Annotated in this window: 67 protein-coding genes (1 of these 67 cut by a window edge); 29 read left to right on the top strand and 38 right to left on the bottom strand. The window is 73.5% G+C overall.

The window, feature by feature from the left end; genetic code table 11:
• On the bottom strand, positions 1-1,028 hold the 5' portion of the coding sequence (locus BGP03_RS30320; RefSeq protein WP_298796798.1) for an alpha/beta hydrolase. The gene continues 16 nt to the left of window position 1, outside the view; 1,028 of the gene's 1,044 nt are visible here — the first part of the coding sequence; the start codon lies at positions 1,026-1,028; its stop codon lies off the left edge, out of view.
• A 225-nt stretch (positions 1,029-1,253) separates the two neighbouring features.
• Here BGP03_RS30320 and BGP03_RS30315 point away from each other — a divergent pair, with 225 nt between their 5' ends.
• Genes BGP03_RS30315 through BGP03_RS30300 form a run of 4 tightly spaced genes read left to right on the top strand, consistent with a single transcriptional unit; the run spans position 1,254 to position 3,400 of the window.
• Positions 1,254-1,961, top strand: a complete 708-nt coding sequence (locus tag BGP03_RS30315; RefSeq protein ID WP_298796796.1) for a maleylpyruvate isomerase N-terminal domain-containing protein — start codon at positions 1,254-1,256, stop codon at positions 1,959-1,961.
• 17 nt (positions 1,962-1,978) lie between these two features.
• A complete protein-coding gene (locus BGP03_RS30310) occupies positions 1,979-2,347 on the top strand; it encodes an anti-sigma factor antagonist (protein WP_296367491.1) in 369 nt (122 codons plus the stop codon).
• 43 nt (positions 2,348-2,390) lie between these two features.
• Positions 2,391-2,858 (top strand): ATP-binding protein, encoded by a 468-nt coding sequence (locus BGP03_RS30305; protein ID WP_296367489.1) that lies wholly within the window; start codon positions 2,391-2,393, stop codon positions 2,856-2,858.
• Between the two features lie 2 nt (positions 2,859-2,860).
• Entirely contained in the window at positions 2,861-3,400 is a 540-nt protein-coding gene (locus BGP03_RS30300; RefSeq protein WP_298796793.1) for a uridine kinase, read from the top strand.
• Positions 3,401-3,555: 155 nt separating this feature from the next.
• Here BGP03_RS30300 and BGP03_RS30295 read toward each other — a convergent pair whose 3' ends face one another.
• A complete protein-coding gene (locus BGP03_RS30295) occupies positions 3,556-4,209 on the bottom strand; it encodes a TetR/AcrR family transcriptional regulator C-terminal domain-containing protein (protein ID WP_296367484.1) in 654 nt (217 codons plus the stop codon).
• Between the two features lie 70 nt (positions 4,210-4,279).
• Between BGP03_RS30295 and BGP03_RS30290 the strand changes: the two genes are divergently transcribed.
• Entirely contained in the window at positions 4,280-5,227 is a 948-nt protein-coding gene (locus tag BGP03_RS30290) for an acyl-CoA desaturase (RefSeq protein WP_298796790.1), read from the top strand.
• Positions 5,224-5,613, top strand: a complete 390-nt coding sequence (locus BGP03_RS30285; RefSeq protein WP_296367481.1) for a DUF5994 family protein — start codon at positions 5,224-5,226, stop codon at positions 5,611-5,613. Before BGP03_RS30290 ends, BGP03_RS30285 begins: the two co-directional genes overlap by 4 nt.
• A gap of 48 nt (positions 5,614-5,661) precedes the next feature.
• Here the strand turns inward: BGP03_RS30285 and BGP03_RS30280 are convergent, their stop codons facing one another.
• Complete coding sequence (locus BGP03_RS30280; RefSeq protein ID WP_298796788.1) at positions 5,662-5,799, bottom strand: helix-turn-helix domain-containing protein; 138 nt, start codon at positions 5,797-5,799, stop codon at positions 5,662-5,664.
• Positions 5,800-5,808: 9 nt separating this feature from the next.
• Positions 5,809-6,126, bottom strand: a complete 318-nt coding sequence (locus BGP03_RS30275) for a cupin domain-containing protein (RefSeq protein ID WP_298796786.1) — start codon at positions 6,124-6,126, stop codon at positions 5,809-5,811.
• Positions 6,127-6,253: 127 nt separating this feature from the next.
• Here BGP03_RS30275 and BGP03_RS30270 point away from each other — a divergent pair, with 127 nt between their 5' ends.
• Positions 6,254-6,511: a hypothetical protein gene (locus BGP03_RS30270; RefSeq protein WP_296367478.1), complete on the top strand. Its 258-nt coding sequence runs from the start codon at positions 6,254-6,256 to the stop codon at positions 6,509-6,511.
• A gap of 88 nt (positions 6,512-6,599) precedes the next feature.
• On the opposite strand, the gene BGP03_RS30265 is transcribed toward BGP03_RS30270, so the two are convergent.
• The 7 genes from BGP03_RS30265 to BGP03_RS30235 form a co-directional block, all read right to left on the bottom strand.
• Positions 6,600-7,424, bottom strand: coding sequence for a carbon-nitrogen hydrolase family protein (locus tag BGP03_RS30265; RefSeq protein WP_296367477.1), 825 nt, complete (start codon positions 7,422-7,424; stop codon positions 6,600-6,602).
• 160 nt (positions 7,425-7,584) lie between these two features.
• On the bottom strand, positions 7,585-8,508 hold the full coding sequence (locus tag BGP03_RS30260) for a cation diffusion facilitator family transporter (protein ID WP_296367476.1): 924 nt from the start codon (positions 8,506-8,508) through the stop codon (positions 7,585-7,587).
• A gap of 26 nt (positions 8,509-8,534) precedes the next feature.
• A complete protein-coding gene (gene manA / locus BGP03_RS30255) occupies positions 8,535-9,749 on the bottom strand; it encodes a mannose-6-phosphate isomerase, class I (protein WP_296367475.1) in 1,215 nt (404 codons plus the stop codon).
• Positions 9,750-9,763: 14 nt separating this feature from the next.
• Positions 9,764-10,855, bottom strand: a complete 1,092-nt coding sequence (locus BGP03_RS30250) for an SIS domain-containing protein (protein WP_298796783.1) — start codon at positions 10,853-10,855, stop codon at positions 9,764-9,766.
• Positions 10,852-11,067, bottom strand: coding sequence for a Trm112 family protein (locus tag BGP03_RS30245; RefSeq protein WP_296367473.1), 216 nt, complete (start codon positions 11,065-11,067; stop codon positions 10,852-10,854). Before BGP03_RS30245 ends, BGP03_RS30250 begins: the two co-directional genes overlap by 4 nt.
• A gap of 93 nt (positions 11,068-11,160) precedes the next feature.
• Positions 11,161-12,519, bottom strand: coding sequence for a phosphomannomutase/phosphoglucomutase (locus BGP03_RS30240; RefSeq protein ID WP_296367472.1), 1,359 nt, complete (start codon positions 12,517-12,519; stop codon positions 11,161-11,163).
• Positions 12,520-12,544: 25 nt separating this feature from the next.
• The gene (locus BGP03_RS30235; protein ID WP_296367959.1) at positions 12,545-12,892 is read right to left on the bottom strand and encodes a DUF3499 domain-containing protein; all 348 of its coding nucleotides are present in this window, start codon (positions 12,890-12,892) and stop codon (positions 12,545-12,547) included.
• 79 nt (positions 12,893-12,971) lie between these two features.
• Here BGP03_RS30235 and BGP03_RS30230 point away from each other — a divergent pair, with 79 nt between their 5' ends.
• A complete protein-coding gene (locus BGP03_RS30230; protein ID WP_296367470.1) occupies positions 12,972-13,451 on the top strand; it encodes a metallopeptidase family protein in 480 nt (159 codons plus the stop codon).
• A 67-nt stretch (positions 13,452-13,518) separates the two neighbouring features.
• On the opposite strand, the gene BGP03_RS30225 is transcribed toward BGP03_RS30230, so the two are convergent.
• The gene (locus BGP03_RS30225; RefSeq protein WP_296367957.1) at positions 13,519-13,800 is read right to left on the bottom strand and encodes a WhiB family transcriptional regulator; all 282 of its coding nucleotides are present in this window, start codon (positions 13,798-13,800) and stop codon (positions 13,519-13,521) included.
• A 238-nt stretch (positions 13,801-14,038) separates the two neighbouring features.
• Here BGP03_RS30225 and BGP03_RS30220 point away from each other — a divergent pair, with 238 nt between their 5' ends.
• Positions 14,039-14,815: a site-2 protease family protein gene (locus tag BGP03_RS30220; RefSeq protein ID WP_296367468.1), complete on the top strand. Its 777-nt coding sequence runs from the start codon at positions 14,039-14,041 to the stop codon at positions 14,813-14,815.
• Between the two features lie 84 nt (positions 14,816-14,899).
• Here the strand turns inward: BGP03_RS30220 and BGP03_RS30215 are convergent, their stop codons facing one another.
• The 9 genes from BGP03_RS30215 to BGP03_RS30175 are packed head-to-tail and all read right to left on the bottom strand — an operon-like array spanning position 14,900 to position 22,391.
• Complete coding sequence (locus BGP03_RS30215) at positions 14,900-15,445, bottom strand: NUDIX hydrolase (protein WP_296367466.1); 546 nt, start codon at positions 15,443-15,445, stop codon at positions 14,900-14,902.
• Positions 15,439-16,773, bottom strand: a complete 1,335-nt coding sequence (locus BGP03_RS30210) for a coenzyme F420-0:L-glutamate ligase (RefSeq protein WP_298796918.1) — start codon at positions 16,771-16,773, stop codon at positions 15,439-15,441. Before BGP03_RS30210 ends, BGP03_RS30215 begins: the two co-directional genes overlap by 7 nt.
• Entirely contained in the window at positions 16,766-17,746 is a 981-nt protein-coding gene (gene cofD / locus BGP03_RS30205; protein WP_296367464.1) for a 2-phospho-L-lactate transferase, read from the bottom strand. Before cofD ends, BGP03_RS30210 begins: the two co-directional genes overlap by 8 nt.
• Positions 17,747-17,756: 10 nt before the next feature.
• The gene (locus BGP03_RS30200) at positions 17,757-17,933 is read right to left on the bottom strand and encodes a hypothetical protein (RefSeq protein WP_296367462.1); all 177 of its coding nucleotides are present in this window, start codon (positions 17,931-17,933) and stop codon (positions 17,757-17,759) included.
• 46 nt (positions 17,934-17,979) lie between these two features.
• A complete protein-coding gene (locus BGP03_RS30195; RefSeq protein ID WP_298796755.1) occupies positions 17,980-18,966 on the bottom strand; it encodes a DNA-3-methyladenine glycosylase 2 family protein in 987 nt (328 codons plus the stop codon).
• Positions 18,959-20,029 (bottom strand): NDP-sugar synthase, encoded by a 1,071-nt coding sequence (locus tag BGP03_RS30190; protein ID WP_298796916.1) that lies wholly within the window; start codon positions 20,027-20,029, stop codon positions 18,959-18,961. Before BGP03_RS30190 ends, BGP03_RS30195 begins: the two co-directional genes overlap by 8 nt.
• A 29-nt stretch (positions 20,030-20,058) precedes the next feature.
• A complete protein-coding gene (locus BGP03_RS30185) occupies positions 20,059-20,679 on the bottom strand; it encodes a hypothetical protein (protein WP_296367458.1) in 621 nt (206 codons plus the stop codon).
• 18 nt (positions 20,680-20,697) lie between these two features.
• The gene (locus tag BGP03_RS30180) at positions 20,698-21,531 is read right to left on the bottom strand and encodes a tetratricopeptide repeat protein (RefSeq protein WP_298796754.1); all 834 of its coding nucleotides are present in this window, start codon (positions 21,529-21,531) and stop codon (positions 20,698-20,700) included.
• Positions 21,532-21,563: 32 nt separating this feature from the next.
• A complete protein-coding gene (locus tag BGP03_RS30175; protein WP_296367454.1) occupies positions 21,564-22,391 on the bottom strand; it encodes a glycosyltransferase in 828 nt (275 codons plus the stop codon).
• A gap of 141 nt (positions 22,392-22,532) precedes the next feature.
• On the opposite strand from BGP03_RS30175, the gene BGP03_RS30170 reads away from it, so the two are divergent.
• From BGP03_RS30170 to BGP03_RS30160, 3 genes are read left to right on the top strand one after another with little or no spacing between them, the layout of a single operon-like run.
• On the top strand, positions 22,533-24,044 hold the full coding sequence (locus tag BGP03_RS30170) for an LCP family protein (RefSeq protein ID WP_298796751.1): 1,512 nt from the start codon (positions 22,533-22,535) through the stop codon (positions 24,042-24,044).
• A 19-nt stretch (positions 24,045-24,063) separates the two neighbouring features.
• The gene (locus BGP03_RS30165; protein ID WP_298796750.1) at positions 24,064-24,783 is read left to right on the top strand and encodes a TIGR03089 family protein; all 720 of its coding nucleotides are present in this window, start codon (positions 24,064-24,066) and stop codon (positions 24,781-24,783) included.
• On the top strand, positions 24,783-25,304 hold the full coding sequence (locus tag BGP03_RS30160) for a putative immunity protein (protein WP_298796749.1): 522 nt from the start codon (positions 24,783-24,785) through the stop codon (positions 25,302-25,304). Before BGP03_RS30165 ends, BGP03_RS30160 begins: the two co-directional genes overlap by 1 nt.
• A gap of 3 nt (positions 25,305-25,307) precedes the next feature.
• Here the strand turns inward: BGP03_RS30160 and BGP03_RS30155 are convergent, their stop codons facing one another.
• Entirely contained in the window at positions 25,308-26,462 is a 1,155-nt protein-coding gene (locus tag BGP03_RS30155) for an acyl-CoA dehydrogenase family protein (protein WP_296367446.1), read from the bottom strand.
• Positions 26,463-26,521: 59 nt separating this feature from the next.
• Between BGP03_RS30155 and BGP03_RS30150 the strand changes: the two genes are divergently transcribed.
• Positions 26,522-27,190, top strand: coding sequence for a TetR family transcriptional regulator (locus BGP03_RS30150; protein WP_296367444.1), 669 nt, complete (start codon positions 26,522-26,524; stop codon positions 27,188-27,190).
• Here the strand turns inward: BGP03_RS30150 and BGP03_RS30145 are convergent.
• From BGP03_RS30145 to BGP03_RS30130, 4 genes are all read right to left on the bottom strand, one after another.
• Complete coding sequence (locus tag BGP03_RS30145; protein WP_298796748.1) at positions 27,187-30,852, bottom strand: helix-turn-helix domain-containing protein; 3,666 nt, start codon at positions 30,850-30,852, stop codon at positions 27,187-27,189. The genes BGP03_RS30150 and BGP03_RS30145 overlap by 4 nt on opposite strands.
• A gap of 321 nt (positions 30,853-31,173) precedes the next feature.
• Entirely contained in the window at positions 31,174-32,073 is a 900-nt protein-coding gene (locus BGP03_RS30140) for a helix-turn-helix domain-containing protein (protein ID WP_296367440.1), read from the bottom strand.
• A 62-nt stretch (positions 32,074-32,135) separates the two neighbouring features.
• Positions 32,136-32,612 carry a 5-(carboxyamino)imidazole ribonucleotide mutase gene (gene purE / locus BGP03_RS30135; protein ID WP_296367949.1) on the bottom strand — a complete coding sequence of 159 codons (477 nt, stop codon included), beginning with the start codon at positions 32,610-32,612 and terminating at the stop codon, positions 32,136-32,138.
• 74 nt (positions 32,613-32,686) lie between these two features.
• Positions 32,687-33,928: a 5-(carboxyamino)imidazole ribonucleotide synthase gene (locus tag BGP03_RS30130; RefSeq protein ID WP_296367437.1), complete on the bottom strand. Its 1,242-nt coding sequence runs from the start codon at positions 33,926-33,928 to the stop codon at positions 32,687-32,689.
• Positions 33,929-34,012: 84 nt separating this feature from the next.
• Here BGP03_RS30130 and BGP03_RS30125 point away from each other — a divergent pair, with 84 nt between their 5' ends.
• Positions 34,013-34,528, top strand: coding sequence for a GtrA family protein (locus tag BGP03_RS30125; RefSeq protein ID WP_296367434.1), 516 nt, complete (start codon positions 34,013-34,015; stop codon positions 34,526-34,528).
• Positions 34,529-34,543: 15 nt separating this feature from the next.
• On the opposite strand, the gene BGP03_RS30120 is transcribed toward BGP03_RS30125, so the two are convergent.
• Together BGP03_RS30120 and BGP03_RS30115 are read right to left on the bottom strand one after the other, a co-directional pair.
• On the bottom strand, positions 34,544-35,815 hold the full coding sequence (locus tag BGP03_RS30120) for a HAMP domain-containing sensor histidine kinase (RefSeq protein ID WP_296367433.1): 1,272 nt from the start codon (positions 35,813-35,815) through the stop codon (positions 34,544-34,546).
• A 6-nt stretch (positions 35,816-35,821) separates the two neighbouring features.
• Positions 35,822-36,481 (bottom strand): response regulator transcription factor, encoded by a 660-nt coding sequence (locus BGP03_RS30115; protein WP_296367432.1) that lies wholly within the window; start codon positions 36,479-36,481, stop codon positions 35,822-35,824.
• A 64-nt stretch (positions 36,482-36,545) separates the two neighbouring features.
• Here BGP03_RS30115 and hisN point away from each other — a divergent pair, with 64 nt between their 5' ends.
• The 3 genes from hisN to BGP03_RS30100 are packed head-to-tail and all read left to right on the top strand — an operon-like array spanning position 36,546 to position 38,231.
• Positions 36,546-37,325 carry a histidinol-phosphatase gene (gene hisN / locus BGP03_RS30110; protein ID WP_298796747.1) on the top strand — a complete coding sequence of 260 codons (780 nt, stop codon included), beginning with the start codon at positions 36,546-36,548 and terminating at the stop codon, positions 37,323-37,325.
• 14 nt (positions 37,326-37,339) lie between these two features.
• A complete protein-coding gene (locus tag BGP03_RS30105; protein ID WP_296367428.1) occupies positions 37,340-37,762 on the top strand; it encodes a heme-binding protein in 423 nt (140 codons plus the stop codon).
• A gap of 25 nt (positions 37,763-37,787) precedes the next feature.
• On the top strand, positions 37,788-38,231 hold the full coding sequence (locus BGP03_RS30100; protein ID WP_296367426.1) for a MaoC family dehydratase: 444 nt from the start codon (positions 37,788-37,790) through the stop codon (positions 38,229-38,231).
• An 86-nt stretch (positions 38,232-38,317) separates the two neighbouring features.
• Here BGP03_RS30100 and BGP03_RS30095 read toward each other — a convergent pair whose 3' ends face one another.
• The 4 genes from BGP03_RS30095 to BGP03_RS30080 form a co-directional block, all read right to left on the bottom strand.
• Positions 38,318-39,223, bottom strand: a complete 906-nt coding sequence (locus BGP03_RS30095; protein ID WP_296367424.1) for an XdhC family protein — start codon at positions 39,221-39,223, stop codon at positions 38,318-38,320.
• 3 nt (positions 39,224-39,226) lie between these two features.
• The gene (locus BGP03_RS30090; protein WP_296367422.1) at positions 39,227-41,593 is read right to left on the bottom strand and encodes an aerobic carbon-monoxide dehydrogenase large subunit; all 2,367 of its coding nucleotides are present in this window, start codon (positions 41,591-41,593) and stop codon (positions 39,227-39,229) included.
• Positions 41,594-41,679: 86 nt separating this feature from the next.
• A complete protein-coding gene (locus tag BGP03_RS30085) occupies positions 41,680-42,147 on the bottom strand; it encodes a (2Fe-2S)-binding protein (protein WP_296367419.1) in 468 nt (155 codons plus the stop codon).
• 1 nt (position 42,148) lies between these two features.
• Positions 42,149-43,006, bottom strand: coding sequence for a xanthine dehydrogenase family protein subunit M (locus BGP03_RS30080; protein ID WP_296367417.1), 858 nt, complete (start codon positions 43,004-43,006; stop codon positions 42,149-42,151).
• A 150-nt stretch (positions 43,007-43,156) separates the two neighbouring features.
• Here BGP03_RS30080 and BGP03_RS30075 point away from each other — a divergent pair, with 150 nt between their 5' ends.
• From BGP03_RS30075 to BGP03_RS30030, 10 genes are read left to right on the top strand one after another with little or no spacing between them, the layout of a single operon-like run.
• The gene (locus tag BGP03_RS30075) at positions 43,157-43,417 is read left to right on the top strand and encodes a hypothetical protein (protein WP_298796745.1); all 261 of its coding nucleotides are present in this window, start codon (positions 43,157-43,159) and stop codon (positions 43,415-43,417) included.
• 13 nt (positions 43,418-43,430) lie between these two features.
• Positions 43,431-44,300 (top strand): xanthine dehydrogenase family protein subunit M, encoded by an 870-nt coding sequence (locus tag BGP03_RS30070; RefSeq protein WP_296367414.1) that lies wholly within the window; start codon positions 43,431-43,433, stop codon positions 44,298-44,300.
• Complete coding sequence (locus BGP03_RS30065; RefSeq protein ID WP_296367412.1) at positions 44,297-44,818, top strand: (2Fe-2S)-binding protein; 522 nt, start codon at positions 44,297-44,299, stop codon at positions 44,816-44,818. Before BGP03_RS30070 ends, BGP03_RS30065 begins: the two co-directional genes overlap by 4 nt.
• A 29-nt stretch (positions 44,819-44,847) precedes the next feature.
• Complete coding sequence (locus BGP03_RS30060) at positions 44,848-47,199, top strand: aerobic carbon-monoxide dehydrogenase large subunit (RefSeq protein WP_298796914.1); 2,352 nt, start codon at positions 44,848-44,850, stop codon at positions 47,197-47,199.
• Positions 47,196-47,777: an SRPBCC family protein gene (locus BGP03_RS30055; protein ID WP_298796744.1), complete on the top strand. Its 582-nt coding sequence runs from the start codon at positions 47,196-47,198 to the stop codon at positions 47,775-47,777. Before BGP03_RS30060 ends, BGP03_RS30055 begins: the two co-directional genes overlap by 4 nt.
• A gap of 6 nt (positions 47,778-47,783) precedes the next feature.
• Entirely contained in the window at positions 47,784-48,086 is a 303-nt protein-coding gene (locus tag BGP03_RS30050) for a hypothetical protein (RefSeq protein WP_298796743.1), read from the top strand.
• 1 nt (position 48,087) lies between these two features.
• Positions 48,088-48,315, top strand: a complete 228-nt coding sequence (locus tag BGP03_RS30045; RefSeq protein ID WP_296367405.1) for a hypothetical protein — start codon at positions 48,088-48,090, stop codon at positions 48,313-48,315.
• Positions 48,315-48,560, top strand: a complete 246-nt coding sequence (locus BGP03_RS30040) for a hypothetical protein (RefSeq protein WP_296367946.1) — start codon at positions 48,315-48,317, stop codon at positions 48,558-48,560. The genes BGP03_RS30045 and BGP03_RS30040 overlap by 1 nt, the downstream gene beginning before the upstream one ends.
• Position 48,561: 1 nt before the next feature.
• Positions 48,562-48,858, top strand: coding sequence for a hypothetical protein (locus tag BGP03_RS30035; RefSeq protein ID WP_296367403.1), 297 nt, complete (start codon positions 48,562-48,564; stop codon positions 48,856-48,858).
• A 1-nt stretch (position 48,859) separates the two neighbouring features.
• Positions 48,860-49,198 (top strand): hypothetical protein, encoded by a 339-nt coding sequence (locus BGP03_RS30030; RefSeq protein ID WP_296367401.1) that lies wholly within the window; start codon positions 48,860-48,862, stop codon positions 49,196-49,198.
• A gap of 45 nt (positions 49,199-49,243) precedes the next feature.
• Here BGP03_RS30030 and BGP03_RS30025 read toward each other — a convergent pair whose 3' ends face one another.
• Positions 49,244-49,408 (bottom strand): hypothetical protein, encoded by a 165-nt coding sequence (locus tag BGP03_RS30025; protein ID WP_298796742.1) that lies wholly within the window; start codon positions 49,406-49,408, stop codon positions 49,244-49,246.
• Positions 49,409-49,859: 451 nt separating this feature from the next.
• On the opposite strand from BGP03_RS30025, the gene BGP03_RS30020 reads away from it, so the two are divergent.
• Positions 49,860-50,057: a hypothetical protein gene (locus tag BGP03_RS30020; protein WP_298796741.1), complete on the top strand. Its 198-nt coding sequence runs from the start codon at positions 49,860-49,862 to the stop codon at positions 50,055-50,057.
• Between the two features lie 12 nt (positions 50,058-50,069).
• Here BGP03_RS30020 and BGP03_RS30015 read toward each other — a convergent pair whose 3' ends face one another.
• The 5 genes from BGP03_RS30015 to BGP03_RS29995 all read right to left on the bottom strand — a co-directional run bounded on the left by BGP03_RS30015 (position 50,070) and on the right by BGP03_RS29995 (position 53,074).
• The gene (locus tag BGP03_RS30015) at positions 50,070-50,504 is read right to left on the bottom strand and encodes a hypothetical protein (RefSeq protein WP_296367396.1); all 435 of its coding nucleotides are present in this window, start codon (positions 50,502-50,504) and stop codon (positions 50,070-50,072) included.
• On the bottom strand, positions 50,501-50,785 hold the full coding sequence (locus BGP03_RS30010; protein WP_296367395.1) for a hypothetical protein: 285 nt from the start codon (positions 50,783-50,785) through the stop codon (positions 50,501-50,503). Before BGP03_RS30010 ends, BGP03_RS30015 begins: the two co-directional genes overlap by 4 nt.
• Positions 50,786-50,796: 11 nt before the next feature.
• On the bottom strand, positions 50,797-51,912 hold the full coding sequence (locus BGP03_RS30005; protein WP_296367394.1) for a VWA domain-containing protein: 1,116 nt from the start codon (positions 51,910-51,912) through the stop codon (positions 50,797-50,799).
• Positions 51,909-52,688 (bottom strand): MoxR family ATPase, encoded by a 780-nt coding sequence (locus BGP03_RS30000; RefSeq protein ID WP_298796740.1) that lies wholly within the window; start codon positions 52,686-52,688, stop codon positions 51,909-51,911. The genes BGP03_RS30005 and BGP03_RS30000 overlap by 4 nt, the downstream gene beginning before the upstream one ends.
• 86 nt (positions 52,689-52,774) lie before the next feature.
• Positions 52,775-53,074 carry a hypothetical protein gene (locus BGP03_RS29995; protein WP_296367390.1) on the bottom strand — a complete coding sequence of 100 codons (300 nt, stop codon included), beginning with the start codon at positions 53,072-53,074 and terminating at the stop codon, positions 52,775-52,777.
• Positions 53,075-53,158: 84 nt separating this feature from the next.
• On the opposite strand from BGP03_RS29995, the gene BGP03_RS29990 reads away from it, so the two are divergent.
• Positions 53,159-54,106 (top strand): LysR family transcriptional regulator, encoded by a 948-nt coding sequence (locus BGP03_RS29990; protein ID WP_296367388.1) that lies wholly within the window; start codon positions 53,159-53,161, stop codon positions 54,104-54,106.
• The last annotated feature ends 99 nt before the right edge of the window (positions 54,107-54,205 follow it).

Genomic DNA, 54,205 nt, shown 5'->3' with positions numbered 1-54,205 from the left:
AGGAGGACCGCGAGCCAGCGGTCCTCGGCGTCGACGTGCGGGCCATGGCCGGAGCCCTCGAACATCTCGACGCGGACGGCGCCGCCCGCGGCCGCGTAGCGGTCCAGGACGTCGCGGATCTGGGTGACCTGCGGCTGCGCCGGGTGGACGTCCGCGCCGGGCCAGCCGGGCACGACACCCGCGGCGCCGAGCACCCCGAAGTCCAGCGGGGAGGCGTCGGAGACGATCAGGTCCGCCGTGCCGTGCGTCCAGAGGACCGGCGGTTTGGGGTCGAGGTCGACGATGTCGTCCCACCGGCAGTACTTGGGCGAGAGCGCGTTGAGGATGCCGCGGGTGCCGGGGGCGATGCCGGGCCAGTTCGTGGACGACGCGGCGTCGCCCGGGTAGCCGTCGTCGCCGATCAGGGTCTTGTGGATCTCGGCGACGAGGACGTCCTCGCGGTCGGCGGGGAGCTGGTGGTCCGGCGACCAGTACAGCGCGCGCATCACGTTCCGCGCGGTGAACGGGTTGTCCGGGGCGTCGTCGCCGCTGGTCAGCGCGGCGATCAGCGCCGGGTTCGCCCCGCCGCCCCCGGAACCGGCGTGGTCGTCGTGAACCGGTGAGCCGTCGCGGTGGACGGCGCCGAAGCCGAACGGCGAGACCGGGTCCAGGAACGTCAGCGAGGCCACCGGGTACCGCGTCGCGAACGACGCGATGGCGGCCCCGGCCGTCGACCAGCCGACGAGGTGCGGCGGCGCCTCGATCCCGAGGGCGACGAGCAGCGCGGCGGTGTCGTCCGCCCAGTCGGCGAGGCCCCGGGTGGCGTCGAGGCTCTTGCGCTCGGAGTCGCCGAAGCCCCGCATGTCCGGCGCGAGCACCCGGAACCGGTCGGGGATCCGCGGCAGGAGGTGCTCGTAGAAGCGGCCCGTCGAGAGGTTGCCGTGCACCAGCACGAGTGGCGTGCCGTCGGGGCGTCCGGACTCGAGGTAGTGCATCCGCAGCCGGTCGGTGTCGGCGGTGGCGGACCGGACTCCGGGCAGCAGCGTCATGGGGCGATCGTGTCCAGGCCCCGCCGCCGGGTCAATCAGCCGCTCGGTCGAGTGGCTCCTCGACCTTCGGGCAGCTGCTCATATCCTCGTGGATACGCGCCGGTACCGATCGCGCTGGCAACGCGGGGAAACGTCCGTGTGAACCTCTCACGGGTAACCCCCCGCGTCGGCACGCGATGGCCACATGAGAAGTTCGACGGCCACGCACGAGGACGACGGCAGGACATGACGACCGCACGACTGATCCCGAACCGACCCGCGCCGGCGCGCCCGGGAACCAGCTCGTCGGCCGCACTGCGGATCGCCTACTCCGACCTCGCGACGATCGCGGCCACCCTCGACGAACCGGACGCCTGGCGTCCCACGCGGCGCGCGGGCTGGGTGGTGTGCGACCTGCTGCTGCACCTGCTCGGCGACGCCCAGCGCGGCCTGGTGGCGCTCGCGACGCCCGCCGCCGGCCCCGCCGACCGCGACGCCACCACCTACTGGCGCAACGCCCGGGGCGACCGCGATCCCGAGTTCCGCGAGCTGCGGGCCCAGCGCACGATCGCGAGTGCGTGGGGGCTCGACGCCCTGACCCGCACGTTCGTCGACACCAGCCGCGCCGTCGTGACGCTCGCCGGCCGGACCGCCCCGGACGCCCTGGTGGCCACGCAGGACCACGTGCTGCGCGCCGACGACCTGATCACCACGCTCGCGGTGGAGGCGGCCGTGCGCCACCTCGACCTCGTGGTCGACCTCGGCAGGCCCGGCCCCCGGGCCGAGCCGCTGGCCCTGGTGCGCCGCACCCTCGACGCGTTGCTGGGCAGGCCCGCGCCCACCGAGTGGTCCGACGAGTGGTGGGCGCTGCTGGGCACCGGTCGCGAGCCGTTGAGCGGGCGGGAACGCCGCGAGCTCGGGGCGGACGCGGCCCTGCTGCCGCTGCTGCGCTGACGGTTATCCTCCCGCTCGTGGAACGGCCGGAGCGCGAGCAGATCATGAAGGTGCGGACCGACGACCGGCCCGACGCCGTGGTGCTCGGCGTCGACGGCGAGATCGACGGGCTGACCGCTCCACGGTTGCGCGCCGCCATCGACGCCGCCTACGAGCAGCTCGACGGACGCCCGCTGGTCGTCGACCTCACCGACGTCACCTTCCTGGGGTCGCCCGGCCTGCAGGTGCTGCTCGACAGCGCCCGCGAGGCCGTCCACCACCGGGGGTTCGAGACGCTGCGGATCGTGGTCGACCACACCCGCCCGGTGGTGCGCCCCATCGAGCTGACCGGCCTCGACGCGGTCCTCACCCTGTTCCACAGCGTCACCGATGCCCTCGATGGTTGACCCACCGGGTGCGTCCGATCACGCCCTGGAGGACACTTCCCGCGTGCCTCCGCTGAGCGACCGCGACCGCAGCCGGGCGCACACGGACGCCGAGCTGCGGATGACGCTGTCGGCCGAGCTGGCCGCCCCCTCGCTCGCCCGCGAACGGCTCTCGCGCTGGCTCGCCGGCCACCGTTGGCCCGCCGGTCAGCGCGACGACCTGATCCTCGCCGTCAGCGAGGCGGTCAGCAACAGCGTCGAGCACGGCTACGGCGTCGACCACGGTGCGGTCGTCGAACGGGGCGGCCCCGTCGAGGTCCACGGGATCGTGGTCGCCGAGCCGGACGGTCGCCGTCGCGCCGTCCTCACCGTCGTCGACCGGGGCTCGTGGCTGCCGCCCTCGGCGTTCCGGGGCAACCGGCGCCACGGGCTGCCGCTGATGGAGGCGTGCGTCGAGACCCTCACCGTCGACGGCACCGACGGCGGCACCACCGTGGTGCTGCGCAGCCGCGCGGTGCCGCCACCCGCCTGAGCGTGCTGGACCACCTGGCCACCCGGGTGCACGCCGCCGAGCCGCGGTGCGGCGGCACCCGGCTGGTGTGCGTGGACGGCCCGTCCGGGTCGGGGAAGACGGTGCTCGCCGAGGGGCTCGTCGCCGCGCTCGGAGGCGCGCCGCTGCTGCACATGGACGACCTCTACCCCGGCTGGGACGGTCTCGCCGCCGCCGTCCCGTTGCTGCACGAGTGGGTCGTGGGCCCGCTGGTCGCCGGGAGACCCGCCCGCTACCGCCGCTACGACTGGGCCCTCGGCCGGTACGCCGAGGAGCACGACCTGGGCACGCCGCCCGTTCTGGTGGTCGAGGGGGCAGGCTCCGGGGCACGGATCATCAGCGCCCACGCGGTGCTCCTGGTGTGGATCGACGCACCTCGCACCGAACGCCTCCGGCGCGCGATGGACCGCGACGGCGAGACCTACCGCCCGCACTGGGACCGCTGGGCGGCACAGGAGCAGACCCACTTCGCGACGGAAGGCACGCCGGGGCGGGCGGACGTGGTGGTGGACGGCACGCGGTGATCCGCGCGAACAGGGCCCGCGCGCGAGCCCTCGATGATGGCGGTACAGCAGCAATGCGTGCCCGAGATCACCCGCGCCAGACCCGGTAGGGCCGGTCGGGGACGGCACCCCGATCTCCCACACCCATGCATTCGTGGTGTCACATCAACCCCACGTCACCCCACCGCGGTACGCGCCCGCAACCCCGCGAGCACGATGTCGAGGCCCTCGTCGAGCTCGCGTCCCCCGTCGTAGGCGGCGAGGGCGCCGGCCAGGGAACGCAGGCGGGGGAAGTCCGCGATCGGCAGCCGGTGCAGGCCCAGCCGCAGCACGTCGTCGGTCTCGTCGGGCGCCACGACACGCTCCTGCAGCTCGTTGAGCAGATGACCGTTCAGGAAACCCATGTAGAGGCGGTAGGCGTAGAGCGCGCCGCGCTCGTCGAAACCGGCCCTGACCAGCAGCCCGAGCAGCTGTTCCAGCGGACGCAGCGTGCCCAGCGGCCGGCGGGCCAGCGGCGTGGCCAGCGGACGGGTCACCAGCAGCGGGACGACGTGTGGGTGGGCGAGCGCGAGGTCGCGGTAGGCGTGGGCGGTGCGGCGCAGCGCCTGCTCCCAGTCGTCGTCGGCCACCGGCACCTGCAGCTCCGACATCACCAGCTCCACCACCCCGTCGAGCAGCGCCTCCTTGCTCTCGGCGTGCCGGTAGAGCCGCATCGGGTCGCGGTCGAGCGCCTTGCCGAGCCGGCGCATCGACAGCGCCTCCACACCGTCGGTGTCGACGAGCCGCAGCGCGGTGGCGAACACCTGCTCCCGGGTGAGCGGACTCGTCACATTGTTCCTTTCGTCGATACACCGTAGTGTCTACACCGTAGCGCCCCCGATCCGAGGAGAACCGCCCCACGTGACCCCATCGCTCACCGCAGAAGCACCGACCCGAGGCACCCCGATCATCGAGGGGCGGCGGGGGTTCAGCGAGAGCGTGCTCGTCCACGTGTTCGTGATCGTCCCGGTCGTGGCGCTGGTCCTGGCCGTGCCGCTCGCCTGGGGATGGGGCCTGAGCTGGCTCGACGTGGGGCTGGCCGCCGCCATGTACGTGATCAGCATCCTCGGCATCACCGTCGGGTTCCACCGGTACTTCACCCACCGGTCGTTCGTGGCCACGCCCGCGCTGCGCAGCGCGCTGGCCATCGCGGGCAGCCTCGCGCTGCAGGGCGACCCGATCACCTGGGTGGCCGACCACCGTCGCCACCACGCGTTCTCCGACAAGGAGGGCGACCCGCACTCCCCGTGGCTGCACGGCACCGGACCGGTCGGGCTCGCGAAGGGCTTCTGGCACGCGCACATGGGCTGGCTCTTCGAGGCCGACAAGACCAACGCCGACCGTTTTGTGCCGGACCTCCTGTCCGACCCGGCCGTCGCGCGGATCAGCCGTCAGTTCGGGATCTGGGTGGCGGTCAGCCTGCTGCTGCCCGCGCTCGTCGGCGGCCTCGTCACGATGTCGTGGGCCGGCGCGCTCAGCGCGTTCGTCTGGGCCGGGCTGGTGCGCGTCGGGCTCGCCTACCACGTCACGTGGTCCATCAACTCGATCTGCCACATGATCGGCAACCGGCCGTTCGCGGCCCGCGACCGCTCGGCCAACGTGTGGCCGCTGGCGATCCTGTCGATGGGCGAGTCCTGGCACAACCTGCACCACGCCGACCCGACCTGCGCCCGGCACGGCGTGCAGCGCGGCCAGATCGACATCTCGGCCCGCACCATCTGGATCTTCGAGAAGCTCGGCTGGGCCCGCGACGTGCGCTGGCCCACCACCAAGCGCCTCGCCCGGCTCACCGCAGAGAGAAGCTCATGACCACCACACCGCGTCTCGTCCTCCGCCCCACCGGCCTGCACCTCGGCGCCGTCGACGGGGTGTGGTGGCCGCACGAGTACAGCGCCGACGAGCTCCTCGCGGTGGCGGCGGCCGTGGAGCCGTCGTTCCAGAAGGTGGTGCGCGTGGCCCTGAGCACGGAGGGCTGGGCGGACATCCCGCGCCGCATCGGCACCGGTGACGACACCCTGCGCATCGACCTGTTCCGCACGGGCGAGCGCCACACCGTCCGCCTCGTCGGCGAGGACGGACGCCTGATGGACCTGCTGCTCATCGCGCCCGACACCGAGGCCGGCGCGGCCGACGCCGAGATGAAGGCGGGCGCCGACACCGACGACCTGCGCACCGTGGCCGAACTGCTCGGCTGATCAGCGCCGCACCCGATCAGCGCCGCACCTGATCAGCGCCGCACCTGATCAGCGCCGCACCGAACCCGGTGCCACCCCGACCACCCGCTTGAACGCCCGGCTGAACGCCGCCGCCGAGCGGTAGCCGAGCCGGCCCGCCATCTCCGCGACGGTGTTCTCGCCGTCGCGGAGACCGTCGAGGGCCACGTGCATCCGCTACCGCGTCACGTACTGCATGGCGGGCTCCCCCACCAGCTCGGTGAACCGGGCCGAGAACGCCGAGCGTGACATCGCGGCGCCGTGGGGCACCAGCACGAGGTCCCCCGCACGCAGCACCGTGCCGCCCTGGGCGGTCTCGAGCGCGCCCTCCCCCGCCGTGACGACGTGGAACCACAGGGCCCCGGGCACCGCCGGGATTACCATCCCCCACGGCGCCGTCAGCTCGGAACGCGTGTAGTACGTGCCGCTCATCCGCAGGAAGTGCAGGGCCTCGCCCACCGGGTCGGCGGGGGTCCACGGGGGTTGTCGGTCCACCCCCCGAGCGTTCCCCGGGAAGTACCCGGCGTCCAGGACCCCGGACGATCGGGCACGAGACCCGGACGTCCGGTCATTCCGCGTCCAGCAGCACCCCCGGAAGGCGGACGGCGCCGAGGCCGCCTACGTGCTGATGCCGTTCGACCCGACCGCCCCGGGCACGGGGTTCCTGACGAGCCTGCACGACCAGGAGCAGCGGTTGGCCGACCTGACCGGCGTCGACGTGCTGCTGCTGCGGCCGGGCCTGTTCTTCGAGTCGTTCCTGCCCGCCCTGGACGCGATCCGCACCCACGGCGCGCACGTCGACTCCCGGACGACGAGATGGCCGACCTGCTGCGCGGGGCGGGGCTGCCGGCCGACCTCGCCGACCTGCAGGTGGCGATGAACCGGGCGTTCACCGAGAAGGTCGTGGTCGCGCACCGCACCCCGTCCACCACCACGCCGACGACCCTGCGGCAGTGGGCCGCGGATCTTCAGCGGTCGACGTCCGGGCGTCGTTCCTCGAGGTGGGCGAGCACCCGCCGGACGCCGGCCAGCGACGACTCCACGTCCAGCTCCGCCACGGCGATGCCGGCCTTCGACCAGGTCCGGGCGAGGATCTCGCCGTCCGGCCCCACCACCTTGGCCTGGCCGAGGAAGCGCATCCCGCCCGACGTGCCGGTCAGGTTCGACGAGACGAGCACGACCTGGTTCTCGGCGGCGCGGGAGCGGTCGTAGAGGTCGAACAGCCGTGACTGCCGGTCCTCCGACATCCGCGGCGCCCGGTTGGTGACGCTCGTGGGCCACGCCGAGAGGCACGCGAGCACCTGCGCGCCGTCGAGCGCCAGGCTGCGGGCCGACTCCGGGAAGGTCTTGTCGTAGTCGACGAGCATCCCCAGCCGGCCGACCGGGGTGTCGATCGCCCGGAACTCCGAGCCCGCCGCGTAGACGCGGGACTCGCCGGGCGGCTGGTGCACCTTGCGGTGCAGGCCCAGCAGCCCGTCGCCGGTGAGGCAGGCGGCGGTGTTGTAGCACCGCTCGCCGTCGGCCTCGCAGAACCCGACGCAGACCACCATCTCCTTCGCCATGGCCGCGACCGCCGCCAGCTCCGGTCCGTCCGGGTGCAGAGCGGGCGGCAGCGACGACGGGTCGGGCTCGACGATGTCGTCGAGGTAGCCGCCCAGCGCGGCGTCGGGCAGCACGAGCAGCTGCACGCCGTCACGCCGGGCGTGCTCGACGAGGGTGCCGATGCGAGCGAGGTCGAACGCGACGTCCCGGCTGAAGCCGGCGGCGACCGCGCCGATCCGCGTCATGCTCACGACGTCAGAACATATAGGCCGAATCGATGATCGCGCCCTCGCGCTCGTGGTGGATCAACGTGCCCTCCTTGATGAAGGCCGCCAGCGAGGAGTTGATGTCGTGCTCGCCGGGGAACGCGGAGTTGCTGTGGCGGGGATGCCGCGCTGCGGTGAGGAACGGCTACGAGCCCGCGAGCGCCGTCCGGTCCAGGTCGGGCTCCAGGTAGATCAACCGCGCCTCCGGGACGGCGGCCCGCACCCGGGCCTCGGCCTCGTCGATGGCGCGGGCGACGTCCTCCACGGGCAGGCCGGGCGTCAGGGCGATCTTCGCCGCGACGAGCAGCTCCTCCGGCCCGATGTACTGCGTACGGATGTGGATGACGCGCAGCACGGCGCCCGACGTCAGACCGTCGGTGACCTTCTTCAGCACCGGGGCCGTGGCCCCCTCGCCCAGCAGCAGGCTCTTCATCTCGATGATCAGGATGATGGCGATGACGCCGAGCAGCGTGCCGATGGCGATGGTGCCCAGCGCGTCGAACACGGGGTTGCCGGTGAGCACCGTGAGCCCGACGCCGAGCAGGGCCAGCGCCAGGCCGATGAGCGCGCCGAAGTCCTCCAGCAGCACCACGGGCAGCTCGGGCACCTTGGCCTGGCGGATGAAGGTCCACCACGAGCCGGTGCCCTTGAGCGGCCGCGACTCGTGGATGGCGGTGCGGAACGAGAAGCCCTCCAGACCGATCGCGACCACCAGGATCGCGACGGCCACCAGCGGCGAGGTCAGCGGCTCGGGCCCCTCGAGCTTGTGGATGCCCTCGTAGAGGGCGAACACCGAGCCGAGCGTGAACAGCAGCAGCGCCACGATGAACGAGTAGAAGTAGCGGTCGCGACCGTAGCCGAACGGGTGCTCCGACGTGGCCGCGCGCTTCGCCCGCTTGCCGCCGAGCAGCAGCAGCCCCTGGTTGGACGTGTCGGCCAGCGAGTGCACCGCCTCGGCCAGCATCGACGACGACCCGGTGATCAGGTAGCCGACGAACTTGGCGACCGCGATCCCCGCGTTGGCCAGCAGCGCGGCCATGATCGCCCGGGTTCCCCCACCAGCAGACATGGGCGGAACCCTATCGGTTGCCCGGTTCAGGCCAGTCCGTCACCGGCCAGGAACAGCTGCGTGCCCTCCGCCCTCGGCAGCACGTGCACCCCACGGTCCTCCGCCGACAGCCACGCCGACCCGCCGCGTTTCAGCTCCACGTCGGTCCGACCGGCCCGGACGCACGTGCTGCCCGCGGTGCACAGCAGGATCCGCGGCCCCCCGTCGGGGACCGGCACGCTCGTGAGCCCGGCGTCGGACTCCAGGCGGCGCAGCAGGAACTCCTGCGCGGGCGTGTCGTAGCGGACCCAGGCCCCGTCGGGGGTGCCGGTGAGCACCGGAGGCGGGCCGGAGCAGAAGTCGAGCACCCGCATCAGCTCCGGGACGTCGACGTGCTTGGGGGTGAGCCCCCCGCGCAGCACGTTGTCGGAGCTGGCCATCAGCTCGATTCCGGCGCCCTGCAGGTAGGCGTGCAGGTTGCCCGCCGGCAGGTAGAGGGCCTCACCGGGCTGCAGCGTGACGCGGTTGAGCAGCAGCGCAGCGAGCACCCCCGCGTCACCGGGGTAGCGCTCCGAGAGCTCCAGCACGGTGCGGGCCTCGGTGTGCAGCTCACCGGAGTCGCCCGCCAGCCGGACGCAGCCGGCCTGCAGGGCGGGCACCAGCGTGTCGAGCAGCGACTGGGGCAACGTGATCCACGTGGTGAACAGCGCACGCAGGCCGTCGGCGTCGGGCTGGGCGGCCAGCAGTTCCGTGTACGGGGCGATCTCCGGCACGTCGAGGGCGTGCAGCAGGACCACCGTGGCCGCCGGGGCGCGGAACCCGACGAGCGCGTGGAACTCGGTGAGCGCGCAGATCAGCTCGGGCTTGTGGTTGGCGTCGCGGTAGTTGCGGTCGGCGGCGTCGCGGGGCACCCCCGCCGCCTCCTCCTTGGCGAACCCGGCGCGGGCCTGCTCGATGCTCGGGTGGGCCTGCAGCGACAGCGGTTCGTCGGCGGCGAGCACCTTGAGCAGGAACGGCAGCGTCGCGTCCCAGCGCGCCGCGCGCTCGGCCCCGAGCAGCCGCACCGGATCTCCCGCGACGGCGTCGAGCAGCGAGTGCCGCTGCCCGTCGCCGTGCACCACCCGCGACGGGTCGGCCGGGTGCGCACCCAGCCACATCTCCGCCTGCGGATGCGGTGACGGCACCTGCTCGCCGAGCAGGTCGGCGATGACGGTGCGCGACCCCCACGCGTACGCGCGCACAGGGTTCTCCAGCAGTTCCACGACTCGTGCCCTCCCTACGCCGGTGCGATCGTGCGGGTGGCCAGTCCCAGGTAGACCGAGGCCGCGTCGAACCGGGACGCCAGCAGGCACGCCCGCAGCAGCCCGGCGTGCCGGACGCCGCGCGCCACCTCGTCCACCGGGTGCAGGACGTCGGCGGGGGCGCGGTCGCGGCCCATGTGGCGCAGCGCGAGCGTGCCGGGGTCCTCCTCGCCCGTGCCGAGCAGCACCAGCCGCACCGGCGGCGCCTGCGGCCCGGCCGGGTCGTCGAACGGGTCGTGGAAGATGTCGCGCTCGCCGCCGCTCTCCAGCGCCCGCAGCAGCCCGGTGGCGGTGGCGGCCTGGGCCACGTCGGACGCGAACGAGACGACCCCGGCGTGCGTGACCAGCGCCGTGGCCGCCTGCGAGGCGACGGCGGTGGCCAGCGGGTCGGTGCCCCAGATGAGCGGGGTGTGCTCGGCCAGCCGCAGGGCCAGCGACTTCGCGGGGTTCATGAACGGCTCGTGGCCGGGCTGGTTGCGCTCGGCCTCGGCGTCGAGCACGTCGGCGAGGGGTTCGAGATGCGGCTCCAGCCCCCCGAGCAGCCCGAGAACGGCGGCCGTGACGATGCCGACGGTCAGCGCACGGGGGAGATCGAGACCCGGCGGAACCGGGATGCGGGGTTCGACGAGCCGGGCCCGCCCGGCCCCGGCCGAGGCCACCGGGCCCTCCGCGGGCGCCGACAGCACCATCTCGGCGCCCCGGCCCACGGCCCGCGCCACCGAATCGGCCAGCTCGACGTCGGCGCCGTCCGCGGTGTGGGCGACGACGACGTCCAGCGGGCCGATCCAGACGGGCACCGAGTCGGTCAGCACCACGGGAACCGGGCACGAGGGCCCGAGCAGCGCGGCGAGCATCCCGGCGGCCGACGCCGAGGAACCGGGCCTGCGCAGCAGCACGAGCGCGCGGGGCCGGGTGCCCTCGAGATCGGCGACGCCGGCCTCCAGAGCGCCCTGTGCCGCGGACCGGACCTGCGCGCCGGCGGTGGCCGCCGCACGCAGCACGCCGCCGGTGTCGAGTGCCGTGAGCGCCCGGGCGTCGCCGAGGAGCGAGTCGTCGAGCACGGTCATGCGCCGCCGGTTCCGGGAGCGTCCTCGGGGGGCAGGGCTTCCTCGAGGAGCAGCACGGGGATGCCGTCGAGCACCGGGTAGCGACGGCCGCAGGCCGTGCAGGTCAGCACCTCGGCGTCCGGGTCGGTGGCGGTGCCGACGCGCAGCGGGGCGTGGTCGTCGGTGGGGCAGGCGAGGATGTCCAACAGCTGCGGGTCGAGGTCTACGGCCACGGTGTCACTTCCTTCTGTTCTGGGCACGACTCTGCCAGGGCGCGCAACCGGGCGCCGGATCCGTACGGGGGTGCAGCGCCGAACGGGTGGTTCTCAGGCCCGCACCAGTGCGAGCACGTCGTCGCGCAGCCGGGCGACGGACGCGGCGTCGGCGGCCTCGACGTTGAGCCGCAGCAACGGCTCGGTGTTGGACGCGCGCAGGTTGAACCACGAGCCGTCCGGGAGGCTGACGGTCAGCCCGTCCAGCTCGTCGAACTCCGCACCGTGGCGCGCGTAGACCTCGCGGACGGCGGCGGTGCGACCGGCCTGGTCGTGCACGGTGGAGTTGATCTCCCCCGACGCCGCGTAGCGCGAGTAGGCGGCCATCAGCTCCGAGAGCGGGCCGTCCTGCTCACCGAGCGCGGCCAGCACGTGCAGCGCCGCGAGCATGCCGGAGTCGGCGCGCCAGAAGTCGCGGAAGTAGTAGTGGGCGGAGTGCTCGCCGCCGAACACGGCGTCGGTCTCGGCCATCGTCTGCTTGATGAACGAGTGGCCGACGCGGGTGCGCACCGCCTGCCCGCCGTGCTCGGCCACGATCTCCGGCACGGCCTGCGAGGTGATCAGGTTGTGGATCACCGTGGAGCCGGGGTTGCGGGCCAGCTCGCGGACGGCCACGAGCGCCGTGATCGCGCTGGGGCTCACCGGCTCGCCGCGCTCGTCCACGGCGAAGCAGCGGTCGGCGTCGCCGTCGAAGGCCAGGCCGATGTCGGCCCCGACCTCGACCACGCGCTTCTGCAGGTCCACGAGGTTGGCGGGGTCGAGCGGGTTGGCCTCGTGGTGGGGGAAGTTGCCGTCGAGCTCGAAGTACAGCGGCACGACGTCCAGCGGCAGCCCGGCCAGCACGGCCGGGACGGTGTGGCCGCCCATGCCGTTGCCCGCGTCGACGACGACCCTGAGCGGCCGGCTGCCGGAGATGTCGACGAGATCGCGCAGGTAGGAGGCGTAACCCTCGAGCATGTCCTGTTCGGACACGGTGCCGCCGCCGGGCCCGGCCCCGATCCCGGCCTCGACGGTCTCGCGGATCGTGACCAGGCCGGTGTCCTGCCCGATCGGGGTGGCGCCCGCGCGGCAGAGCTTGATGCCGTTGTACTTCGCGGGGTTGTGGCTGGCGGTGAACATCGCGCCGGGCAGCCCGAGCGTGCCGGAGGCGTAGTAGAGCATGTCGGTGCTGGCCAGGCCGATGGAGACGACGTCGAGGCCCTCGCCCGTGACGCCGTCGGCGAACGCCGCCGCGAGCTCCGGGGAGCTGTCGCGCATGTCGTGGCCGACGATGACGGCCGTGGCACCCGGGTCCTCCGAGCGCAGCAACCGGGCCATGGCCGCACCGAAGGCACGCACGAGCGGGGCGTCGAGCTGCTCCCCGACGATGCCCCGGATGTCGTACGCCTTCACGATGCTCGACAGGTCCGTCACGGGAGGAGACCCTATAGGGAGCGGCTCAGTCCTCGGTGGGACCGGGCAGGACGCGCAGGTGACCGCGGCGGCCGGTGCTCGCCACCGGCGCCACCTCGACGACCCGGTCGACCCGCCCGGCTTCCCGGACGGCCTCGGCCAGCGCCGTGAGGTCGTCGCTGCTGTGCTGCGGCGGGGCGAACTCGCCCTCGAACCGCACGACCTCCCAGCCGCGCGGCGCGGTGAGGCGGTGGGCGTGGCGGTTGCAGAGGTCGTACGAGTGCGGCTCGGCCTGCGTGGCCAGCGGCCCGACGACGGCCGTGGAGTCGGCGTAGACGTAGGTGAGGGTGGCCACCGCGAGCTCGGTGCACCCCGTCCGCGAACACCGCCTCACGCTCAGCACGAGGAGGACGATAGCGCGCGCAACGGCGGACTTCGGTCTACGACGCGCGGCGAGGGCCTACGATCGCGGGGTGACGACCGCACGCCGCACCCTGCGCCGCTCCCCCCGACGGCGGGACAGGCGCGGTCGCGGCCTGCGCGGGCTGCTCTACCCGGGTACGATCCCGGCCACCCGCACGCGGGCGGAGCGCTTCGACGCGCTGGTGCTGGAGGCGCTGGAGCCGATCGAGCTGCGCTGGGGTTCCGAGCTCGCCGACCTCGACCTCGCCGTCGACGAGGTGCCGGAGGTCGTCGAGACCTCACCGGACGAGGTGGTGTGGGGCGCGGGCGTGCTCGCCGACATCGGCGTGCCGCTGGCCCAGCTCGTGCCGGCGGGCCTGGACCCCGAAGGGCAGCCGTCGCGGGCCCGGATCGTGCTCTACCGCCGGCCGCTGGAAGCGCGGGCCAAGGGCGGCATGGATCTCGCGGACCTGCTCCACGAGGTGCTCGTGGAGCAGGTGGCGGAGTACCTGAACATCGAGCCCGACGCTGTGGACGGCGGGCCTGCGTGACGGGAGTCCCGATCGTGGCGCTGATCTCCGAGATCGGCCCCACGCCGTCGACGGCGGGCCCGTGTGACTAGATGGCGGCGCTGATCTCCCCACGGCGCAGGCGCCGGCGCTCGCGCTCCGAGAGCCCGCCCCAGATGCCGAAGCGCTCGTCGTGCCCGAGGGCGTAGTCGAGGCACTCGGCCTTGACCTCGCAGCCCGAGCAGATGCGCTTGGCCTCCCGGGTGGAGCCACCCTTCTCCGGGAAGAAGGCCTCGGGATCGGTCTGCGCGCACAGCGCCCGTTCCTGCCAGCCCTCCTCGTCGTCCTCGAACTGGTCCTGGACCAGCACGAACGGCTCCAGGACCGACATCGACGCCGGCACCGGGGGAAGCATGGACTCCCCCAGGTCACCGCCCGTCGTCCCGACCAGCGTCAGCATGTCTGTGATCACGTTCACTCGCCCACCTCCCCGCGCCCCGGCGAATGGCTGCCCCCGATGAATGACAGCGGTGTAAGTACAGCGCTGTGAGCCCGTCGTTGGCAAGCTGAAGCCAACATCCGGGTGACACCGTCCACCCGGAAGGTCCCCCGTTTGGCACAGTGGTTAAGTGCAGGGTGTGTCCAACCGAGTCAGCCCCCTGTTTCTCCTGCTCCTGGCGGTGGCGGTGGGCGGTGGCGTGCTGGCGGCGGTCGGCACTCCCGAGCTCATCGACGGCGGCTCGACGGTGCTCTTCACCACGGGCGTGGTCCTGCTGGTGCTCGGCGGGTGGGCGGTGTCACTGTGCCTGCACGAGTTCGGCCACGCCGTCGTCGCCTACCGCGGCGGCGACCACTCGGTGCGCGACAAGGGCTACCTGACCCTCGACATCCGCCGCTACACCGACATCGGCCTGTCGTTCGTGCTCCCGGTGTTCTTCCTCCTGCTCGGCGGCATCCCGCTCCCGGGAGGCGCGGTGTGGATCGACCAGGCCGCGCTGCGCACGCGCGGCACGCGCAGCCTCGTCTCGTTCGCCGGGCCCGCCACGAACCTCGTGATCGGCGCGGTGTGCACGCTCGCGGTGGCCTTCGTGCCGATGCCCGTCGGCCTGGCCCTCGGACTCTCGGCGCTCGCCCTGATCCAGGTGCTGGCGTTCGTGCTCAACATCCTCCCGATCCCGGGTCTCGACGGCTTCGGCATCATCGAGCCCTACCTCTCGCTGCCCGCGCGGCGGTTCGCGGCCCGCATCCGCCCGTGGGCACCGATCGCGCTGTTCGTGCTGATCATCGGGGTGCCGGGGGTGTCCGTGGCGTTCTTCGACCTCGGCCAGCTGATCTTCGGAGCGGTCGGCGGGAACGCGCAGTACGCGGCCTACGGCTACCAGGAACTCTTCTTCTGGCGACGGTGAGTTCACGGGCCGAGCCGCGCTGCAGCGCCCGTGCGCGGATAACGGTGTTCCCGCACCGATATCCGCGCACGAGGGCCGGAGCCGTCAGGCGCGGGTGCGCTCCACGGCCGCGGCGGCCAGCTCGGCGAGGGTGTCGTCGTCAGTGGGCAGGGCCGACAGGGGCCACCAGCGCAGGTCGTCGGACTCGTCGCTGATCGTCGGCTCGGCCCCGGCCGGGGCGCGCACCAGGAAGCGGACGTCGAGGTGGCGGGTCGGGACCCCGAGCGAGCACGTGATCGGGTGCACCGCGATGTGCAGCGGCACGGGGTCGATCGTCAGGCCGTCGATGCCCGACTCCTCCGTCGCCTCGCGCAGGGCGGCGGCCACGAGCGTCTCGTCCTCCGGCTCGCAGTGCCCGCCCAGCTGCAGCCACTTCCCGACACGGGGGTGCAGCGTGAGCAGGGCGCGCTCACCGGCGGCGTCGAGCAGCAGCGCCGACGCCGTGAGGTGCCCGGCCACGCAGGAGCGGGCGCAGCCGTCGTCGGGCCGGGCGGCGAGGAACGAGACGAGGGCGTTGCGCAGCGACTCCTGGTCGGCCACGTCGGGCTTCCAGGCCATCAGCTCCGCGGACGCGGCGGACGCGGCTACCACTCGAGGAACCCCTCGCCGGGATCGCGCGGCGGACGCGGGGCGAGCGGCTCCTCGGGCACGCCGACGGCGATCGCACCGAGCGGCTGCCAGTCGGCCGGCAGGCCCAGCACCTCGCGGACGACGTCGGGGGCGAAGATCGTGGATCCCACCCAGCACGACGCCAGGCCCTCCGCGGCCAGCGCCACCAGCAGCGACTGCACCGCCGCACCGCCCGCCACGGTGAACATCGTCTGCTCGCCCGCGGAGCGCGCCGCGTCGGGGTAGTCGTGCATGCCGTCGCCGGTGCGGAAGGCCAGCACCAGCTCGGGCGCGCGTCGGAGCAGGTCGCCGCGGGCCATCCGCCGCTCGACCTCGTCGGCCGGGCGGCCGTCGGCGACCAGGTCGGCGCGCCAGCGACCGGCCATCGCGTCGAGCAGGGCGGTGCGGCGCTCCCGCACCCACGCGAACCGGAACGGCGTGCTGTGGTGCGGAGCCGGCGCGGTGAGCGCGACCCCGACCGCCCGGCGCAGCGCGTCGGCGTCGACGGGCTCGTCGGTGAACGCGCGCGTGCTGCGGCGGAGCAGAACGGCCTCGCGGCGGCCCAGCGCGATGGCCTCGTCGGCGCCGAGCCGGAACATGTCCTCGTCCACCGGGCGGACGAGGTCACGAGCGGTGGAGCCGTCGTCGACGGGGACCATCCCCCGGACGACCGCGACGGGCAGGCCGCCGAGCTTGCCCTTGACCAGGTCGGCGGCCGCCGACACCTCGTCGGCCATCGCCACCTCGGTGACCAGCAGCTCGTTGCCCTCACTGTCGTGGGCGCCGCCGTAGCGGTGCACGACGGTGAACCCCGCGGACCCGATGGCCACGTCGGTCTGCCCGACGCGCCAGGCGCGGCCCATCGTGTCGGTGACGACGACCGCGACCTCGACGCCGAGCAGCACCTTCAGGTCCGCGCGCAGCCGGGCGGCGCTCGCGTCGGGGTCGGCGGGCAGCAGGGCCAGCTCGTCGCGGCGCACGTTGGAGCCGTCGATGCCGGCGGCGGCCTGCACGATGCCCAGCTTCCCCGCGACGATCAGTGTCTTGCCGCGGCGGGCGAGGATCCGCTCGGTCTCGGCGTCGACGAGCTGGCGCCGGAGCGTGTCGCGCTCCTCCGGATCGGTGGGCGCCGGCACGAGGCGGCCCTCGACCTTGGAGAACACCTTCGACGTGACGACGACGACGTCACCGTCGACGATCCACGGTGCCGCGCCGGCGAGGGTGCCGGCGAGGTCGTCGCCGGGGCGGAACTCCGGGAGGCCCCGGATGGGCAGAACGGTGATCGCGTCCGCAGACGCATGATCAGAGATCGACACCGGCCAGCTCCAGTGCCTCGCGCGCCATGGTGGCCGTGGCCGCGGGGTCGGTCATCAGCAGCGGCACCGACCGCACCTCGACGCCGGGCACGTCCGCGGTGTCGGTGTCGTGCACGAGCCACCCGTCGAGCAGGCCCCCGTCGCTCCGCGCCCCGAAGTGCCGGCCGACCGCCTCGGCCGAGGTCTCCAGCCCGATCGCGGTGAGACAGCGGTCGGCCATGCCGCGCAGCGGGCGCCCGCCGACGATCGGCGAGAGTCCCACGACCTTGGCCGACGTGGCGCGCAGCGCGTCGCGCACCCCGGGGACCTCCAGCAGCGCCCCGATGCTCACCACCGGGTTGGACGGCGCGAGCAGCACGGCGTCGGCGGTCTCGATCGCCTCGCGCGCGGCCGGGAGGATGTGGGCCTCCTCGGCGCCGATGGACGCGAAGCGGTGCGCGGGCAGCTCGCCCTTGTGCCGGATCCACCACTCCTGGAAGTGGATGGCCTTCTGCGCCTTCGGGCCGTTGCTCGGGTCGTCGACGACCACGTGGGTCTCGACGCGGTCGTCGGTGGCGGGCAGCAGCGTGACGCCGGGCTGCCAGCGGTGACACAGCGCCGCCGTGACGTCGGAGAGCGGGTAGCCGGCGCGCAGCATCCGCGAGCGGACGAGGTGGGTGGCGGTGTCCTTGTCGCCGAGGCCGAACCAGTCGGGGTCGGCGCCGTAGGCCGCGAGCTCGTCGCGCACCGCCCACGTCTCGCCCGCGTGGCCCCAGCCGCGCTCGGGGTCGATGCCGCCGCCGAGGGTGTACATGCACGTGTCGAGATCGGGGCAGATGCGCAGCCCGTGCAACCAGATGTCGTCGCCGACGTTGACGACGGCGGTGATCTGATGGTCCCCGTTCCCGTCATCCGGGCCCAGCAACGCCTTCAGACCGACCAGGAACCGGGCGCCGCCGACGCCCCCTACCAGCACGGTGATCCTCACTCGGACCAGCCTACGTCCGGGCCGTGAACGTCGGCGCGCCCGGGCCGCGCAGCCGCGGCGGCACGGCGCGTCGGCCGCAGGCGGCCATCAGCAGGTCGATGCCCCGGCCCTCCACCGGCTCGCCCTCGGCCCCCGAACCGCCGAGGTGGACAGGAACCTCGCAGCACGTGGTGTCACGTCGCAGCACGCCGGCGGGCTGCGAGGCGCTCGACGGGCTGCGAGGTCGGTCCGGATCACATGGCGCGGTAGTCGCGCGGGCTGAACCTCGGCCCGAAGCGGGGGCGGCGGAAGCCCGACGACTCCACGTAGCGCACCGCCCGCTGCCGCTGCGGCTTGTACGGGGCCAGCAGCTCCATCATCTCGGCGTCGTCGATCGGGTGGCCGAGCAGCGCCCAGCCGACCACCGTCGGGATGTGGAAGTCGCCGAAGCTGACGGCGTCGGCGTCGCCCCAGGCGCGCTGGGCCACCTCGGCGGCGGTCCACACCCCGATGCCCGGGACCTTCCGCAGCAGCTCACGACCCTCGGACCCGCCCAGCTCGGCGGCCTTCTCCAGGCGGTGCGCGACGGCGGCGCACGCGATGATCGCGCGGCGCCGGGCGTTGTCGACGCCGGCGCGGTGCCACTCCCAGTCGGGCACCGCCCGGATCTGCGCGGGGGTGGGCGGCATGCGCATGCCCTCCGGGGCGGGACCCGGAGCGCGGTCCCCGAAGCGGTAGCAGAGCTCCCGCCACGACCGGCGGGCCTCGGTGCCGGTGACCTTCTGCTCCAGCACCGCGGGCATCAGCTGGTCCCAGACCCGCCGCGTGCTGCCGAACCGCAGGCCGGGCATCCGCCGGTGGGCGTCGGCGACGAGCGGGTGGTGGGCCACGAACTCCTCGGGGCGGTCGTCGGCGCCGAGCAGGGCGGGCAGGCCGTCGAGCGACCACGCCGCCCCCGGCCCCCACGCCTGGGCGACGACGGTGCCGTCGGTGCGGCGGCGCAGGCGCAGCGACGCGTGGCCGTCGGGGGTGGTGCCGGTGCGCCAGATCGCCGCCCCGTCGCCCGCGGAGACCCAGGTCGGATCACCACGCCCCCGCCGCAGCGGGGCGAGGACGCTCGCGAGGTCCAGCCGGTAGCCCGGCCTCCACTCCCGGACCTGCGGCTCCGCCGCTCGTGCGCGGATATCGGGGTCCTGGCCCTGATTTCCGCGCACGGGCGTGCAGCGCGGCTCGTCAGACATCCGGCGAGAAGCGCACCCCGTGCGGGGGCAGGACCACGTCCGGCCAGATCCGCATGCCGCGGCGCAGCTCGCAGTGGGCCCCGACCACCGCGCGGTCGCCCACCACCGTCTCGTCCACGCGCGCGCCCTCGTCGACCCGCGCACCCGCGCCGATCACCGAGTGCTCGACCACGGCGCCCTCGCCGACGACCGCGCCGTCGAACAGCATCGAGCCCTCCACGCGCGCCCCGGCGCCGATGACGACCCCGCGCCCGACGGCGGTGCCACCGAACACCAGCGCACCGTCGGCGATCTTCGCGCCCCCGAGCACCAGGGACTCTCCGGGCGGCCCCGGCAGCGCCGACGACGGGGCGACGCCGCGCACGAGGTCGGCCGAGCCGTGGATGAGGTCGGCGGGCGTGCCCATGTCGCGCCAGTAGGCGTTGTCGACGTGCCCCGAGACGCGCGACCCCGCGGCCAGCAGACCCGGGAAGGTCTCCCGCTCCACCGACACGGGGCGCCCCTCCGGGATCGAGTCGATCACCGAGCGGCGGAAGACGTAGCAGCCGGCGTTGATCTGGTCGGTGGGCGGGTCCTCGGTCTTCTCCAGGAACTGCAGGACCTGGCCGTCGGCGTCGGTGGGCACGCAGCCGTACGCGCGGGGGTCCTGGACGCGCACGAGGTGCAGCGTGACGTCGGCGTCGGTGCGCCGGTGGGTGTCGACGACGGCGTTCAGGTCGGTGCCGCACAGCACGTCGCCGTTGAACACGAGCACGTGCTCGGTGGTGAGGTGCTTCGCGACGTTGCGGATGCCGCCGCCGGTGCCCATCGGCTGGTCCTCGACGACGTAGACGAGCTCCAGGCCCAGCTCGGCCCCGTCGCCGAACGCCTCCGAGAACGTCTCCGCGAGGTACGACGTGCCGAGCACGACGCGGCGGACGCCCGCGGCCCGGATGCGGGAGAGCAGGTGCGCCAGGAACGGCACCCCCGCGGTGGGCAGCATGGGTTTGGGGGCCGAGAGCGTGAGCGGCCGCAGCCTCGTGCCTTTCCCACCCACCAGCACCACGGCCTCGACGTCGTGCAGCACAGGCTCTCCCTCGTCCGTTCGTCGGGTCAGTCGCGTCGGGTCGGCATCACGTGCCGCCGCAGGCCACGGTCGTGGGGTTCCAGCATGCCCGTCGCGGGCGTGGCGATCACCGCCACCCCGGCGGTGGGGACGCCGACACACAGCCACCCGGCGCGGCCGAGCCGGTGGCACAGGTCCAGATCGGCCGGTTCGGGGTCGGTGCCGCGATCGAGATGGCGGGCGTCGAACCCGTCGACGGAATCCCATGCCACTCGCCGCAGCAGCACGCAGGCGGTGCTGATCCACTCGACGGGCCCCTCGCCCACGGCCGGTCCCAGCAGCGCCGCGCGGGGATGACGGGCCGCCGCCGCGAGCAGCTCGTCCAGCGCCCCTGCACCCCACACGACCTGCGGGTCGGCCAGCGCCACCCAGCCGACCCCGACGTCCAGTGCGGCGACGGCCCGGTTGATCGCGGCCGGCCGCCCGATGTCCTCCGGGAGGCGCAGCGTCGTGGCCCCGGGCACCGGAGGGGCGCCCCCGGTGTCGACGTGCACCACCCGGACCGGCCGCGCCGTGGCCGCCGGCAGCGACGCCGGGGACGGGGCCGCGTTCGGGCGCCTCACCGTCACGAGGGCGAGCGCGTCTCCGTACCACCGGACCGGGTTCATCGCGCGCCACCCTAGTGCTCAGTCGTCGGCGGGGTTGTCGCCGTCGATCTCGGCCAGCAGGTCGGCGGCGTCCCGGTCCCCCCAGCCGACGGCGGTCTGCAGGTAGCCGCGGGCCTCGTCGGGCCGGCCCTCCTCGACGAGGAAGCGGCCGAAGGTGGCGGCCCAGCCCGGCTCGTTGTGCCGCTCCGCCTCCCGGAACTCCCGCTCGGCCGCGACCGGGTCGGCCCGGGCGTCCCGGAGGAACTGCCCGTAGGCGGTGTGGGCGCGCAGGGCGGGCCCGGCGCCCCGGTAGAGCGCCTCGGCCTCGTCGAGGAGTCCCTGCAGGCTGCGGACGTCCGCGAGCGCGACGATCGTGTCCGGGCGCGACGCGTCGGCGTAGCGCTCCGCCGCCGTCACGGCCGCAGGGAGGTCGCCGTTCTCCAGGTGGAGCGCCACGAGGTTCGACGCGGCCTGCTGGTCGCCGTCGTCGGCCGCCCGCACCAGCACCTGGACGGCCTCACCGAAGCGGTCGCCGTCACGGAGCAGGATCGCCAGGTCGTTGGCCGCGGCGACCTCGCCGTGGCGGATGGCGAGCCGCAGGGCCTCCTCGGCGCGCTCGTCGTCGCCGATCGCGGCCAGCGCCACCCCGAGCCGCCCGGCGAACCGGACGTGCCCCTGCTCGACGAGCGGCGCGAGCCATTCCGCCGCGGCCTGCCAGTTGCCGCTGTCGAGGTAGGCCCGCACCAGCAGGTCGGGCGCCGAGGGCTCCCCGGCGGCGACCCCGCTGCGCAGGATGTCCACGGCGTCGTAGGGGCGGGCGGCGTCGAGCAGGGCGCGCCCCTCGGTGGAGAGGGGTTCGGGATCGTCCACCATCGTGGGGATGCTTCCATCCCGGCCCCCGCTCGTCACTTTCGGTAGGTGGCGATGACCTTTCTGTAGGCCATTCGGCGGAGCGCCTCGGGCACCAACCGGTATCCGCCCCGCACCGTGACGTTGCGGACGAACTGCGCCGGCGTGGTGAACCCGAGCCTGCGGAAGCGCCACTGGATCGACAGCTCGGCCTTCAGCTGGGCCCGGCCGCCGCGGCGCGCGTAGGCCCCCGCGCCCACCCGGTAACGCACCAGCGGCTCGGCGACGTTGGCCACCCGGGCCCCCGCGACGATCATCTTCGCCCAGAGGAGGTAGTCCTCCATGAGCGCGAAGTCGGTGTAGCCGCCGACCGACCGGACGAGGTCGCGGCGGTAGACCACCGTCGGATGGTTGAACGGGTCGGCGAAGCGCGAGCGGGCGAGGATGTCGGCCGGGTCGGTGGGCGGCGTGCGGGTGCCCACGACGTCGTCGGCGTGCGTGCCGAACTCGATGAGGCCCGATCCGACCAGGTCGCATCCCGCCTCGATGATCGGCATCTGCACGGCGAACCGGTGCGGCACGGAGATGTCGTCGGCGTCCATCCGCGCGACGACGTCGTGACGACAGGCCTCGAGCCCGGCGTCCAGGGCGGGGCCGAGGCCGACGTTGCGCTCGAGCTCCACGACGTCCACGGGGACGGGGCTGGACGTCACGAGCTCCGCGATCCGGGCGGTGAGCTCGGCCGCCACCGGGCCGTCACGCACGATCACCACGTGGTCGGGGCGGCGCGTCTGGTCCTGGACGGTGGAGCGGAACGCCTCGCTGAGGAAGTCCGCCCGGTCACCGGCCCACACCGGCAACAGCAGCGAGAGCTTCTCGGTCACGTCGTCCCCTTCTCCTCATCACGCCGGGTGGTCGCGTCGTCGGCGATCAGGCTCACCCGCGACACGCCCGTCAACAGCCTGTGACGGCCGCCCCCGATGCTGCACCCTAGGGGCCGGTACCGAGTCGGGCGGAGGTGGATCGTGAGCGCAGGAACGACCGGTCGTGCCCCGGTGCGGCCGTCCCCTCCACCGCCCCCGCGGAACCGCGGACGCCGGCTGCGCATCGCCACCGCCGTGCTCTCGGTGCTGGTGCTCGCCCTGACGGGCATCGCGTGGGGGCTCTACCGCGGCGTGACCGGCGGCATCACCACCACCGACGTGATCACCGGCGGCGGCTCGGACGGCCCGCAGAACATCCTGCTCGTCGGCGTCGACAGCCGCACCGACGCCCAGGGCAACCCACTGCCCAAGGAGATCACCGACGCTCTGCACAGCGGGCCCGACACCGGCGTCCTCAACTCCGACACGATCATCGTGCTGCACGTGCCCGACGGAGGCGGCGCCGCCGTCGCGTTCTCGATCCCGCGCGACTCCTACGTCGACATCCCCGGCTACCGCACCGACAAGATCAACGCCGCCTACCCGGCGATGAAGGCGCTCGCGCAGCAGCAGATGGTGGCCGACGGCGTCACCGACCGCGCCCGCATCGAGGCCGAGTCGTCGCAGCGGGGACGCCAGGCGCTGATCGGCGCGGTCGAGGGTCTGACCGGGCTGACGATCAACCACTACGCCGAGATCAACCTCCTCGGTTTCTACAACCTCACCAAGGCCATCGGCGGCGTCGACGTGTGCCTCAAGGCGGCCGTGAACGATCCGCTCTCGGGGGCGGACCTGCCCGCGGGCCCGCAGACGATCTCCGGCGCGGACGCGCTGGCGTTCGTCCGGCAGCGGCACGGGCTGCCGCAGGGCGACCTGTCGCGGGTCCGCCGCCAGCAGGTGTTCCTCGCCGCGGTGGCCCACAAGGTCCTCGCGGGCGGTCCGGGCAGCATCCCCGCGCTGGTCGGGGTGGCCCAGCAGTCGCTGGTGATCGACTCGGGCTGGGACCTGCTCGCCTTCGCCCAGCAGGCCTCCAACATCGCCGGCGGCAACCTGCAGTTCCTCACGATCCCGACGAAGGGCGGCGAGACCAACAGCCGTGGCGACGTCGTGCTCGTCGACCGCTTCGACGTGCACGACTTCGTGCAGCGGCGGATCGACGCCCAGGCGGCCGCCGCCCAGGCCGCGGCGGCCAAGCCCGTGGCGAAGACGGTGCCCGCGGGCCTGCCCGACGACGTGATCGCGTCGCGCTACGTGATCGACGTCCGCAACGCCTCGTCGGCGTCGGGGCTGGCCACGTCGGTTGCCAAACACCTGAGCACGCTCGGGTTCGGCCGCGGCACCGTCGACAACGAGCCCGCCTCGGACGAGTCCGTGGTGCGCTACACGGGCTCCGACGGTGCCGCCGCGAGCGCCGTGGCCGCCCAGCTCGGCGGCATCGCCACCCACAGCGACGGCGACGTCGTCCCCGGCCACCTCACCGTCGTCATCGGGTCGGACTTCGACCCGTCCGTCATCCCGCCCACCGCGACGCCCGGTGCCCCGGCCACGACGACCGCCGCCGCTCCCCCGGCCGGTGGCCCGATCACGGCGGCCGGGGTGCCGTGCATCGACTGAGGCGTGTGAAGGTAGCCGGGTGACCCTCACCGCCGCGCTGCTCGACCCGTTCCGTTCCGGCCCTTCGGCCGCCCAGCCGCTCATCACCTTCTACGACGACGCGACGGGCGAGCGGATCGAGCTCTCCGGTGTCACCACCGCGAACTGGGCGGCCAAGGCCGCCAACCTGTTGCGCGACGAGTGCGACGTCGAGCCGGGCACGCGGGTGGCCGTGGTGCTGCCCGCGCACTGGCAGACCGCGGCCGTGCTGCTGGCGGTGTGGTGGTGCGGGGGCGAGGTGGTCGCCGATCCGGACGGCGCCGACCTCGTGCTCTGCGACGCCGACCGCGTCGACCTGGCGCTGGCGGCCGATCCGGCGAACGGCGTGGTGGCGCTCTCGCTCGACGCGTTCGGCAAGGGGCTCTCCGGCCTGCCCGCCGGCGTCGTGGACTTCGCCACCGAGGTGCGGCTGCACGGCGACGACTTCGTCCCGTGGGCGCCCGTGCCCGGCGACGCCCCCGCGTGGGCCGGGGCGTCGGTGGACGAGGTGCTCGCCGCCGCCCGCGCACGGGCGGGCGAGCTGGGCCTCGCGGCCGGGAGCCGGGTGCTGTCCACCCTGGACTGGTCCGACAGCGGCCTCACCGACGGCCTGCTCGCGGTGCTGGCGGCCGGGGCGAGCCTGGTGCAGGTGCGCAACGCCGACCCCGCCCGCCTCGACCGGAAGGCGGAGTCGGAGCGGACCACCACGCGGCTCGGATAGTGCTCCCGCTCAGCCTCTCCGAGCTGCGCGAGGTGGCGGCGTTCGCGGTGGCCTGTGCCCAGCCGGCGCTGCCCATCGTCGGGCGGGACCGGCCCGACGACGGGCGGCCGCACGCCGCGGTCGAGGCCGCCCGGGCGTTCGCGGAGGGCGGCGAGCGGGTCAGGGCGCTCCGCGACACCGCGTGGGCGGCCCACCGGTCGGCGCAGGAGGCCCGGGACGCGGGACAGGCCGCCGCGAGCGAGGCCGCCCGCGCCGCCGGCCACGCGGCCGGGGCGGCGTTCCTGCACCCGCTGGCGGACGCGACGCAGGTGCGGCACATCCTCGGAGCGGCCGCCCACGCCGCGCGGGCCCTCGAACTGGCCGATCCCGACGAGGGAGAGGCCCACATCGCGCGGGCACGGGATCTCGCCGGTCCCGTCGTGCCGGAGGTCCTGAGGCGCTACCCAGCCGCCCCGCCCGGGGGCGGGCGGGTGGGGGAGCTCATGCGCCGGCTGGACGCGTCGCTCCGGCCCCCCACCTGACGGTCAGCGCAGGAGCGAGCGCGCCATCACCATGCGCTGCACCTGGTTGGTGCCCTCGTAGATCTGCGTGATCTTCGCGTCGCGCATCATGCGCTCCACCGGGAAGTCCTTGGTGTAACCCGCGCCGCCGAGCAGCTGCACGGCGTCCGTGGTGACCTGCATGGCCGTGTCGGAGGCGAAGCACTTCGCCGCGCTGGAGATGAAGCCGAGGCCCTTCTCGCCGCGCTCGGCGCGGGCGGTGGCCACGTACACGAGCTGACGCGCCGCCTCCACCTTCATCGCCATGTCGGCCACCATGAACTGCAGGCCCTGGAACTCGGCGATGTGCTTGCCGAACTGCTTGCGCTCCTTCATGTAGGACACCGCGATGTCCAGCGCACCCTGCGCGATACCGACGGCCTGCGCGCCGATGGTGGGGCGCGTGTGGTCGAGCGTGGCGAGCGCGGTCTTGAAGCCGGTGCCCTCGGCGCCGATGATCCGGTCGGCCGGGATCTCGCAGTTCTGGAAGTAGATCTCGCGGGTGGGCGAGCCGTTGATGCCGAGCTTGCGCTCCTTCGGGCCCACCTCGAAGCCGGGGTCGTCCTTGTGCACGACGAACGCGGAGATGCCGTTGGCCCCCTTCTCCGGGTCGGTGACGGCCATGACCGTGTACCAGCTGGAGACGCCGGCGTTGGTGATCCAGCACTTGGTGCCGTTGAGCACCCAGGTGTCGCCCTCGCGCTTCGCGCGGGTCTTCATCGACGCGGCGTCGGAGCCCGCCTCGCGCTCGCTCAGCGCGTAGCTGATCATCGCCTCGCCCGCGGCGATGGACGGCAGCACCTGCTGCTTCAGCTCGTGGGAGGCCGAGAGCAGGATCGGGGTCATGCCCAGGCCGTTGACGGCCGGGATCAGCGACGACGACGCGCAGACGCGCGCCACCTCCTCGATGACGATGCAGCCGGCGAGCTCGTCGGCCCCCTGGCCGCCGTACTCCTCGGGGATGATGATCGCCCCGAAGCCGGCCTTCTCCAGCGCCTGCTGCGCCTCGATGGGATAGCGGCCCTGCTCGTCGACATCGGCCGCGTACGGCGCGATCTCCTTCTCCGCGAGGGTGCGCACGGCGTCGCGCAGCGCCTCGTGCTCGTCGCTGAGCTGATAGGTGTCGAAGTCAGGATCCATGGTCTCCACTCTAACGGCACTGCGTGCCATTCAGCAAGCCCGCTGCTACCCTCCGTGCCATGCCAGGAACGCGGCGGGGCCGATCCGTGGAGGGACGCGCGGAGGTCCGTCGCGACCTCGTGGCCGCCGCCGTCGAGCTGTTCCACAGCAAGGGCTACGACGACACCACCGTCGACGACATCGCGGCCGCCGCCGGCGTCGGGCGGCGCACGTTCTTCCGCTACTTCCGGAGCAAGGAGGACGCGATCTCGCCCGACCACGAGACGGGGCTCGCCCGGGTGGCCGAGGTGTTCGACGGCGCGGGGCCGGGCGAGCCCACCGGGAGCCTGGTGCTCCGCGCGGGCGAGACCGTGTTCGACCTCTACACCGACGACCCCCGGCTGTCGGTGGAGCGGTTCCGGCTCACCCACGAGGTGCCCGCGCTGCGCGACCGCGAGTCGGCCAGCGTCGACCACTACCGGCGGCTGTTCATCCGCCACCTGCGCGAGCGGTTCACCGACGGGGACGGGGAGCTGCGCGCCGCCGTCGTCGGCGCCGCGGTGGTGGCCGCGCACAACCTCGCCCTGCGCGCCTGGCTCGCCGACGGCGCCCCGGCCGACGGCATCGACGCCTGCCGCGCCCGCTTCCGCCGGGTGGCCGACATGCTGCCCGTCGAGCCCGACACCACCCTCGCGCTCGTCACCCAACGCCTGGAAGCGGCGGTGGAGCGGCTCGAGGGCACCGCCTAACAGGGGGCGGAGTACGGCAGGTCGGGAACGTAGCGCGCCCATTCCTCTCGCGTGAGCGACGCCCCGGCCCCGGCGCACAGTGCGGTCGACGCCTGTTGCGGGTCGGCCGACCACAGCCGCACCGTCTTGTCCGCGCTCCCCGCGGCCAGCCGGGTGCCGTCCGGGCTCCAGGCCACCGAGAAGACCGCCGCCGTGGGCCCGGTCAGCGTCGCGGTGACCTGCGGCGAAAGTCGGCGCGTCACGTCCCACAGCCACACCGTCCCGTCAGTGCTGGCCGCGGCCAGCGACCGCCCGTCGGGAGAGAAGGCGACCGAGTAGACGTAGTTGGACGGCCCGGTGAGCGGCTCTCCCAGCTGTCTCGCGCGCGCCGGGTCGGTGATGTCGTAGAGGCGCACCGACTTGTCCGCGCTGCCGACGGCGAGCGTCCGCCCGTCCGGCGAGAACGCCGGCGAGTACGCGTAGCTCGACGGCCCCTCCAGCGTGGCCACGACCTTCGGCGGGGACGCGCGCAGGTCCCAGAGGTAGGTCTTCGTGTCGGCGCTGGCCGCGGCCAGGTAGCGACCGTCCGGGCTGAACGCCGACGCCAGCACGTAGCTCCCCGCCCCGGTCAGGGTGGCGACCGGGCGCGCCGCGGAGGGGGTGGAGATGTCCCACACCCGCACCGCGTCGTCGTCGCCGGACGCCGCCAGCATCCGGCCGTCGGCGCTGATCGCGAGCTGCTCGACGAGCGCGGTCGCCCCGCCGGGCGGGGGCGGCAGGGCGACGGGCCGAGCGGGGTCGCCGACGTCCCAGAGCCCCACCGTGCCGTCCGAGCGCCCGACGGCGAGGGTGCGCCCGTCGGGGGTGAGCGCCGCGGAGCCGGAGAAGGCCGGGTCGCGCACCCGCGTGCCCAGCTCCCGGGGCCCGTCCGCCGTGACGTCGAGCAGGCCCGCCGTGCCGTCCTTCGAGCCCGGGCCCACGACGAGCCGGTCCCCGAGGGCGTCGAACCCCACGGCGAACACGGCGTCGTCGAACGTGCTGACGACGGGCGTGCGCACCGGCCACAGGTGCGCCACGCCGTCGGCCTCGCCGGTGGCGAGCGTGTCGACGTCGAGGAACGCGGCGGCCGTGACGGGCCCGGGGTGCGGGAGCGTGGCGACCGTCCGGTGCGTGGCCAGGTCGTAGATGCGGGCGTCGCCGTCGGAGCTGCCGGCGGCGAGCGTGCGCCCGTCGGGGCCGAACGCCACGGCGTTGACCCAGTTCGTCGCGCCGGTGAGCGGGGCCGCGGCCACGGGCGCCCCGGGGTCCGTGACGTCCCACAGGTGCACGGTGTGGTCGGCGCTGCCCGCGGCGAGCGTGCGCCCGTCGGGGCTGAACGCGACGGCGTAGATCTTGCCGCCGCCGGGCACCACGAGCGACGGGAGCGCCCCCGCGGGGCCCCACAGGCCGACCGTCCCGTCGGCGAACCCCGCGGCCACCAGCCCCCCGCCCGCGGCCACGGCCTGCGCCGGTGACGCCGGGCCCACCAACGCGGGCAGCTCGGTCGGCCGACCGCCGTTCAGCGACCACCGGCGGACGCCGGCGTCCGCCGTGCCGGCCAGCACGGTCGCGCCGTCGGGCGTGAACGCCGTGGCCAGCACGTCACCGCCACCGGTGGCGAGCGACACCGGCGGCGCCGGGTGGACCGGGTCCGCGAGGTCGACGAGCACGACGTCGCCCTTCGAGCCGCCCGCCACGAGCGTCCGCCCGTCGGGGCTGACGGCCACGGTCTGCAGGGGACCCCTCGCGGGTGGGGTGTCGGCGACCCGCACCGGGCGACCGCGGTCGTGCACGTCCCAGATCTGCACGGTCGGCGCGGAGCCGGACGTCGACACGAGCAGCTTGCGGGTCCGGTCCAGCTCCACCGACTCCGTCACCGCGGCCGGACCGGGCATCCGGGCCGGGACGGCGACACCGGTGGCGTTGAGCAGGCTCGACCGGGCCTCCGGGGTGGGCGCGACGCGGTAGGCGGCCACGGCGAGCTGGGCGGCCAGCGCCGGGTCCCGGCTGCGCAGCGCGTCGGAGCGGACGGCGACCTGCCGTGACACCGCGACGTCGCGTTCCCGTCCGATGGCCACGCCCTGCGCGACGCTGTAGACGCCCAGCACCACCGTCACCAGCAGCAACGCGGCGAGCCCGGCCACCAGCCGCCGCAGCCGCCGCGCCTGGCGGCGCCGGAACGTGGCCCGGGCCCGGTCCTGGACGTGGCTGGCCTCCAGGAAGCGGGTCTCGAGGTCGTTGAGCTCCGACCCCGGGGAGTCCCCCCGCTCCGCCGCGGCGACGAGCCTCGCGCCCCGCAGCAGTGCATCGGGGTCCTCACCCTGGTCGCGCCACTCCCTCGCCGCCTCGGCGAGCTGGCGCCGGGCGACGATGCCGACCCGGTCGGTGTCGATCCAGTCGCGCAGCCGCGGCCACGCCACGAGCAGGGCCTCGTGGGCGAGCTCCACCGTCCCCGAACCGACGACCACGAGCCGGCGGCGCACGAACTCGTCGAGCGGCTCGGCCGCGGCCGCTGGCAGCTCGTCGCGGTCCACCTGCCTGCGGGTGACCAGTGCGTCCGGCGTGACGTGGACGAGCCGCAGGAACAGCGCGCGCACCGCCTCCGCCCGCTCGGGCCCCAGCTCGGCCATGGCGTCCTCGGCCGTGGCGGCGACGGCTCCACCGATCCCGCCGGTGGCGCGGTAGTCGGCCATGGTCATCCGGATGCCCCCGCCGCGCCGCCACGTGGCCAGCAGGGCGTGCGACAGCAGCGGGAGCGGACCGGCTCCCCCCTCGCCGCGCCGGTCGACGTCGTCGAGGAGCAGCTCGACCAGCCCGTCCTCGATCTCGACCCCGGCGCGGGCGGCCGGGGTCAGCACGATCTCGCGCAGCTCGTCGGCGCCCATGCCCCCGACGATCACCTGGTTGCGCTGTAGCGCCGCGGCGAGCGACAGGTGGCTGACGACTTGCGCGTAGAAGTCGGCGCGCAGTCCGATCACGAGGTCGAACGGGGCGTCGAGCAGCGTCGTGACGAACGCCGCCCGCTCGGCGCGCAGGATGTCGTCGGCGAAGATCTCCTCGAACTGGTCCACGATCAGCACCGTGCGGAGGGCCTCGACGGGCTCCGGCAGCACCACCTCCGACGGGCGGCGGCCCGGCGTCAGCACCACCGCCCGGGTCCGCGGGCGTGCCTCCAGCGCCGGCACGACCCCGGCACGCAGCAGCGACGACTTCCCCACCCCGGACGACCCGACCACCATCAGCGGCCCGTCCGAGCCGATCCGGGCGACGATGTCGGCGGTGAGCCGCGAGCGCCCGAAGAACAAGCCCGCGTCGATGCGCCGGAAGGGCTCGAGCCCGCGGTAGGGCGCGCCGTCGACCGGCGGCCTGCGGTGCGGGGCGCGCCGCACCCGCAGCAGGGCGTCGCGCCAGGCGGCGAGCTCGTCGGGGTCGACGACGCCGCACGCCGCGAGCACCAGCTCCAGGCGGTCGAGCGGGGGGCGGTGCCGACCGCTGAAGTAGCCACCGAGCGTGCTGTGCACGATGCCGGAGCGCCGCTGGACCTCGCGGACGGTGAGCCCGGCACGTTCGCGCAGGAGCGTCAGCTCCCTCGCGAGATCGGCGGCCGACTCGATTCGCGTGGGATCGGGTCGGGATTCGTCCACTGCAGGCCCTCCAGGTAGCGCGCGCCCGACTGCGCACGGCCTACGTCGCTCGGGGACGGCCGGATGTGACGTTCCCCAGGCAGGAACGCCGCAGCACCCCCGACGTGCGTGATCCCCGGGCCTCACCATCGGGTGAGCGAACCGAGCTGGACGGGCTCGGGCCCGGGGATCACGGGTGACTGTCGAGGATTTGCCGGCACCACACCGGCTCCACAACGGTCGGAAGAATCCTGTGGTGCTAGCGGACAGCCACCTCACGAGTCCGGTTGACAATCAACGCTGGACCACCTCCTCTCACGTGTACGGCCACCCTACGACCGATCACGCACACCCCGCCACGTGAATTTCCGCGGCCTCCGGGCGGGCCCCCGCCCACGCGAACGGGCCGTCCCCGCGGTGGCCGTCCAGCGCGGTCCGCACCGCGGCCACGGACGCCTCGCCGCACGGGTTCCCGGCGGCGGCGAGGCAGGCCGAACGTGCGATCCGCGACCACGTGACGACGGCCGGGACGGCGTGCACCGTCACGCCGCGCCGGCCGGCGGCCCAGCGACCCACCTCGTCCGGCACCCCGTCCACCAGCAGCGCGAGCGGCGGACGGGGGTCGAGCCGGCCCAGGAAGGCGGGCACCTCGTCGGCGTGCGGTCGCACGTCGATCCCCGTCAGGTGCCCCGAGGCCCCGACCCGCCTGCTCGACGGCACGGGCGTGCGGTCGTCGAGCTGCACGGCGAGGACGCGCGTCCGGCCGCCGAGGTACAGGCCCCGCACCATGGTGACGGCGCGTTCGACGGCCGGCTCGGTGGCCAGCTGCACCCGCCCGCCCGGGGCCGGGCTGATTCCCCAGGCGCGCCAGATGTTCGCGACCGCGACGTTGCTGATGCCGAGCTCCGCGGCCAGCGTGCGGGTCGACCAGCGGGCGACACCGGGCACCGGCGGGTCCAGGGTGCGGGCGACGACGGCCAGCGGGTCGACGGTGGCCGGGCGGCCCGACCGCGGGGCGTCACGCAGGCCGGCGAGGCCGAGGGACCGGTACCGCTCACGCCAGGTGATGACCGTCTGCTTCGAGCACCCGACCTCGTCGGCCACCGCACTCGGGCCGAGACCCGCGCCGGAGAGCAGGACGATGTGGGCCCGACGGGCCGTCTGGGGCGCGTCGGCGTGGATCCAGCTGCGCAGCACACCGACGTCGGCGTCGTCCACCGCGAGCGGCGGGAAAGTGCGCATACCCCGTTGTTCGGGACGTGACACACGATCGGTTGTAGGCCATCCGGGTTACGGCCGGGTGGTCACTGGTCCGGAACGGTGGCCCTGAGCGCGGCGTCCTTCGCGAGCACCGACCGTTCGAGCTCCGCCTGGAACTCCGTCATCCGCGCGAGCAGGTCCGGATCACCGGCGGCGAGGATCCGGACCGCGAGGAGCCCGGCGTTGCGGGCGCCCCCCACCGCGACGGTCGCCACCGGGACGCCCGCGGGCATCTGCACGATCGACAGCAGGGAGTCGAGCCCGTCGAGCCGCGCCAGCGGCACCGGTACCCCGATCACCGGCAGCGGCGTGGCCGCGGCGACCATCCCCGGCAGGTGGGCGGCCCCGCCCGCCCCGGCGATGATCACCCGCAGCCCCCGCTCCACGGCGCTGGTGGCGTAGTCGAGCATCCGCTGCGGCGTGCGGTGCGCCGAGTAGACGCCCACCTCGGAGGAGACGGAGAACTCGGAGAGCGCGTCGACGGCCGCCGACATGACGGGCCAGTCGGAGTCCGACCCCATGATCACACCGACGGTTGCCACGGAACCTCTCCCTCTCGAACGGCACCGCGGACGAGCGGCACTCCCGTCGGAACCTATCCGACGAGGGTGCCGCTCGTCGGAAGGGTCGGGGCGCCCGCGTGGGCGTCCCAGCCGTCCGCCCACACCGCCCTGCTCAGCCACTCCGCCGCCAGGGCCGCCTTCGCCCGCACCTGCTCCATGTCGCCGCCCAGCGCCGTCACGTGGCCGACCTTGCGTGCCGGGCGTTCGGTCTTGCCGTAGAGGTGCACCTTGACGTCGGGGAAGCGGGCGAACAGGTGGTGCAGGCGCTCGTCGGTGCTCATCGCGACGGGCTCGGCCGCGCCGAGGACGTTCGCCATGACCACGGCGGGCGCGGTGGGGGTGGTGGCGCCGAGCGGGTAGTCGAGCACGGCGCGCAGGTGCTGCTCGAACTGCGACGTGCGGGAGCCCTCGATCGTCCAGTGCCCGGAGTTGTGGGGCCGCATGGCCAGCTCGTTGACGACGAGCCGGCCGGCAGCGCCGATGCCCGCTCCGCCTGCGCTCCGCGGGGCGCTCTCGAAGAACTCCACCGCCAGCAGCCCGGTCACGTCCAGCTCGGAGGCGATCCGCAGCGCGAGCTCCTGCGCCGCCGACGCGACGTCGGGGTCGAGGCCCGGGGCGGGGACGAGCACCTGCACGCACTGGCCGTCGGCCTGCACGGTCTCCACCACCGGCCACGCCGCCGCCTGCCCGAACGGCGACCGCGCCACGAGCGCGGCCAGCTCGCGCCGCATCGCCACCCGCTGCTCCACCATGAGCGGGGTGCCCGCGGCCAGCAGCTCGGCCACCTCCGCGGGCGTGGGGTCCATCCAGACGCCGCGCCCGTCGTAGCCGCCGCGCACGGCCTTCACGACCGACGGGCCGTGCTCGGCGACGAACGCGGTGAGGTCGTCGGGGCTCAGGATCTCGGCGAACGGGGGGATCGCCGCCCCCAGTGCGTCGAGCCGGCGACGCATGACGAGCTTGTCCTGGGCGTGCAGCAGCGCGTCCGGACCGGGCCGGACGGTGACGCCGTCGGCGACGAGCGCGCGCAGGTTCTCCTGGGGCACCTGCTCGTGGTCGAACGTGACGGCCGAGCAGCCACGGGAGAACGCCCGCAGCGCCGCGAGGTCGTCGGCCCCGCCCGGCCGGACGTCGGAGCACACGACGGCGGCGGGGTCGCCGGGATCCACGGCCAGCACGCGCAGCGACTGCCCCAGCGCGATGGCGGCCTGGTGGGTCATACGGGCCAGTTGTCCGGCACCGATCATGCCGACGACCGGAAGGGAGTTCTCCACGGACCTGGAACCTACCCTCGGGGTAAGGGAGACATGGCGCCCCGGTGAGGGCACGAGCCCGCCGCCTCTGGCACGATCGAACAGGTGTCGATGGTCGAATCCGCGCTCGCCGCGATCCCCGAGCCCTACCGGGCGCTGGCGATCAAGCACCGCGAGCTGCTCAAGTTCGGAATGGTCGGCGGCACCACCTGGGTCATCGACACCACGGTGTTCCTGGTCCTGAAGTCCACGGTGCTCTCCTCCAAGCCGCTGACCGCCAAGATCATCGCAGTGCTGGTGGCCACGATCGTGTCCTACGTCCTCAACCGCGAGTGGTCCTTCCGCACCCGCGGCGGCCGGGAGACGCACCACGAGGCGATGCTGTTCTTCGTCATCAGCGGCATCGGCGTGGCCGTGTACACGGCCCCGCTGGCCGTCTCCCGCTACCTGCTGGACCTGCAGATCCCCAACGTCAGCCCATTCGGCCAGGAGGTGGCCGACTTCGTCAGCGGCCAGATCATCGGCACGCTGGTGGGCATGGCGTTCCGCTGGTGGGCCTTCCGCAGGTATGTCTTCCCCGACCAGGACGTCCGCCGCCAGGTGCCCACCGCCCAGGACTGAGACAGGTCCCGCGGTTCAGCGGGGGCTGGTGCGCGCCGGTCGGGGCGCCGACACGACGTCGTCGGCGCGGGCGGCCGGCAGGAAGATCGTGAACATCGCCGGGCGGGCCCGGGAGAGCTCCAGGCGCCCGCCGTCGGCCTCCACCAGCGCCCGGGCCAGCGCCAGGCCCAGGCCCGTGGACGAGCCGACCGACACGCCGCGGTCGAAGACGTGCGGCACCAGCTCCTCGGGCACGCCGGCGCCGGAGTCGGCCACCTCCACCAGGATGCTGGTCTCGGTGGAGCGGGCACTGAGGGTGACGGTGCCACCGCCGTGCTGGATCGCGTTGTCCACGAGCGCGCCGACGGCCTCACGGATCCGGGTGGGCGTGACGCGGGCGAGCAACCCGTCGGGGACCCGGAGCTTGAGCGAGCGCCCCTCCGCCTTCAACGCCGGCCGCCACTCCTCGGCCACGGCGGTGAGCCCCTCGCGCAGGTCCGCCACCTCGGCCCCGGCCGCGCGGGCGGCCCGGGCCGCGTCGAGCAGCTCGTCGAGCACGGCGGTGAGCTTCTCGGTCTGCTCCAGGGCGGCCATCGCCTCGCGCCGGGCGCTCGGGTCGGGGTGGGTGGCCAGCTCGTCGAGCCGCAACTGCAGCGCGGTGAGGCGGCTGCGCAGCTGGTGGGAGACGTCGCCGACGAGCTCCCGCTCGCGCTGCACCAGGTCGGCGAGCGCCGCGGCGGAGGTGTCGAGCACGTCGGAGACGCGGTCGAGCTCCGGGATGCCGTGGCGCCCCGGGGCGGACCGGAAGTCGCCGGCGCCCAGCCGGGCGGCGCGGTCGGCCACGTCGGAGAGCGGTTCGGCCAGGCGCCGTGCCGTGACCGTGGCCACCACGGCACCGGTGCTCACCGACAGCACCACCAGCAGCAGCACGATGAACGTCACCTGCAGCTGCTGGGTGCGCATGATCGAGCGCGGCTCCTCCAGCCGCAGGACGCCTCCGGGGCCGAACGGCAGGAACGCGAAGACCGGGTCCTCACCGACGGAGGTGCTGCCGACCGCCTGGGTGGGCTGCCCGTCGCGCAGCAGCAGCAGCCGGCCCCCCGGCGGCACCGCGAGCTCGACACCGGGCACGTCGATGGACGCGTCGGGGCTGCCCAGCCGCGTGGCCACCACCTCGAGGCGGCCCGTCAGCTCGGCGGTGGTGAGGTCCTTGACCAGCTGCCAGGTGGTGATCGCCAGCGGCCCGCCGAGCACCAGCGCGGTGATGGTGACGACCAGCAGCGTGGACTGGAGGATGCGGCGGCGCATTACCGACTAGTCATGGTTGAACCGGAACCCGACACCGCGCACCGTCGCGATGCGCTGCTCGCCACCGATCTTGCGGCGCAGCCACGACATGTGCATGTCGAGCGTCTTGGACGTCTTCATCTCGGGGTCGTTCCAGACCTCGCGCAGGATCTCCTCCCGGGTGACGACCTGCCCGGCGCGCAGCAGCAGCACCCGCAGCAGCTCGAACTCCTTGTTGGCCAGGCCCACCTCGGCGCCGTCGACGAGCACGCGCCGGCCCGAGAGCTCCATCCGGACGCCGCCGACCTCCACCGCCTCCGGGGTGAGCCGGCGCAGCAGGGCCCGGACCCGCGCCAGCAGCTCGGCGAGCCGGAAGGGTTTGCCGACGTAGTCGTCGGCCCCGGCGTCCAGGCCGACGACGAAGTCGACCTCGTCGGTGCGGGCGGTGAGCATGAGCACCGGCAGGTCGGGGAAGTCGAGCCGAACACGGCGGCAGACCTCGAGGCCGTCCATGCCCGGCAGGCCGAGATCGAGCACGAGCAGGTCGATGTGCCCGAGGCGGACGCGCTCGAGCGCGGCGAGCCCGTCGGAGGCGACGTCCACCTCGTAGCCCTCGCGCTGCAGGGCACGCGACAGGGGCTCGGCGATCGCGCTGTCGTCCTCCGCCAGCAGGACTGTGGTGGTCACGGACTCACCTTATGCCCGTCGGACGATCAGAGGGTGGCGCCTGGCAGGCTCACAGACCGTGGACATGAACGCCGATCTCGACCTCGCCCTGCGACTGGCCGACACGGCCGACGCGATCGCGCTCCCGCGCTTCCGGGCCGCGGACCTGCGTGTCACCCGCAAGCCCGACCGCACCCCCGTCACGGACGCCGACCTCGCCACCGAGGAGGCCCTGCGCGCGCTGATCGCCGCCGAGCGCCCCGACGACGACGTGCTCGGCGAGGAGGGCGGCGGCGAGGTGCCCACCGTCGGCCGCAGCTGGGTGCTCGACCCGATCGACGGCACCAAGAACTTCTCGCGCGGCATGCCCGCGTGGGCGTCGCTGATCGCGCTCACCGACGGCGGGGTGCCGGTGGTCGGCGTCGCCAGCGCACCCGCGTTGGGCCGGCGCTGGTGGGCCGCCCGAGGGCTGGGCGCCTGGACCACCGACGTGCCGGGCGGAGAGCCGCGGGCGATCGCGGTCTCGGGGGTCGGCGGGATCGGTGACGCGTACCTGTCCACCACCGACCTGCGCACGTTCGCGGAGCAGGGCCGCCTCGACCGCTACCTCGCCCTCGTCGACGCCGTGTGGGAGACCCGCGCGTTCGGCGACTTCTGGCAGCACTGCCTCGTGGCCGAGGGCGTCGTCGACATCGCGGTGGACGCGGCGGCGAACCCGTGGGACCTCGCCGCGCTCGTCCCGATCCTCACCGAGGCGGGCGGGCGGCTGACGGACCTGACCGGCGCCGACACGTTCGCGGGCGGGGACGGCGTCTCGTCCAACGGGGTGCTGCACGTGGAGGCGTTGGGATTCGTCGGCCGTTGATGCAGGATCACCCGATGAGCGACACCGTGGCCGCCACCAGCATCAGCACCGACGCCGCCCACCGCATGATCGCGGCGGCCGAGGCCAGGGCCGTCGGGATCGGGGTGCCGATGTGCATCGCGGTCCTCGACGTCGGCGGCAACCTCAAGGCGTTCTCCCGGATGGACGGGGCGCCGCTGCCCTCGTCGCAGGTGGCGCAGGACAAGGCCTACACCGCCAACGGGTTCGGCATGCCCACCCACGAGTGGCACGACTTCATCTCCGGGGACGCGCCGCTGGCCGCGGGTGCCCCGACCGGCATCCCCCGGTTGGTGATCTTCGGTGGCGGCTACCCTATCGTCGTCGACGGCGAGCGCGTCGGCGCGATCGGCGTCAGCGGCGGGCACTGGAGCCAGGACATGGACGTGGCACAGGCCGGATTGGCCGCACTCGGCTGAGCGGGTCCGTGCGACGATCACCGGCATGCCCGAGCTCGCCTTCGAGGACCTCACCCCCGGCCGCGTGTTCGACCTCGGCACCACCGTGGTCGACCGCGACGAGATGGTGGCGTTCGCCCGCCGCTTCGATCCCCAGCCCTTCCACCTCGACGAGGCCGCCGCGGCCGAGTCGCTGTTCAAGGGCCTCGCCGCGTCGGGCTGGTTCACCGCCGGCATCTGGATGCGCCTCTACGTCGACGAGGTGCTGAACAAGGCCACCTCGCTCGGCTCCCCCGGCGGGGAGGACATCGCCTGGCCCGCGCCGGTGTTCGCGGGCGACGAGCTGCGCGCCACGATGGAGATCCTGGAGGCACGGCTGTCGAAGAGCCGTCCGGGCCTGGGGCTCGTGCGGCTGCGGGCCGCCCTGCACCGCGGCGACGAGCAGGTCTTCCGCAGCACGTTCACGGGGATGTTCGGCACCCGCCAGTAGGGCCGGCCCCGACGTCGCAGCCCGTCGAGCACGTCGCAGCGCGCCGGCGGGCTGCGAGGACGACATACGGGCTGCGAGGTCGGCGGTCAGCGGGCGAACCGCGCCGGGTCGTCGAGGAAGGCCTGCCGGCAGCCGGTGCCGCAGAAGTAGACCACCTCCTCGGCGTGCCGGGCCGAGATGCTGGACGGCGTGACCGCGACGTCCATCCCGCAGACGGGGTCGGTGGCGGCGTGCACGATCGTCCCCTCCGGCTCGGAGGGCAGGTCCACCCGCGGCCGGTGCGCCACGATGTCGGCGAACACCGACAGCGCGATCTCCGCGGCCGTCCGGGCACCGATGTCGAGCCCGGCGGGCGCGTGGATCCGTGCCCGTTCGTCCGGGCCGACCCCCAGCGCCGTGAGCTCCTCGAGCACCCCCGCCGAGCGGCGACGGCTGGCCACCAGCGCCACGTAGCCGACGCCCGCGGCGAGCGCCGCCCGCAGGACGGTGGCCTCGTCGCGGCCGTGCGACGCCACGACGACGGCGGACGTGTCGGCCGCGATCGGCGCGGCCGGGTCGACGCCGGAGCGCACGTCCCAGTCCAGCGCGTTCCCGACCCTCACCAGCGCCCGCGCCACCGGCGCCTCGCCGTACACCGAGACCAGCACCGGCGGGATCATCGCCTCCAGGAAGATCTCCAGGGTGCCGCCGGACAGGCACGGGTTGCCGACGGTGCGCACGCCCTCCTGCGCGGGCCCGTCGTCGGCGGCCGGCGTGATCCGCAGCAGCCCGGACTCCCCGGACCGCAGCAGCCGAAGGCTCTCCAGCCGCACGGTGGACTCCGCGCAGACGCCGCCGACGAAGCCGTCGATCGTGCCGTCGGCCAGCACCAGCGCGCAGTCGCCCGGTTTGGCGCTCGTCGGGCGCTCGGCCCGCACCACCGTGGCCAGCACGAACGGCGTACGGCCGGTGCGCAGCCCGTTCACACGCTCCAGGAGATCGGCTCTACCCATCACTCACCACCCATCACTCACCGCCAGATCCGTTCGCATCGGCCGGCCCTGCACCGCCCGCCACACCTGCGCCGGGGTGAGCGGCATGTCGGCGTGCCGCACCCCGATCGCGTCCAGCACCGCGTTCACCACCGCCGCCGGAGACCCGACGGTCGCCGACTCCCCCACGCCCTTCGCCCCGATGGGATGGTGGGGCGACGGCGTGACCGTCGTCCCCAGCTCCCAGGACGGGCACTCCACCGCCGTCGGCAGCAGGTAGTCCATGAACGACGCGCCGAGGTGGTTGCCGTCGCCGTCGAAGGCGATCAGCTCCATCAGCGCCATCCCGATCCCGTCGGCCAGTCCGCCGTGGATCTGTCCCTCGACGATCATCGGGTTGATCCGCACCCCGCAGTCGTCCACCGCGACGAACCGGCGGACCTTCACCTGCCCGGTGCCCGGGTCCACGTCGACGACGCAGATGTACGCGCCGAACGGGAACGTCAGGTTGGGCGGGTTGTAGACGCAGGAGGCGTCCAGGTGGCCCTCGACGCCCTCGGGCAGCTCCAGGTCGGAGTGGGCGGCCCGCGCGATCTCGCCGATGGTCACCCCGACACCCGGCACGCCGCGCACGTCGAACCGGCCCTTCGTCCACTCCAGGTCGGCGGGGGCCACCTCGAGCATCGCGGCGGCGACGATGCGGGCGCGCTCACGCACCTTGCGCGCCACCACCACGGTGGCCGCGCCCGACACCGGCGTCGACCGCGACCCGTAGGTGCCCAGGCCGAACGGGGTGCGGTCGGTGTCGCCCTGCACGACCTCGACGTCGTCCGGCGAGATCCCGAGCTCCTCCGCGACGAGTTGCGCGAACGTCGTCTCGTGGCCCTGCCCCTGCGACATGCACGACACGGCGAGCACCGCCGAACCGGACGGGTGCACGCGCAGGTCGGCACCGTCGGCCATGCCGAAGCCGAAGACGTCCATCATCTTCCGCGGCCCGGCGCCGACGGCCTCGGTGAAGAAGCTGATGCCGACGCCCATCACGGTGCCGCGCCCGGTCTCCTCGTACGCCTGCCGTTGCGCCACCTGTTCGCGGCGCAGCTCGTCGTAGCCCGCCATCTCCAGGGCCAGCTCCAGCGCTCGGGCGTAGTCACCGGAGTCGTACTCCCAGCCCGTCGCGCAGACGTACGGGAACTGTTCGGGGCGCAGCAGGTTGCCCATCCGGACGGCCGCGGGGTCGAGCCCGAGGTCGTGGGCGAGCACGTCGACCATGCGCTCCACCAGGTACGACGCCTCGGTGATCCGGAACGAGCACGCGTACGCGACGCCGCCGGGTGCCTTGTTCGTGTAGACGCCCGTGACGCGGCAGTGGGCCGCGGGGATGTCGTAGGAGCCGGTGAACGTGTGGAAGAACCCCGCCGGGAACTTCGACGGCTGCGCGGTGCCGTTGAACGCACCGTGGTCGGCCAGCACCCGCACGCGCAGGCCCAGGATCGTGCCGTCCGCGGTGGCCGCGATCTCGCCGCGCATGTGGTAGTCGCGGGCGAACGAGGTGGTCATGAGGTTCTCGGAGCGGTCCTCGGTCCACTTCACCGGCGCGCCGGTGATCACCGACGCCACCACCGCGCAGAGGTAGGCCGGGTACATGCCGACCTTGTTGCCGAACCCGCCGCCGATGTCCGGCGCGATGATCTGGATCTTCTGCTCGGGGATCCCGGCGATCGACGCGTACATGGCGCGGTGCGCGTGCGGGGCCTGGGCCGTGGCGTACACCGTGAGCTTCCCGCTCACCGCGTCCGAGCTCGCGACGATGCCGCAGGTCTCCAGCGGCGCCGGGTGCACGCGCGGGTAGAGCAGGTCGCAGGCGCTGACGTGGGCGGCGGCGGCGAACACCGCGTCGGTGGCGGCGGCGTCACCGGCCTCCCAGTCGAAGATGTGGTTGTCGGTGCGGCCGTCGATCTCGTCGCGCACCAGCGGCGCGTCCGGGGCGAGGGCCTGCTGCGCGTCGACGACCGGGGTGAGCGGCTCGTACTCGACGTCGATCAGGGCGAGCGCGTCCCGTGCGGCGTAGCGGTTCTCGGCGACGACGAAGGCCACCTCCTGTCCCTGGTAGCGCACCTTGTCGGTGGCCAGCACGGCCTGCACGTCGTGCGAGAGCGTGGGCATCCAGGCCAGGCCGCGGTCGGCGAGCATCTCGCCGGTGATCACGGCGCGCACCAGCGGGTGCGACTCCGCCGCACTCGTGTCGACCGAGACGATCCGGGCGTGCGCGTAGGGGCTGCGCAGCACCGCGGCGTGCAGCATGCCGGGCAGCTGGATGTCGTCGACGAAGCGCCCGCGCCCGCGCAGGAACCGCGCGTCCTCCTTGCGGAGCATCGACCCGTGGCCCATGGGCGTCGAGCTCTCGGCCCCGGCAGGTCGTGCGCGGAAATCAGGGTCAGGGCACTGATTTCCGCGCACGGGCGCCGGAGGCGCACTCATGACCCGGCCTCGGAACGCGCGGCGTGCCGAACGGCCCGGACGATGTTCTCGTACCCGGTGCACCGGCACGTGATGCCCGAGAGGGCGGAGCGGATCTCCCCCTCGGACGGGTCGGGGTTGTGGTCGAGCAGCCAGCGCGAGGTCAGCAGCATCGCCGGTGTGCAGAACCCGCACTGCAGGCCGTGACACAGCGCGAAAGACCGCTGCACCTGGTCGAGCCCGAACGGCCCCTCCAGTCCCTCGACGGTGCGCACCCGCCTCCCGGACGCCATGGCCGCGAGCACCGTGCACGACTTCACGGGCACGTCGTCCATCCAGACCACGCACGCACCGCAGTTGGAGGTGTCGCAGCCCCAGTGGGTGCCGGTGAGGCCGAGCTCGTCGCGCAACAGGTGCACCAGCAGCAGCCGGGGCTCGATCTCGCGGGTGTGCTCGCGGCCGTTGACGACCACGGTGATCTCCACGTCAGGCCGCCCGCTCGACGGCCAGGCGCAGCGCCCGGGTGGTGAGCTCGCCGGCGAGGTGGCGCTTGTAGTCGACGGGTCCGCGCTGGTCGGCGGTCGGCCGGCAGTGCTGTGCCGCGACCCGCCCCGCCTCGACGAGGTTCGCCTCGGTGGCGGCGCGGCCGCGGAGGAAGTCCTCGGCCTCCTCCGCCAGGAACCGCCCGACGGCCGTGAGCCCGATCCCGACCTCGGTGACCACCCCACCGGGCCCCGTCGCCACCGCGGCCGCGGCCGCGGCGACGGCCCAGTCGCCGGAGCGGCGGTCCACCTTCAGGTACGCGCTCCCCGCCGACCAGAGCGGCACCCGCAGCTCGACCAGCACCTCGGCCGGGCCGACGACCGTCTCGTAGGGACCGGTGAAGAACTCCCGCATCGGGACGGCCCGGTCGCCGTCGGCGCCCCGGATCACGGCGACCGCCCGCAGCGCGCAGAAGGCCCCCGCGAGGTCCTCGGACGGGTCGGCCTGGCACACCGATCCCCCGATGGTGCCGCGGTTGCGCACCACGGGGTCGGCGATCACGCGCTCCGCGTCGTGCAGCACCGGCAGCAGCGCTCCGACCTGCGCGGACCCGAGCAGGTCGGCGTGGCGCACCATCGCGCCGAGCCGGAGCACGCCCGGCGCCACGGTGATCCCGGCGAGCTCGCCCAGGTCGTTGATGTCGATCAGCATCTCCGGCTGGGCCAGGCGCAGCTTCATCATCGGGATGAGGCTGTGCCCGCCCGCGACCACGCGCGTCTCCGGTCCGTGGCGGGTCAGCAGCGCGATCGCGTGCTCGACGCTGGTGGCGCGCTGGTACTCGAAGTGAGCTGGGACCTGCATCGCTCTCCCGCCGGTGGGTCCGGCCATGGTGATCCCGTTCGCGGAGCCGGACAAGAGCACTTAAGCCTTCACTTAGGACGGTTAGGCGGTCCGGCGCAACCGGGTGCAGCATGTGCCCCTCATCACACAGGACCACGCGAGCGAGGACGAATGGCGATCGAGTCCAGCGGTCACAGCACCGGCAACCCGCGGATGTTCGAGCTCATCGAGGACGCGCCGAAGGAGGGCCGGAGCCCCACGATCTGGGCCTGGCCGCAGCTGACGGAGTTCATGAAGATCGCCGGCCAGCCGGTGGCCGGCCCGTGGCCCCCGCACCAGCAACCGCGCCCGGACCCCGAGGAGGACGTGCTGCCCGTCGCGGTGGCCGAACCCGAGCGCGAGCCGTACCGACGTCCGCGTCCGCGGCTGTAGAGGGAGACCAGCGATGTATCCGTCCCGCTTCCGGTACGAGGCGCCCCGCTCGCTCGACGAGGCCCGTGCGCTGCTCACCCGGTTCGGCGACGAGGCCAAGATCCTCGCCGGCGGTCAGAGCCTCGTGCCCCTGCTCAAGCTGCGCTTCGCCGCACCCGAACTGCTCGTGGACATCAACAACATCCCCGGGCTCGACCACCACCGAGAGGACGCCGACGGCACGCTGCGCATCGGCGCGCTGTGCCGCCACGTCTCGCTGGAGCGCTCGGCGCTCCTGCCGGGCCGCCACCCCCTGATGGCCTCGGCCGCCCCCCTGATCGCCGACCCGATCGTGCGCAACCGGGGCACGCTCGTCGGGTCGCTGTGCCACTCCGACCCCCAGGGCGACTGGGCGTCGGTGCTGCTCGCGCTCGGCGGCTCGATCGTCGCGCTCGGCCCCTCGGGGCGGCGGACGATCCCGGCCTCGGAGTTCTCGCTCGGCCCGTTCCAGAACGCGCTGCTGCCGGGCGAGATCGCGATCGAGGCCGTCGTCCCCGCCGCGCAGGGGCACGTCTCGGGCAGCTACCTCAAGCTGGAACGGCGCGTCGGCGACTTCGCCACGGCCGGGGTCGCCGTCGCGCTGGAGATGTCCGGCGACACCGTGACCCGCGCGGGCATCGCGCTCACCGGCGTCGGCCCCAGCAACATCGCGGCGACCGCGGCCGAGCAGGCCCTGACCGGCCGGGCCCTGACCACGGACACGATCGACGAGGCCGCCGAGCTGGCGGCCGCGGCGGCCCAGCCCCGCAGCGACCACCGCGGCAGCGCGGCCTACAAGCGCCACGTGGTGGCGACGTTCGTGAGACGCGGACTCCAACGGCAGGAAGTGGGTGCGGCAGCATGAGCTACGGACAGTCCTCCGTCGTCCGCGAGGTCGGCGTCGACGAGCGGCGCATCACGGTCACCGTCAACGGGGAGAAGCGCGTGGTCGAGGTGGAGCCGCGGTTGCTGCTGGCCCACCTGCTGCGCGAGGGGCTCGCGTTGACCGGTACCCACCTCGGCTGCGACACCACCAGCTGCGGTGCGTGCACCGTGCTCGTCGACGGCACGCCCGTGAAGTCCTGCACGATGCTCGCGGTGCAGGCCGACGGGCACGAGATCACCACCGTGGAGGGGCTGGGCACGCCCAGCGAGCTCGACCCGGTGCAGGAGGGCTTCTCCCGCGAGCACGCGCTCCAGTGCGGGTTCTGCACGCCCGGGATGATGCTGACCTCCCACGCCCTGCTGGAGAGCAACCCGGACCCCTCCGAGGAGGAGGTCCGCTGGGCGATCTCGGGCAACCTCTGCCGCTGCACCGGCTACCAGAACATCGTCAAGGCGGTCCTCTGGGCGGCCGAGAAGAAGAGTGGTGGTGTGTCGTGACCGCGGTGGACGAGGTCAAGATCGGCGGCATGGGCGCGAGCCGCCGGCGCGTCGAGGACGCCCGGTTCGTGCGCGGTCGCGGCAACTACGTCGACGACATCAAGCTGCCCGGCATGCTGCACATGGAGGTCCTCCGCAGCCCGCTGGCCCACGCGACGATCACGAGCATCGACACCAGCAAGGCCTGGGAGATCCCGGGGGTCCGGCTGGTGCTCACCGGCGAGATGATGGCGCAGCGCAACCTCGCCTGGATGCCCACGCTGTCCTACGACACCCAGGCCGTGCTGGCCACCGACAAGGTGCGCTTCCAGGGCCAGGAGGTGTGCGTCGTCATCGCCGACGACCCGTACATCGCCAAGGACGGCTGCGAGGCGATCGTGGTCGACTACGAGCCGCTGCCGCCGGTCGTCAACCCGTTGCAGAGCAGGGCCGCCGACGCGCCGATCATCCGCGACGACAAGGAGGGCCAGACCGACAACACCTGCTACCGCTGGGAGGTCGGCGACCGCGCGGCCACCGACCGCGCCTTCGCCACGGCCGACGTCGTGTCGAAGCTGAAGCTGCACTACCCACGCAGCCATCCCTCACCCATCGAGTGCTGCGGCGCCGTGGCGGACTACAACCCGGCCACGCAGAAGCTCTCGGTCTTCATGACCACGCAGGCGCCACACATCATCCGGGCCGCGTTCGCGCTGGTCACGGAGCTGCCCGAGCACATGATCCGGATCATCTCGCCCGACATCGGCGGCGGGTTCGGCAACAAGGTGCCCGTCTACCCCGGCTACGTCGCGGCCACGCTCGCGTCGATCCTACTGGGCAAGCCGGTGAAGTGGATCGAGGACAAGACCGGCAACCTGATCTCCACCGGGTTCGGCCGGGACATGTACCTCGACGGCGAGATGGCGCTGCGCTCCGACGGGAAGATCCTCGCCGTCCGGATGCACGCCGACACCGACCAGGGCGCGTTCTTCTCCGACGCCCAGCCCAGCAAGTTCAAGATCGGGCTGATGCACTCGGCGTTCGCCTGCTACGACGTCGGCGCCGGCCACATCACCGCGCAGGGGCACTACACGAACAAGGCCCCCGGCGGTGTCGCCTACCGGTGCTCGTTCCGCGTCACCGAGGCGATGTTCTTCCAGGAACGGATGATGCAGGCCGCGGCGGTCGACCTGGGCATGGACCAGGCCGAGTTCCGCCGCCGCAACCTGCTCCACGACGACGCGTTCCCCGCGCGCACGCCGTTCGGGTTCCTCGTCGACTCCGGGCAGTACGGCAAGTGCCTGCAGATCGGTCTGGACGCGATCGGCTACGACCAGTTCAAGATCGACCAGGCCGAGGCCCGCACCCGCGGCAGGCGCCTGGGCATCGGCATCTCGACGATGACCGAGCCGCTCGGCGCCGGCAACAGCCGCGAGTACGACATCCTCGGGATCAAGATGTTCGACTCCGCCGAGCTGCGGGTGCACATGACCGGCAAGGCGATCCTGCGCGTCGGGGCGAAGAGCCAGGGCCAGGGCCACGAGACGACGTGGGGCCAGATCGTCGCCCACGAGCTGGGCATCCCCGCCGCCGACGTCATCGTCGAGGAGGGCGACACCGACACCGCGCCGTTCGGGATGGGCACCTACGCCTCCCGCTCGACGCCGGTGGCCGGGGCCGCCATCGCGATGGTCTCCCGCAAGATCCGGGCCAAGGCGCGCAAGCTCGCGGCGCACCTGCTGGAGGTGTCCGAGGAGGACGTCGAGTGGGAGCTCGGCCGCTTCTACGTCCGCGGCGCGCCCGAGCGCGGCGCCACGATCCAGGAGTGCGCGATGGCCGCGTACTCCAACATGCCCGACGGCATGGAGCCCGGCCTGGAGAACAACGCCTACTACGACCCGCCCAACCTGACCTGGCCGTTCGCCTGCTACATCGCGACGGTCGAGGTCGACCCGGCCACCGGCGTCTGGGACGTGCTGCGCGTCGTCGCCGTCGACGACTGCGGGGTGCGGATCAACCCGATGATCGTCGAGGGCCAGATCATGGGCGGCCTCACCGAGGCCTACGCCGCGGCGAGCATGCAGTTCCAGACCTACGACGCCGACGGCAACATCGTCGGCTCGAACTACATGGACTACCTGCTGCCCACCGCGTGGGAGACGCCCGGGTTCGAGCTGCACGAGGTGGTCACGCCGTGCCCGCACCACCCGCTGGGCGCCAAGGGCGTCGGCGAGTGCGCCACGGTCGGCGGGCCCGCCGCGTTCGTCAACGCGGTGCACGACGCCCTGTCCGACACGGGCGTCCGCAACATCGACATGCCGCTGCTGCCCGACCGCGTCTGGCAGGCCGTCCAGGACGGCCAGGACGTGTCCGGCATGCCTCCCGTCAGGAGCGACGCGTGATCCTGCAGAACGAGTTCGAGGTGGCCGCACCCGTCGAGAAGGTGTGGGCCTACTTTCTCGATGTCCCCAACCTGGCCCCGTGCCTGCCCGGCGCGTCGCTGGTCGGGGACGACGGCAACGGCCGCTACGACGGGAAGGTCGTCGCCGCGCTCGGCCCGGTGAAGCTGAACTTCAGCGGCGTCGCGGAGATCGTCTCCGCCGACGAGACCGCGCACCGGATGGTGCTGCACGCGGCCGGGTCGGAGGACCGTGGCCGCGGCGAAGCCGCCATGACGATCACCGCGACGATGCTGTCGTCGGGCCGCGGCACGACGGTGAAGGTCGACCAGGACCTCACCGTCTCCGGCGCGGCCGCCCAGTTCGGCCGGGGCCTGATCGCCGACGTCACCGGCGTGCTCATGGGCAGCTTCGCCGACTGCGTCCAGTACAACATCGACAACCAGGGGTCGGGGGGCACCGCCACCGCGATCCGCGCGGCCGCGCCCGCCAGCGGTCTCGCGATCGGCCTGCGGGCCGCGATCGCGGCGCTCAAGCGCGTGTGGGCCCGCTTCTTCCTCCCCTACGACCGGAACAGGTGACGGGTGATGGTGCTCTGGTGGATCGGCAACGCCGTCCTGCTCTTCGTCGTGCTGCCGGTGGTGATCGGGCTGCTCAACCGCGTGCTGTCGGCGGTGGAGCGCATCCGCGCGGCGACCGACGACATCCTGACCCACGGCGTCGAGCTCGCCGGCGAGCTGGACGACACGCCGGAACTGCTGGCCAGGACCGACGAGACGGTCCGGCAGGTCGCCGTGGGGGCGACCCGGTACGCGGGGAGCGTCGCGACGCTGCTGCCCCCGAGGGCGAGCGAAGCGGACCGAGCATCGACACGGCAGGTGGAGGTCTGAGATGCCGTTCGTCGCCTGGACCACGGTCGTGATCGCGGTACTGATCATCGCGGTCACCGCCGTCGGCCTCCTGCGGGTGGTCCTGCACCTGCGCCACGTGCACACCACGCTCGGTTCCGTCGTCGCCGGGGTCCGCGTCATCGCGGACCGGACAGCCACGGTGCCGTCGGTGGTCGGATCGGTGAACGCGAACCTGGCCCCCGTGCGGGCCTGGACGGAGACGGTGTGATGGTGCCCTTCGGATGGACGCTCGGACTCGTCATCGGGCTGGTGGTCGTGGTGGTCGTCGTCGCGCTGGTCACGCCGATCCTGGTGCTGGCCCACAGGATCGGTACCAGGGCCCAGGAGATCGACGAGGCGCTGGGCCGCTCCCGCACCAACACCGCCGGCCTGGCCGGGCTGAGCGAGACCATCGACCACGCCGGCGAGATCATCGGCGGGCTGCAGCGCGGTCGCGCGCGGTTGGGAGGCTGACGTGCCACTGTCCGACGGAGAACTCACCTACTGGACGGTGATCCTGGTGATCGGCGCCGTCGTCATCGTCGCCGTGGTCGTGCTGCTCTCGCTGCTGATCGCGTTCGTGAAGCGCATCGACGCGGGCGTGCAGCAGGTGGCCGGCAACCTCATCGGGATCACCGCGAACACGAAGGACACGACGCTGATCACCACGGTCGGCGGCGGGCTCGACCAGGTTCTCGCCGAGGGACTGCAGCACCACCTGTTCCTCGGCCGCGTCCTCGGCACCATCCCCTACCCCACCCCGAAGGTCTGACATGGTCGTCCTGACCGTCATCGAGATCGTCGTCCTGATCGCCGGCCTGGCGTTCTTCCTCTACTGGACCGGGTCGTTGCTGGGGAAGATCGCGACGACGCTGGAGGCGGGTGACGGCCTCGTCCAGCAGATCCGCGACGACGCCACCCTCATCCGCCCCGGCCTGAAGCACATCAACGCGACGGGCGCCCGGGTCTCCGGGGCACTGCCCCTCCTCTACGGCTACGCGGAGGAGATCATCGAGAAGGTGAACCCGGTCCCGGACCGGGCGGCAGTGGCGAGACCGGCGTCGGGCACCCGCAGGTCCCGGATCCTCGACACCGTCGGGTTCCGCGGGTGAGGTGAACGTGGTGGGGCATGGCCGGCCCCGGCAGCCCCACCACGTTCACCTCACGCGTTCCAGCGCCCGGCCCACCTCGTCCAGGATCCGTTGCTGCTCCCGGTGGATCTCGTACTCCGTGTAGCGGTAGATGCGCCAGCCCTTGTCCACCAGGCGCGTGCACCAGGCGGTCGCGGTGCACCAGCAGGCCCGGATGCTGTCGCTGCCCACCGCCCGGCACCATCACCTCCGCGGGCGTCCTCCCCGGCCCGCACGACGCCCCCAGGATCTCGGCCGCCGAGTACCCCGACAGGACGCCCCGCCCCCCCACGAGCCGGTAGGCGGCGCGGGACCGGAGGGCGAGCTTCGGCGGCGCGTCACCGACGGGCACGTAGATGTCGGGGAACACCCGCAGATACGCGGCCCCCTGCAACCGGTCCCAGGTGACGAGCCCTGCGGCCACGGCCAGGGACCCACGAAACGCCCGGGGCCACCCGGGGGCGGGAGACGGAGCCACACGCGGAGCATCGCGCGCGGGGCACCTGTTCCGTGGAGCGGCCGGGTTGCCGATCGGTGACAACAGCATGAGGTCCGGGATCGTCGATGTCTCCGCCGCGGTGAGTCCGGCCGCGCCGGGGTACCCACCACACTCGGTGACACCCCGATCGAGAGGTTGCCCGCCATGAACTCCATCTCGTCACTCAGCAGCCCGGCGGACCTGTCCGCGCTCGACCGGTGCGACCGCTGCGGCGCGGCCGCCCGGGTCCGGGCGGTGCTCCCGTCCGGTGGCGAGCTGATGTTCTGCGGCCACCACGCCCGCCGGCACAGCATCCGGCTCGCGGAGATCGACGCCACGCTGCACATGTCGGACGCGCCATAGCGTCCTCGCAGGTCAGATGTGGTCGCCGGAACGGTGCGGGGGCAGGGGCGCGGTGTTCGGGGCGTCGGAGTACTCCCCGATCCACTCCGCGCGCCACTCGTTGTCGTACTGCTGCTCGTTGCAGAACGGGTGGTAGACCGCCACCAGCTCGTTCGTGATCATCTCGCGGTGGCCGCGGTTGCCGCCCGGGACCTCGAGGAACGCGATGTGCACCTTCCACTTCGAGCCCGCGCGCTTCACCCAGCACGGCGAGCGCCGGTGCCGGAAGGGGAAACCCTCGGTGGCGAGGTCGTCGGCGTGCCCGACGTAGATCACGGCGTACTTCTCCGAGTCGGGGTCGGGCTTGTAGAGCACGGCGTACACGCCGGGCCGCGGCGGCGGGGTCCAGCTGCCCAGCACCCGCGGGCCGGAGAACGCGTAGCCGGCGAGCGAGCCCAGCCGGATCATTCGGGCTCAGCGTCCTCGGCCTCGCTGACCGCCTCGGCCCGCACCACGTCGAAGACGGGCAGCCGGGCCTTCTCCACGGCGGCGGCGAACTCGGCGCGGCCCCGGTCGAGGGCCTCCTCGCGCGTCTCCGCCTCGACCACGAGCTGCGCGCCGTAGCGGTGCGTGCCGATGCCCGACGCGATGCCGCCGGCCGGGGCCACGGCGTCGGCCAGCTCGACGATCTCGTCGAGCTCCATGACGCGGTCGCCCTCGGCCTCGACGGCGACGCTCCACCTGGTCATGTCGTCCCCTCCTAACGCAGCTCGGGCAGCAGGACCGCCAGCTCGGTGAGGCTGCTGAGGTCGTGGCCCGAGAGCAGCACGTCGATGTGCGGCTCGGCCACCATCATGCCCATCGTCGACGGCCGGTAGGCCGCGTCGTCGCCCTTGTGCGGGTTCATCCACACGATGCGGTGGCACAGGCGGGTGAGCCGTTCCAGGGCGGTGTCCAGGGTGTCCGGGTCGCCCCGGTCGAGGCCGTCGGAGCAGATGACGACCACCCCGCCACGGCAGACCCCGCGCCGTCCCCACCCGCGCACGAACTCGTCGAGGGAGTCGCCGATGCGGGTGCCCCCCTCCCAGTCGACGACGTGCGCGGCCGCCTCGGCCAGCGCCTCGTCGGGACTGCGCTTCTGCAGCGGCACCGTGATCCGGGTGAGCCGGGTGCCGAAGCAGAACACCTCGACCTTGCGGGCGGCCCGCCGCGCGGAGTACGCGAACTGCAGCAGGGCGCGGGAGTAGTCGGCCATCGAACCGGACACGTCGAGGATCAGCACCAGCGGCCGCGGCCGGACGCGCCGGCGTCGGCGGCGCAGGGCCACCGGCTCACCGTGCATCCGCAGCGAGTCGCGGACGGTGCGGCGCAGATCGGGCTGCCCGCGGTGGCGCGCCGCCCGGGTGCGGCGGGTGCGACGGCGCGGCGGGGTGAGCCGGATCTGCTCCATGAGCCGGCGCAGCAGCCGCAGCTCGGCCGGCGTGCAGGCGGCGAAGGACTTGTGCCGCAACGTGTCCATCCCCGACGCGACGAGCCCGAGCCGCGTCTCGTCCTGCTCCTCGCGCTCGTCCCCGGGCGGCTCGGTGGCGGGCACCTCCAGCATGGCCTCGGCCTCGACCGCGTCGACCTTCAGGGACAGCAGCTCCTCGACCGGGTTGCTCTCGCCGAGGAAGAACTCCCGGAACACCTCGTCGTAGACAGGGACGTGGTCACGCCGGCTGGTCAGCGACGTGCGGCCGCCCCAGTAGAGGTCGTCGAGATCGGTGGGGTCGAGCGTGGCCATCGCCGCGCAGAACGTCTCGACGTCACCGGGGCCGACGGAGATCCCCCGGTGCCGCAGCGCCCGCCCGAAGTCGACGAGCAGCGCGACGATCATCGGGTCAGTTCGTCGAGGTTGTCGCGCGCCAGCTCCATGTCCTCGCGTTCCTTCAGCACCGCGCCGAGGGTGACGTCCGCGGCGTCGGGCGTCAGGTCGGTCTCGCCGAGGAACTCCAGCGTGCGGGCCCAGTCGATGGTCTCCGCGACCCCCGGCGGCTTCGCAAGGTCCATCTCGCGCAGCCGGTGCACCGCGGCCACCACCTTGGTCGCCAGCTCCCGGCCCACCCCGGGCTGCCGCACGGTGACGATCTCGACCTCGCGCTCCTGCGACGGGTAGTCGATCCAGTGGTACATGCAGCGGCGTTTGAGCGCGTCGTGCAGCTCGCGGGTGCGGTTGGACGTGAGCACCACCAGCGGCGGCGACGGCGCGACGATCGTGCCCACCTCCGGGACGGTGATCTGGAAGTCCGACAGCATCTCCAACAGGAACGCCTCGAACTCGTCGTCGGCGCGGTCGATCTCGTCGATGAGCAGCACGGCGCGGTCGCCGGCGCGCACGGCCTGCAGCAGCGGGCGCTCCAGCAGGAACGATGGCCCGAACAGCTTCTCGACCGCGGCCTCGTCGCTCACGCCGCGCTCGGACATCGCCCGGATGTGCAGGAGCTGACGGGCGTAGTCCCACTCGTAGAGCGCCTGGTTGGTGTCGATGCCCTCGTAGCACTGCAGCCGGATCAGCTCCCGCCCGAGCACCGCCGCGAGCACCTTGGCGATCTCGGTCTTGCCGACGCCGGGCTCCCCCTCGAGCAGCAGGGGACGCCGCAGCGACAGCGCCACGTAGACGGCGGTGGCCAGCCCGCGGTCGGCCAGGTAGTCGGCGCCGCGCAGGGCCTCGGTGAGCCCGGCGACGCCGGTGACGGTGGTCAGTGCCCGTTCTCCGCTGCACCCAGGACGATCTCGCGCAGGCTGGTGGCGCCCGGGACGATCTTGCCCTCGCGCCGGAGGCGCTCCCGCCAGGCGCTGCGCTGGTCGTCGTCGACGGGGCCCGCGGTGGAGTCGCCGTCGGCGCCACCCTCGCCGAGGCCACCGAAGCCGATGTTCTTCATGTTGCGGCAGACCTTGGCGTTGCTGGGGCCGGCGTCGGCGCCGCTCGGGCGTTGCGCGCTCCAGATGCCCCGCAGCACGGACATCGCCTCACCCGCCGTGGGTTCCTCGTGGTCCATGGCCGCCATAGTGGCCCGGGTCATGCTCCGGGGCAATCGGCGAATAACCGATCGCTTAGTGGTGACGGGGGCCACACTGGTCCCATGACCCTGACCCAGCTGAGCGCATTCGTGCTGGTCGCGCGCCTCGGCTCGGTGAAGGCGGCGGCGAACGCGCTGGGAGTCAGCGAGCCCGCGGTCTCCCAGGCCCTCGCCGCCCTGCGCAGGTACCTCGACGACCCGCTGCTCACCCGCAGCGGCGGCGGCATGACGATGACGGCGGGCGGCAGCAGGCTCCTGACGATCGCCGCGCAGATGGTGTCGCTCGGTGCGGAGGCCGAGTCGGCCGTCCGGTCCGCGCAGGGAGCGCCGGAACAGCTGCGGCTGGTGGCCCCGAACTCCGTCGTCGAGTTCGTCGCGGGCCCGCTGGCCGACGCGTTCACCGCACGCTCGGCGGGGTCGATCGAGGTCTCGGCGGGCGTCTCGGCCACCGCCGAGATGGGCGTGCTGGTGTCTCAGCGGCTCGCCGACGTGGCGCTCGGGCCGTACCTCGGCGGGGACCGCAGTCTCGGGCTGGTCAGCGAACCGGTCTTCCGGTGCCGGCTCGTGGTGCTCGCCGCACCCGATGCCCGGCTGCGCGGTGCGCCGTCGCAGTGGCCGTGGCTCGTGGAACCGGCCGCCACCGACCCGGACAGCGACGTCAGCCGCCTGTTGCGCAACCTGGGCGTGCCCGACTCCCGGCTGAGCGTCTTCCCCAACCAGACCGCCGCCTGGGAGGCCGCCGTGCGCGGCGGCGGGGCGGCGCCCGGTATCGCCCACCTCGCCGTGCACCAGCTGCGGCGCCGGGAGCTCCAGGTGGTGGACGTGCCCGGTACGCCGCTGGAGCTGTGCTGGCACGCCACCACGCTGCCGATCGACCGGCGATCCCCGGCCGCCGCGTCCCTGCGCCACTTCCTGGGCACCCCCGAGGCGATGAAGCTGCTGCGGTTCCCCGGCGCGGGCGTGCCGCCGTCGCGCTTCCGCCCCCCGGTGTACGTGACCATCTGGAGCTGAGCGACTGGGCCGAACGGCCGTAATCCGGCTCTTCCGGATTTAGAGTGCGAGTGCCCCGCAGTGCAGTAGCGACCGGAGCCGGTAGTTGATCAGGTTGCG

This window comes from Pseudonocardia sp. 73-21, assembly GCF_001899645.1.
Taxonomy (GTDB): domain Bacteria; phylum Actinomycetota; class Actinomycetes; order Mycobacteriales; family Pseudonocardiaceae; genus Pseudonocardia.
This window is presented reverse-complemented; position numbering and strand designations above follow the sequence as displayed.

Excerpts from the sequence above, each read along its gene's own strand:
- BGP03_RS29990 (WP_296367388.1), top strand. The coding sequence starts at position 53,159 with ATGACCCTGACCCAGCTGAGCGCATTCGTGCTGGTCGCGCGCCTCGGC.
- BGP03_RS30250 (WP_298796783.1), bottom strand. The coding sequence starts at position 10,855 with ATGACCGTGCTCGACGACTCGCTCCTCGGCGACGCCCGGGCGCTCACG.
- BGP03_RS30100 (WP_296367426.1), top strand. The coding sequence starts at position 37,788 with ATGCCCGAGCTCGCCTTCGAGGACCTCACCCCCGGCCGCGTGTTCGAC.
- BGP03_RS30030 (WP_296367401.1), top strand. The coding sequence starts at position 48,860 with ATGGTCGTCCTGACCGTCATCGAGATCGTCGTCCTGATCGCCGGCCTG.
- BGP03_RS30185 (WP_296367458.1), bottom strand. The coding sequence starts at position 20,679 with ATGAACCCGGTCCGGTGGTACGGAGACGCGCTCGCCCTCGTGACGGTG.
- BGP03_RS30040 (WP_296367946.1), top strand. The coding sequence starts at position 48,315 with ATGGTGCCCTTCGGATGGACGCTCGGACTCGTCATCGGGCTGGTGGTC.
- BGP03_RS30010 (WP_296367395.1), bottom strand. The coding sequence starts at position 50,785 with ATGACCAGGTGGAGCGTCGCCGTCGAGGCCGAGGGCGACCGCGTCATG.
- BGP03_RS30195 (WP_298796755.1), bottom strand. The coding sequence starts at position 18,966 with ATGTCTGACGAGCCGCGCTGCACGCCCGTGCGCGGAAATCAGGGCCAG.
- BGP03_RS30155 (WP_296367446.1), bottom strand. The coding sequence starts at position 26,462 with ATGGATCCTGACTTCGACACCTATCAGCTCAGCGACGAGCACGAGGCG.
- BGP03_RS30180 (WP_298796754.1), bottom strand. The coding sequence starts at position 21,531 with ATGGTGGACGATCCCGAACCCCTCTCCACCGAGGGGCGCGCCCTGCTC.
- BGP03_RS30120 (WP_296367433.1), bottom strand. The coding sequence starts at position 35,815 with ATGCGCCGCCGCATCCTCCAGTCCACGCTGCTGGTCGTCACCATCACC.
- BGP03_RS30095 (WP_296367424.1), bottom strand. The coding sequence starts at position 39,223 with ATGGGTAGAGCCGATCTCCTGGAGCGTGTGAACGGGCTGCGCACCGGC.
- BGP03_RS30050 (WP_298796743.1), top strand. The coding sequence starts at position 47,784 with ATGGTGCTCTGGTGGATCGGCAACGCCGTCCTGCTCTTCGTCGTGCTG.
- BGP03_RS30060 (WP_298796914.1), top strand. The coding sequence starts at position 44,848 with ATGGGCGCGAGCCGCCGGCGCGTCGAGGACGCCCGGTTCGTGCGCGGT.
- BGP03_RS30045 (WP_296367405.1), top strand. The coding sequence starts at position 48,088 with ATGCCGTTCGTCGCCTGGACCACGGTCGTGATCGCGGTACTGATCATC.
- BGP03_RS30260 (WP_296367476.1), bottom strand. The coding sequence starts at position 8,508 with ATGTCTGCTGGTGGGGGAACCCGGGCGATCATGGCCGCGCTGCTGGCC.
- BGP03_RS30015 (WP_296367396.1), bottom strand. The coding sequence starts at position 50,504 with ATGATCCGGCTGGGCTCGCTCGCCGGCTACGCGTTCTCCGGCCCGCGG.
- BGP03_RS29995 (WP_296367390.1), bottom strand. The coding sequence starts at position 53,074 with ATGGACCACGAGGAACCCACGGCGGGTGAGGCGATGTCCGTGCTGCGG.
- BGP03_RS30150 (WP_296367444.1), top strand. The coding sequence starts at position 26,522 with ATGCCAGGAACGCGGCGGGGCCGATCCGTGGAGGGACGCGCGGAGGTC.
- BGP03_RS30225 (WP_296367957.1), bottom strand. The coding sequence starts at position 13,800 with ATGTCGGTCCTGGAGCCGTTCGTGCTGGTCCAGGACCAGTTCGAGGAC.
- BGP03_RS30140 (WP_296367440.1), bottom strand. The coding sequence starts at position 32,073 with ATGCGCACTTTCCCGCCGCTCGCGGTGGACGACGCCGACGTCGGTGTG.
- BGP03_RS30020 (WP_298796741.1), top strand. The coding sequence starts at position 49,860 with ATGAACTCCATCTCGTCACTCAGCAGCCCGGCGGACCTGTCCGCGCTC.
- BGP03_RS30005 (WP_296367394.1), bottom strand. The coding sequence starts at position 51,912 with ATGATCGTCGCGCTGCTCGTCGACTTCGGGCGGGCGCTGCGGCACCGG.
- BGP03_RS30070 (WP_296367414.1), top strand. The coding sequence starts at position 43,431 with ATGTATCCGTCCCGCTTCCGGTACGAGGCGCCCCGCTCGCTCGACGAG.
- BGP03_RS30315 (WP_298796796.1), top strand. The coding sequence starts at position 1,254 with ATGACGACCGCACGACTGATCCCGAACCGACCCGCGCCGGCGCGCCCG.
- BGP03_RS30090 (WP_296367422.1), bottom strand. The coding sequence starts at position 41,593 with ATGGGCCACGGGTCGATGCTCCGCAAGGAGGACGCGCGGTTCCTGCGC.
- BGP03_RS30080 (WP_296367417.1), bottom strand. The coding sequence starts at position 43,006 with ATGCAGGTCCCAGCTCACTTCGAGTACCAGCGCGCCACCAGCGTCGAG.
- BGP03_RS30065 (WP_296367412.1), top strand. The coding sequence starts at position 44,297 with ATGAGCTACGGACAGTCCTCCGTCGTCCGCGAGGTCGGCGTCGACGAG.
- BGP03_RS30285 (WP_296367481.1), top strand. The coding sequence starts at position 5,224 with ATGACCACCACACCGCGTCTCGTCCTCCGCCCCACCGGCCTGCACCTC.
- BGP03_RS30105 (WP_296367428.1), top strand. The coding sequence starts at position 37,340 with ATGAGCGACACCGTGGCCGCCACCAGCATCAGCACCGACGCCGCCCAC.
- BGP03_RS30075 (WP_298796745.1), top strand. The coding sequence starts at position 43,157 with ATGGCGATCGAGTCCAGCGGTCACAGCACCGGCAACCCGCGGATGTTC.
- hisN (WP_298796747.1), top strand. The coding sequence starts at position 36,546 with ATGAACGCCGATCTCGACCTCGCCCTGCGACTGGCCGACACGGCCGAC.
- purE (WP_296367949.1), bottom strand. The coding sequence starts at position 32,612 with ATGGGGTCGGACTCCGACTGGCCCGTCATGTCGGCGGCCGTCGACGCG.